Origin of the sequence: Lishizhenia tianjinensis (genome assembly GCF_900116425.1) — a bacterium.
Lineage (GTDB): Bacteria > Bacteroidota > Bacteroidia > Flavobacteriales_D > Crocinitomicaceae > Lishizhenia > Lishizhenia tianjinensis.
In genome coordinates, this window is the sequence record NZ_FPAS01000005.1 from 57672 (window position 1) to 115342 (window position 57671).

Sequence of the window (57671 nt, forward strand, 5' to 3'; positions counted from 1 at the left end):
GATATGTCCCGCCATAAAATCAAAGGCTATAGGTAGCTTTCTGAATCTGAAATGTTTTTTTATCATTTCTTCTAATGGTTGACCAAAGCCTGGTGTGGTATCGCCTATGTTCGTCATACCTCCAATAATCAATCCTTTCAATTTTCTTAGTATGCCCGCCTTTTGAAGCGCAAAGAACATTCTATCTATGGCATACAGGTGCTCCCCTACTTCTTCCAAATATAAAATAGCATTGTTGTAATTGGGGTGCGCATCCGTTCCTAACATGCTGTAAACGATACTCAAATTCCCTCCCAGCAGTACACCTTCCGCTTCACCTTCCGTTGCGTTTGAACAACTCCAGGTATATTCAGTGGCTTTACCTTCTAACAAATTAACCATGCTTTCCAAGGATTCCTGAGTATTATCGGTATAATTCAAGGGCATAGTGGCGTGTATACTCTCAACCCCCAAATAATTTAAATGTTGATGAAAAAATGTAACATCACTAAAACCGAGTATCCATTTGGGTTCATCTAACATCCCTGCCCAATTCAGTTGATCTAAAATTTGAACACAACCATAGCCTCCGCGAGCACAAACTATTGCTTTCACCTCATCATCATTTAAGGCTGTCTGCATGTCGGCATAACGTTCATCTTCTGTTCCAGAAAAATAATGGTGTTGTCCCAACACATGTTGCCCCAATCGCACCTTATAACCCTGTTCTTCCCAAAATGTTTTGGCCACTAGAACATGCTTTTCTTCTATGGCTTTCGCCGGAGCAACGATAGCTATTGTATCGCCTTTTTTTAAATATGGAGGTGTATTCATTTCTTTTTTTGTTGTGTACTTCTTAACCAGTTGGGTAGTACATAAACCCCTATAAACAAGTAGGGGAAATAAGATATTAAACGCCAAATTATAGCCAGAACGGCCAAGAGTAACATGGAGGCTCCGAAGCCCGCCAATAGTTCTGAAAAAGCGTATTCCGCAATTCCACTCCCCCCCGGTGTTATACTCACCATCATAACGAGCCAAAGTATCAATTGCTTACCTAAAATTTGAACATGATCCATCAAACTTATACTTACAAATGCCTGTAAAATGCAATTAATTACTGCATATCTTCCGAACCACGACAAAAGTGTAGCTCCAAATGCTTTTAACCAATGACTCAAAGACTCTCCTTGCATTTCCTTAGCCGTAACCTTAATATCATTTCCCATACCTACAGCCGCCTTTCTCCAGCGTTTTAGAAAAGGTATTTTCATCATTAATCGCAATAAGCTTGTAATGATGTTGGGCCAAATAAATATGGAGAGGAATAAAAACAAACTCAATCCTGTTATGATTGCATACCCTATCCAAAAAAATGAAGTTAATAAGTTCGCATTACCATCGAAAAATACGCTTAATGGAATAAAAATGAGTACGAGTGGGATTAAGAATACGAAGACCAAATTATCCATTAAAGTAGTTACTACAATGATAGCTGTAGATTTCCCCAATTTCACTCCTTCCCTGTTCAAAATAAACATAGCCACGGCAGATCCACCAACTACTCCGGGTGATAAAGCCGAAGCAAACTCCCAAATCATGATGACGAAAAAACTCCTGCGCCAGGATAAAAACTTTTTGGTTAGAATTCGTATCCGCAGCATGTATGCTAGGTCGCGAATGACCATGCAAACAAAGGCCATTATCAACCAAAAAATAGCTTGTCCGTTAAAATGAACATCTCTTAACAAATCATTAGGTGTGGAAATACGGTAGTTTCCCTCCTCACTCAGAACAAATTCTTCAGGAAGAGATAAATCTACTTTTTGATTTGCATTACTATCTACCCAAGCATGTGTACCCTTTTCTGCATCAACTATAAATTGTTCCTTGGATAAACTGCGGTAAAGCATGAAAACGACAATAGCAAGACCTAAGACAATGGGTATAAATACACGCTTCCCATTGAACAATTGCTCGATATTGAAGCTACCTCTAGTCAAATTGTAAGCTTGTTTCTACTTCCCAGTTGGCCCTTAAATTTGTAGGTTCATCAAACCATACGGTGCGTTCTGGTGCAGTTTTTAAATATATATTTCCGGGCGACCAAGCTTCATTATTATCTACATCGTAAATAAATCTGAACTGGTATTTACCCGCTTGTAAATTCTCAAATTTCACTACGGTTAGTGATGAGTCTACAACTTGTTGACCTATAGTTTTACCTTCTTTTACAAGCTCGATATAACCCTGAGGAAAAACACTATCAGCTTTTACAAGTATAGTTCCTACATCTGTAGCTTTTTGAGCTGTAATGTAACAAGAAAGGGTATCTGTCATCTCAAAATTTGCAAATTGTATACTCCCTGGAAGTAGACGTAAATGCAAAGAATCGGCATGTTTTATATCTTCCCAATCAATACCTAAAGTGTTTGTTCCTTTCCCTTGAAAGTTAGGAACAACCTGCCCACTATCCAAAAGTATTTTAGATGTATCCAGGCCTTGAATTACATCGTTAAAAACCCATTGAAAATCTTCTAGGTAATGCAAAACATCCTTCTTTGTATTAACCCTTGCATTTAGCTTCACTTTCAGGTCGGGGAAGTACTTACGCTTCAACGTGTCTCCCTTTTCTTTGTCCAAAAACACAGCACGAAGCTCTTCTAACTTTTCCAGACCATCAAAGTAATAGGCCACACTATCCTGCTCTTCATTCCAATCTGTAAAAACGAGTTTACTATTTTCCAATTGAAGTAAAGATGTATCTATAGGTTGGGAGAAAGTAATGGACCAAATCCCCGGACTCATTATATCTTCTGATATTTTAAACTTCTTTACTTGTTCATTGACCAACAAGGCAGGTGTAACCGTTACTGAATCACTTACTTGATAAGCCTCCTTCAAAGTTCCTCCAGCTTCCCCGTAATCTAAGGCCCCGTTTTTATTCACGTCTTCAAAGGCATACACATAGTAAGACTGTTCTTTTAGATAAGAAAAAGAAATTCTCCCACTAGCATCTGTTTGCCCCATATACACAGGTCTATTTACACTATCCTTGTGAATATCTTCTGTAAACAAAGCTACCACGTAATCTTTTACGGGTCTATTATTGAAAGCATCCTGCACAATAAAATCTGCTTTTCCTTTATCGATTTCATTTCCTGTAGAAAAGACAAAGAACATGAGACTATCATTGCCCTCTGTTATATCTTTTACGGCCCTATTAAGACCTATGGTATAGGTAGTATTTTCGAGGTATTCTCCCTCCAAATCCATCACCAAACTTTTCCCAACAATTCTACTACTTGCTTTAAGGGTGTTGGGGGTAATTGTAATGGAAGAAGACGGATTAGAAATACTTACATATTCATCAAATACAATTTCTATACGTGAAGGTTTCACGTTTAAACTTGCCGGTTGCAAGCTACTTTTACGATAAACTGGAACGGGTGCTTTTACATCCTTTTCTCCTCCTGTTAATTGACCAGGTTGAGCACAAGAATGCACCAATAACAAGCAGATTAAACCTAAAAGGTATGCACTAGTATTTCGCATATTTTCTTCAAATATTTTTCATCGATAGCATCAAAACTATCTAAGGTATCACTGTCTATGTCTAATACACCAATAACTTCATCCTTTAGCCACACAGGTAAAACGATTTCTGATTTTGAGAAGGCACTGCACGCAATATGTCCGGGAAAAGCTTCAACATCTGGCACGATTTGAACTCTTTGTTCTTGCCATGCTGTTCCACATACACCTTTTCCTTTTTTAATTCTGGTACAAGCTATAGGTCCTTGAAAAGGTCCAAGTACCAATTCATCCGGACCATCGACCCAATAAAAACCTATCCAATACCAGTTAAAAGTAGTTTTAAGTGCCGCACATAAATTCGCCATATTGGCTATTCTATTGCTTTCACCACTCAATAAACCTTTTATCTGAGGAAGTAGGTTTTCATACTTCTCAGTCTTGGTTTCTCCTGCTATCATTAAATCTTCTGCCATAATTATTTAGCTCTACCTGATTAATCTGCTAAAATAAAAAGATCACTGGCTATACCATCTGCTTTTAACCTACCTTTTTGTGTAAGTAAAAAGACTTCTTCGGTTTCTAGCAAATATCCCTCTGCTTTAAATTCTTCTATTCCTTGCCTAAATTCTTCTGTATTTAGTAATTCTTTGGGAAGTCTATGCTTGGCTACTCCCCATTTGGTGCGTAAACCAACCAACAATGCCTCATTAAACTGATCATAAATGCTCAATTCTTCTACCTCATAAAAATCCTCTTGGTTTTCTATGGCTTTCATGTATTTAGCATTATTGGCAATGTTCCACGATCTCGTGTAACCGTCAAAACTATGTGCGCTTGGGCCAACCCCTAAATATTTTTCCCCTTTCCAATAATTACTATTGTGTACAGCATATTTTTCTTCCCGTGCAAAATTTGATATTTCGTATTGCTCGTAGCCCTTAGCTTGTAAATAAGCAACTAAGAAATCGAATTGCTCACTTTGTGCTTCATTATTTGCCGGTACAATTTTACCTTGCTCTACAGCTTTGTGCAAAGCGGTATTTTCTTCCACGGTTAAACAATAGGCTGAAAGGTGAGCCGGTGAAAAGTGAAGTACTTGATCCAAATTGTTTTTAAAATCCTCTAGGGTAAAATTGGGTAGTCCGTAAATTACATCTATACTAAGCTCAAAACCATAGTTTGCAGCTAAGCGAAGTGCAGATTTTGCCTCTTCTACCGTGTGGGCTCTGTTCATCCAGTCCAAATCTTGCTTTCTAAATGATTGAACACCTATACTCAAACGGTTCACGCCCGCTTTTTTCCAGTCTTCTAACCTTTCTGCGTTGATGTCATCCGGATTAGCCTCCAAGGTGATTTCACTCTTTGGATTTACCTTAAAATTGGACAGTATGCTGTCAACCAACTGTCTAATTTCCTCTGCATTCAATACACTCGGCGTACCCCCTCCGAAATATATACTGAAAATTTCCTCTGCTTTTAGATATGACTTTCTGACTTCAATTTCTTTACATATAGCCTTTACCATACGCGTTCTATACTTTTCAAAACTTGTTGAAAAATGAAAATCGCAATAAGAACACGCTTGCTTACAAAAGGGAATATGTATGTATATACCGGCCATACTGCGAAGGTAGAATTTAGTAATGAAATATCTCTCAACTCCTTACAATACTTCATTTTTAAGCCTCACTTTTACCGATTATTAACGTGAAGCGGCTACTTTCGTAGTATTCGCGAGGAAGATTTTTCGTTAACGTCGAGATTTCAAATATTTTTACCATCCTCACGTTTGAGTAATACATTTATACAAAACCGACTGAATGAAAAAGTTAATTGCATTAGTTTCTCTTTTTAGTATCACTTTAACCTCCGCTCAAATTGGAATGGGGGAATGGCGTTTGCACATACCATCTAATAATGCCGTAGCGATAGCTGGAGATAAGCAAAATGTACACGTGATGTATGATAATGCGCTTTTAAGCTACGACGTAAATGCCAATGAAGTAACCCGAAGAGATAAGATAGATTACCTTTCTGAAATTGAACTAAGTACAATAGGTTTTGATACGGAAAGTCAGCAACTTTTCATCGGTTATGAAACAGGTAATATAGATGTTCTTAAAGGAGAAAGAACCACCAACTTACCCTATATTCTGAATGCAAATATTACCGGAGATAAATCTATTTATTCCATAGAAGCCCACGAGAACATTGTTTATTTGGCAACAGGTTTTGGTATAGTTTTGATTAACCCAAGCAACTTGGAAGTTATAGATACCTACTACCCCAGTTCAGGAAACCAAGCCATTGTAGATATAGATTTTCATCATGATTCCATTTTTGCTCTTACATCCGATAAACTCTACAGAGGTGCATTGAATAACAACTTTTTAGCAGATCCTTCTCAATGGGTTGTAGACCAGAGGTTGGCCGACTACAGTGCGGAAGGGGCTTATACGCACATTACCACTTTTATAGATGAGCAATACGTAATTTATCGCCATGAAAACTATGAAGAAGACACTATTTTTCAGCTTTCTACAGGTGATGTATTCTTAGACCAAAGAGAAATAAATCAAATTTCTATCACAGACAACCGCATGGCTGTTTGTATGGAAGGAGGAACGGTTATTTACGATGAAACACTCAATATACTCGACAATATTTATCAATACGTTAACCAGGTTTACCCCTCTTCTCGCGGTGCCATGTTTATCAACAATCAATTTTACATTGCCGATAACAATTCAGGATTTGTGCGTGCCAGCAATGCTTTCTACAGTGAGATTCTTGGTTTTGACGGTCCGTATAACAAACTAGCAGTAGCCTTAGATTGGGGCGATGGTAAACTCGCTGTAGCAGGAGGTCAACTCGATGGGAAAAACCCCGCATTTAGACGCCACGGTGCCTATACCTTCGAAGAGGAACAGTGGATAAATTTCAACCCAGGTAACCAAGCTTTGATGGATGCTTCGGGTTATTGGGACATCATTTCTGTTGCCGTTGATCCTTACAATTCGGATCGTGTTGCGTTTGGAACTTACTCTCAATTGCCCTTGTTATTAACCGAAGACGGAGTAAACATTACCGATACCTTTACTCCCTCCAACAGTTACCTCGAGTTTTCTTCTCTAGGAAACGGATGGAGTTATGTTTCGGATATGGCTTTTGACAACGATGGCGTATTATGGGTGTTAAACAGTTTAAGCGCAAAACCTTTGAAGGCCTATACACCGGATGGACAATGGTATGAATTTCAATTGCCTTCTTCGGTTAGCAACAAATACACGGGAGATTTGGTTATAGACTACAACGGTGTAAAATGGTTCTCGGTAACAGGAACAGGAGTTGTTGCCTTTGATGAAGGAAAAGATTTAGAAGATCCATCTGATGACGAGTACAAAATACTTGGAACAAGTGAAAACAATGGAGATTTAAATTCGGATCAAATATCTGCCATGGTGGTTGATTTTGATAATGAGCTTTGGGTAGGTTCTCCCAATGGATTGCGCATTTTATATGCTACATCTGGTGTTTTTGATGCAGATCCAGGAGATTACAATTTTCAGAATTTGGTGAAACAATTCGAGGAAAATGCAGAAGAAATTTTAAAAAATGTATACATCACAGATATAGCGGTAGATGGTGCAAATCGTAAATGGATAGGGACTGAAAACTCGGGAGTATTCTTGTTTTCTGAAAACGGTTTAGAAGTTATTCGAGAATTTAATACAGCAAACAGTCCTTTAGTTTCTGACGCCATTTTAGACATTACCATAGATCAGAACACGGGAGAGGTGTTTATTGCTACCGATAATGGGTTAGTTTCTTATAGAAGCGATGCCACATTTGGAGATAGTGAATATGAGAATGTAGTCGTTTTTCCAAATCCTGTGCGACCAGAATATGAAGGCATGATTACCATACAAGGGATAGCCTTTAACTCGGAAGTGAGAATTACTGATGTTGCAGGTAACTTGGTTTACTCTACGAGCAGTAATGGTGGTACGGCAACCTGGAATGGAAAAACCATGGAAGGCCAGCGCGCTGCAACAGGCGTTTACCTCATCTGGACAACTCCGAAGGAAGGAAAAGGAAGAAAAGTGGGCAAGGTGGTTTTCATCAATTAGTATGAAGAAAAATTTAACGGGAATACTTCTCAAAAAAACAGATTACTCCGAAACGAGTTTGATTTTAAAATTCTTTACCCTTGAGGAAGGCATACAGGATTTTATTTTCCAAGGTGCAAAGAAAAAAAATGCCAACATACTCTTTCCCTTAAGCATTAGTGAAATTACCTGCTACAAAAGAAATGACAGTAGTTTGGGGAAAATTTCGGCCATACAAGCTGAGTACAATTTTCAGGACTTATGCATGCATCCTGTGAAATCTAGTCTGCTATTTTTCATGGCGGAAGTGGCTACAAAAAGTATCATTCAGGAAGTAAAAGACCCTAGCTTTTTCCATTTTATAAAAGATGAAATGTTGTGGTTAAACACCAGCGATGAATACACCAATTACCCTTTGTATTTTTTACTAGAGTTCTCTAAACTTCTTGGTTTTTACCCAGAAAGCGAACATGAGCAAGCAGCTTATTTCGATGTGGAGGAAGGGAAGATTTGTACTTTTAAACCTCAAGGTCATAAATACATCTATGATGAAAGTATTGCTTACTTAAATGCAATGCTACGCCAAAAAGAAAAAATCAACCAACTTGCTTTGGAGATACCCAAGCGCGAAAGAAAACAACTCTTACAACACCTAATTAGCTATTTCAGCTATCATTTAGACAACTTTAATCAATTAAAGACCATAAAGGTGATAGAGGCTGTTTTAAGCTAAAATCAAGCTTTATTTCCTGTTAGGAACAGTACGGAAAACCCGGAAAGACAAAATATATTGAACACAGGCGTTTAAGGGCGACTTTAGAAGCCCGTGAAAGGCCTTGTGTGAAAAGATTTTGGATAGAGGATTTGGAGGGAAGGCCCGCCCCCCAAGAATCTTGGGGGGAAACAGCCAAATTTAATTATCTCAACAGGTTAATATGTCCTGTAATTACGTAGTTTTTATCTTCTTCGTCTTCTATAGAATACATGATCTTGTAGACATAAGTACCTGATTTCATAGGTTGACCTAAAGAATTAGCTCCATCCCAAGTGGCATTCATATCTTTCGAATTATACAACAAGTTCCCCCATCTATCAAAAATCCACATTTCAAAATCTTCTATATAATCTCCGCGAACGATGAGGGTATTGTTGAACTCATTTCCATCTGGTGTGAAGGTATTTGGGACATAAATAGCGGGGTAACATTCTGTAGAGAAAGTAACGACCATTGCGTCTTCATAGGTACATCCGAACTCATCTGTTACGACCACGCTGTAGGTTCCCTGATAGGTAGAAGTAATGGTTTGACTTGTTGAACCATTGGACCATTGGTAACTTGTAAATACAGAATCTGTGGTGATGTTAATAGGATCTTGCGGACAAATTACTGTATCTGGACCCACACTTACCGTTCTGGCTGGATATACCTCCACAAAGATACTGTCGTAATTTACACATCCTTCAGCATCCGTACCTGTTAGGTGGTACATCATAGAAACCTGAGGAACAAAAGATTGGTTATCAGTAACCCCCATGTCCCAATTATAAATGGTTGCACCCGCTCCAAACAGGGTAACAGGATCTCCTTCACAAACGGCATCGTCTGTAGTGTTGGCTACCACGTTGGGCAGATTATTTACTGTAATTTCTATGCTTGCTGTATCTATACATCCAAATTGATTGACACCTAAAACGTGGTAAAGCGTTGTAACTTGAGGAGTATCGTAGGTATTGTCTATCACATTGTTATCCCAGAAATAATCCACAGCACCAGAACCAAAAAGCAAAGTGCTATCTCCTAAACAAAGTACTGTTTCTGAAGCGTTAGCAGCAACGATAGGATTTGGATTAACCACTACCGTAACATTGGAAGTATCTAAACAACCGTTTTGATCTTCTCCGATTACAGTATAAGTATTTGTAGCTGTTGGGTAAAGTTCTGCACCATCAATCACACCATTATCCCAGGTATAAATAGTTGCACCAACACCCGAAAGTATGGTAGTATCTCCTTCACACAATACAGAATCTGAAGCTGTAGCTTGCACGATAGGACGTTGATTTACAACTATGGTTGTATTCGTTGTTTGTCCGGGTGCTGCACAACATTTTAAAATGTTTACATAACCAATAGGCTCGTAGGTTGTTGTTACAACAGGGTAAACTTCAAACACATCTCCATCTACTGCACCTTGAATAAGTGTAGTATCCGTTCCGTGGGTGTATTCAAAATCTACTGGACTCGTTGTACCTGTAATGGTGATGGTAAATGTAACGGTATCTCCTTCACAAATTGTGTTTACATCTGGTGTTAACACCACCTCTGGTTCGTTGTATCCTAAAGTTAGGTAGCGCGTTGAGTTGTTGGGAACAACCGCATCAGTTATACCGGCAATAGTGAAGTATCCATTAGCATAAGAAAAAGATAAACCACTTTGACCATCTTGGAAAACAGTAGCATTTGAAAAATCACCATCTGTATCTACCAACAATCTTAATTTCGTCATGTCAATAGCACTCATATCGTAACAAGAGTCCATTTTTACATCCCAATTAAAAGCTTGGGCAAAGTTTGTTTTCGTGACTTTAAACTCATTTTCAAAACGAGCACCTATTCCAGCTGGAGCTTCTAACGTTGAAGCTGGACTCGCACAGTAACTTCCGTTATTTTGTCCCATAGTTACATGCGACAAGTTTACTGCGAAAGCACCACCATTGGCTGCATTTGTAGCTGCGAGGTTATCTAAATAAATCCTATAACTATCATCAAAAGCGTGCGATTGCTTTTGCTCCAAAGCTTCATCATCATCTCTAGAAATACCAATAACATCGTTGTGATAAGTTGGATTATCACTCGCATCCCAGATTATCGTTCCATCTGTGGCAATATAATCTCCTTGAGCTCCACCTCCTGTATTTAAAAGTGTTACACCATATTTAATAGCAAGGTAGGTGTGTACTTTATTCATTTCTAACAAGGTAAGATCCCTGTCAAAAAAGATTACTTCGTGTAAGAAACCGTTCAACCCCGAATTGGTTGTATACGCTCCACCTCCATTTGGTCTTACTCCGAAATATAAACCTACAGCACCCCCAGATTGCGAGGCTACTCCACCTGTATATTCTAATGAACTTTGGTAGGCATCCATAGAAGTTGTTGTAGATCTATTTCCTTTGTAAGAAATAACTTCAGGTTCAAAATCTTCGGCCCAATCTCTACATGCGTTGGTAGAAAGACCTAAGTTAAATCCGATAGCTAATCGCCCAGTATTGTTTAAGTTTCTCAACTGTATACCCGTAGAACCTTGATTGTACAATACCATGTGATCGTTCTGCGTTGCAACGGGTGTGTATTGCGCGGAAAAGAAACTCCCCTCATCTCCAGCACTTGCATTCGCTAACAAATTCAGCGTAGAAGAAGTGTTTTCTAAAGCCTGCATAGTTGCTGCAGTAAAATTCGCTGGGTTTGTAAAATGAAGGGTCATGTTATAGTTTGAAACATTTCCTGCCGGCGTATTTGTAGCTTGAGGATAAGGCGCTTGTGCCTCGTTTAGTGTTACTTGTGTTGCCCCTGTAGGAAAAGTTGTTGACCAACTTGTTACATCCCCTGTAGCTAAAGCATCTGGTTTAAACCATGCTGTTAAGTTCGCAGTACCTACATTTCCTGGTGTAGGCGTTTGTGCTTGTGTTAACGTTGCACAACCTAATAAGATTAAAAAGAGACTCTTTTTTATCATGGTTAAATTTTATAGTTCTCCAAAGTTATTAAAATCATTAGTGGTTTCTCACATTTCTTATTAAACGATGGGTTTAACTTTTTATCTATAAGCTAAACGGTATGAAATGCATCTTCTATATGTTCTATTTTCTTTACTTTACTGTTTAGAACGATAGAGATTACATCTAAACGCGCCTCCGTTTCTATGTTGTTTTCCACCAAATAATTGTGGGCTACTTTAATAATTTGTTTCTGTTTTTTGCGTGTTACTGCCTGATACGGCTCTCCAATATTATTGTTATTTCTTGTTTTAACCTCAACGAAAACGATATGATTTTGGTCGGAAACAATGATATCTACTTCATTTCTACCGTATCTATAATTTCTATCTACTATCGTGTAGCCTTTATCTAGCAAGTATTGCACTGCCAGATTTTCTCCTAATTTACCCAAAATTTGATTCATGCTAAGAAAGGTTGATTGTTTACCATAAGTTACCCCTTTATTTTGAATCAAAAAAAGATAATTTCGCTTGAATTATTTTTTTTACCTTTCAATAAAAAGTTCATTATGCTCAACAAAGTCAACGTAGAGAAAATTCTCTTCCTCGATATAGAAACCGTACCACAAACTTACAGTTATGAAGATTTAGATGAAGATAGTGCCTATCACTTCGGAAATAAAACCAAATTCTTTTGGCAGAACAAAACCAAATTAATGGAAGTCAATGGTGAAGAGGTAGAGGTTGAAATGTCACCCGAAGATGTATACGATAGGGCTGGCATCTACGCCGAATTTGGTAAGGTTGTTTGCATCTCTTGTGGTTTTGTAAAGAACACCGCTACGGGTAAACAAATTCGCATGAAGTCCTTCGACCATGAAGACGAAGAAACCTTACTGCGTCAATTCTCTGATATGCTCATGGAACATTTTAGTTCTCCCTACCATTTACTTTGCGGACATAATGCCAAAGAATTCGATTTCCCCTTCATTGCTCGACGCATGTTGATTTTGGGTATTCCATTACCAGCTCCCCTTGATATTGCAGGTAAAAAACCTTGGGAGGTGAATCATTTAGACACCATGGAATTATGGAAATTTGGTGATTATAAACACTATACAACACTGGCCTTACTCTGTCATATTTTCGGAATTCCCACTCCAAAAGATGATATCAGCGGTGCGGATGTGGCTCGTGTTTTTTACGAGGAAGGAGATATTGCAAGAATAAGTCGTTACTGCGAAAAAGATGTAGTAGCTTTGATTCAATTATTCTTAAAAATGAAAGGTGATGCATTGGTGGAAGAAGGCGATATACATTTTAGTCGTAAGTAATTTAGTGTGGAGTTGTAGCTCTCATGAGCAAGAAGAAAAAGCTTTGGAAAAGAAGCTGTCCTTTTTAGATTATTTAGCACAAGCAGATTATACAGCTTTGGAAACATCTTACCAAGCATTGGAATTGGATACAAATTTTGTAAAGAATTACCCGGCTGTGAAACGATTAAAAGAAAGGCAGTTCTTCTTTCCCAAACAAAACTGGAAAAATGATCTCTACCTTTCTTTGACTAAAAATCACGCCGTAAGAGATAGTTCATCCTTCCATTTTACGGGCTACAACACCCAAAAGAAGGGTACTGTGCATTTGTATACTTATCCACCCGACACCAATATTTGTGTTTTAGAAATTCATGAATAGAAAACGATTTATAACGAACAGTATTTTGGGTTTGGGTGCGCTCGGCCTTACTTCTGCTGTTCGCGTTAAATCAGAAGTTATTTCAGCAGAACCATTAACTCCTCCAGCTTTAAAGAAAGGAGATACCATCGCAATTTTTGCTCCCGCTGGTGCTGTCTTTTCTCCCCAGCACATAGAGAAGTTAAAATTGGTATTACAACATCAAGGCTACCGGGTAAAGTTAGCCCCTAATTTATTGCAGAAAGTCGGTTATTTGGCAGGTTCAGATCAAGAAAGAATAGACACTTTTCATGCACTCATTGCGGATAAAACAATCAAAGCTTTAATTGCTGTTAGAGGTGGCTGGGGATGCGCACGCATGATCCCGAAAATTGATCTTGGGTTAATCAAGCAGCATCCTAAGGTTATCATGGGTTATTCAGATTTAACCAGCCTTCTCAACTATATCACACAACAAACCGGAATCATCACCTATCATGGTCCTATGGCCTACTCCACGTGGAACGATTTTACACGAAAAGAATTTGCAGCAGCTTTGGTTAACCCTTCTTCACAACGTGTAAATTATCTCAGGGATAATGAAAGATACAGCAACCAAAAAGGTAAAGCTCAAGGTGTTCTCATGGGTGGAAATTTGAGCGTACTTGCAAGTATGTTGGGTACCTTTTATCAACCCAACTTTACAAACAAAATTCTCTTTTTAGAGGAAACCAACGAAGAACCTTATATCATAGATAGGTTACTTACGCAGCTCAGAGATGCTCATGTTTTTAAAGATATTTCGGGACTTATTTTGGGTAAATTCAACAATTGTGTGGCTGAGTTCCCTGAAGAATCTCTTCCACTCACAGAAGTTTTTGATTATCATTTCCAAGATTTGGACATCCCTGTGTTTGGTTTTGCTAATTTTGGCCACGTTAAGGATAAATACATTTTAGACATAGGCAGAAATACTGAAATAAATACTGAAAATTTCAGTTTTAGCTTTCTGTAATATGCGTTTAAAGTTGTTAAAGTTAGCCCCTCGTGAAGAAAAAAAAGGCAATCGTTTCTGTTACCAATGATTTGTATACGGATCAACGCGTACATAAAGTCGCAACATTTTTACATGAAAATGGATACGATGTAACACTAGTTGGTCGTTTACTCCCTACTTCTAAGGCTCTTGATCGTGCCTATAAAACGCATAGAATGAAACTTTCATTTCACAAAGGAGCACTGTTCTATGCCAATTACAATTTGCGCCTCTTTTTCTACTTGTTGTTTCATAAGGCAGACGTCTTACTTAGCAATGATTTGGATACGCTATTGGCAAATTTTATGGCCAAACAATTCAAAAGGAAGTGTGAATTAGTCTATGATAGTCATGAATATTATACAGAAGTACCTGAATTAGTTGCACGACCAAAAATAAAGGCCGTATGGGAAGCTATAGAGGGTTTTATCTTTCCTAAACTCAACAAAATATATACAGTTAATCAATCCATTGCTGATAAATACAGTAAGAAGTACAACAAAGACTTGCACATTATAAGAAATATCTCTCCGCTTTGGAAGCCTAAAAACATTTTAAGCAAGGAAGAATTAGGAATAGATGTTTCTAAAAAAATGATCATACTTCAGGGTGCGGGTATTAACATAGACAGAGGTGCTGAAGAGGCAGTAATGGCCATGAAGTACATAGAAAACACTGTGCTCTATTTTGTTGGAAGTGGTGATATCATAGAAGATTTAAAAGACCTCGTTCAAAAAGAAAATTTAGAGGATAAAGTCGTGTTTAAAGGGAGAAGACCTTATGATGAAATGATGAATTTCACCTACCATGCAGATCTCGGATTAACCCTTGATAAAGACACCAACCTCAACTATAAATTCTCTCTGCCGAACAAGGTTTTCGATTATATACATACCACTACGCCAATATTGGCTAGTAATGTAATAGAAGTTACAACGATCGTAAAAAATTACGAAGTTGGTGATGTTATAGACAACCACCAACCTGAGCATATTGCTGAAAAGATCAAGTCTATCTTGGAAAACTCAGAAAAACATGCTGTCCTGTGCGAAAACTGTCGTAAAACAGCTCAAGTTTTAAACTGGGAAAGTGAATCTCAAAAATTGAAAGAAATCTATACACTACATGAAGCCTAAAATTCATATTGTCTCTTTCGATGTTCCCTACCCTGCCGATTACGGTGGTGTAATTGATGTGTATTACAGGTGCAAGGCATTGACAGATTTCGGTTATGAAGTCGTTTTACATTGCTTTGATTACGGAAGAGGAAGACCTAAGGAATTACTCGAAGTTGTAAGTGAAGTTCATTATTACAAACGCAAGTCAACTATACTTTCCTTATTTTCTAGACAACCTATGATAGTGTTTTCGCGCAAGAATAAGGACCTACTCAATAACTTAAAAAAAGATGATGCTCCCGTAATTTTTGAAGGTCAGCATTGTACCGCTTTCATAGATCATCCCGATTTAAAATCGCGTATTAAATTTATACGTTGTCACAATGTAGAAAGTGATTACTATCACCAACTCGCGGAAGTAGAAAACTCACTTTTTAAAAAAATATTCTTTCAAATTGAGGCAAGAAAATTAGGTCGACAGGAGGAGTTATTCCATTTTGCAGATGGACTATTTAGTGTTTCAGAAAAAGATCAAAAATACTTCGTAAACAAATACGGCAATAGTGAATTTTTAGCCGTTGCCAACCCTCTAAGTAGCGGAAAATACATTCCTCAGAAAAAGAAATATATACTGATGCATGGCAATTTATCTGTAATGGAAAATGAGCATGCAGTAAGATGGGTGCTGGAACATGTAATACACTTGGTGGATCATAAATTAATTGTGGCTGGTAAGAATCCAAACGATGAATTTTTACTCCTCCTTAAAAACCATCCACAAGTGGAAGTACATATTTCACCGAGCAATGAAATCCTCACCCAATTAATAGCCGAAGCACAGGTTAATTTGTTAATTACCTTTCAGGCTACGGGTATTAAACACAAATTAATCAATGCCTTGAGTAACGGGGGACATATCATTGCCAATACCCCCATGTTGGAGGGAACAAAAATGGATGAGTTTTGTTCTATAGCCAATACACCAGAAGAAATAAAAACTCAAATAGAAACATGCTTTTCCAAAGCCATTGATCTAGAAAGTATAGAAGAGCGTAGGTCTTATTTATCGGCACATTACGGACTCATGGCCCATGCCCAACAAATAAACGAGGCTATCGCTAAGAAAAAGAAAAGGGATTAGAAAAAATATCCCTTATAAAACAAGATATTTGTAGCACACAAGAGATAAAAATTAAACATGAAATATTGTAATTCACTCACAAAACGTACACGCTTTAAAACCAGAGAAGTTAAGATAGGTAACTTGACTTTAGGAGGAGGTGCTCCTATCAGGATTCAAAGTATGACCACTGCAGACACCATGGACACGAAAGGTTCTGTTGAAGAATCTATACGCATGATAGATGCAGGATGTGAATTAGTGAGACTTACCGCCCCTTCCAAAAAAGAAGCTGAAAACTTAGGCGTTATCAAGGCAGAATTACTTGCAAAAGGCTATGATACCCCCTTGGTTGCCGACATTCATTTTACACCTAATGCTGCAGAAATTGCGGCAACAAAAATTGAAAAAGTTAGGGTGAATCCAGGGAATTATGCCGACAAGAAGAAGTTTGAAGAAATAGAATACAACGACGAAAGCTATCAAGCTGAATTAGAACGTATAGAAAAGAAGTTTACACCGCTCGTACTCTTGTGTAAGAAGGAAGGTACAGCTATGCGTATAGGTACTAATCACGGTTCTTTATCGGATAGAATTTTGAGTCGCTATGGAGATACTCCTGAAGGAATGGTGGAATCAGCGATGGAATTCCTAAGAATTTGTAGAAAGCATGATTTTCATGAAATCGTAATTTCTATGAAAGCCAGCAATACTTTGGTTATGGTTCAAGCCTACCGTATGTTGGTTGCTGTTATGATGGAAGAAGGTATGAATTATCCTTTGCATTTAGGAGTTACAGAGGCTGGTGACGGTGAAGACGGAAGAATTAAAAGCGCCGTAGGAATTGGAGCACTTTTAGCCGACGGATTGGGAGATACGATTCGTGTTAGTTTAACAGAAGCGCCCGAATATGAAATACCGGTTGCACAAAAACTCGTAAACATTTACGAAGAAGAAAATAATGTGGACATCTCTGCAATAGATTCCTTAAAATATGATCCTTTTCACTACACAAGAAGAGATAGTATAGAACTTCACAACATTGGACATAAACATGTACCCGTTGTTATTGGAGATTTACATACTACAGAAAATATTAAACCTTCTCACCTCTTTGGATTTGGTCATAACTACGCAGTAGAACTAGACAAATGGAACCAAAAAGATTTGGCTGCCGACTACATCTATGTAGGACAACAACAGGTAGATTTTGAAACACCTGGTTATTTAGGAATCATCTGTGATTTAGATAATTACACAAAAAATTACGCTAACAAAGATCATTTCTTTCCTTTACACACCTCACCTGAAACGCTTTCCCAAACAAATGCAAAAATCAACTTTTTAAAGATAAACGTAAATCAATATGACTTTAAACTAATTGATTTACCAAAGAACACCGTACTCATTGCTGAAACAGAAGGAAGCTTTACCCAGTCTTTTAGAAAATTCTTCAATACGCTGGTTATAGAAAATATTGAAACTCCAGTAATATTGAATTTAAAGCTAAATACAAGCGATTTAGAGCACTATCAACTAGAAAGTGGAGCAATGGCAGGTTCTGTGCTAATTGACGGCTTTGGTGATGGTTTATTTATCCAAAATGAACAACACCTACCCCATTTAGCCACTACAAGTACTGCTTTTGGTATACTTCAAGCTACACGTACACGTATTTCTCGAACAGAGTACATTTCTTGTCCTTCTTGTGGTAGAACACTTTTCGATTTACAAGAAACTACTGCTAAGATTAGAAAAAGCACGTCTCATTTGAAAGGTGTTAAAATCGGTATTATGGGTTGTATCGTAAACGGTCCTGGAGAAATGGCCGATGCGGATTATGGTTATGTGGGAACGGGACCAGGAAAAATTAATCTTTACAAAGAGAAAGAAGTGATCAAAAGAAATGTTCCGGAAGAAGAGGCGGTAGATGCTTTGATAGATCTCATTAAGAGCTATGGTGACTGGAATGAAGTTTCTTCACAATAAGTTGATAATTTCACAAAACCTTCTCAAAATCACCTAAAATTCGCTTCGGAATACTCCACGAACACAACTCTCCTAAGGTGTTTCCCTTACAGACACAAAAAAAGGCCCTAAATGGGCCTTTATACGTTAAAATAGCTTCTATTTCCTAGTCATCATGTCGTAAAACATACACTTGACTACTAAATCCACCTTTTTTCGATCTCAAATTAGAAAGCAAACCGATAATGGCCGCTTTTATAATATTTCCTCCTTTATACTTTTCAGAAAGCATGGATACATAAAATGAATCAAACTTCATTGGTAACACCTTACACAATTTGATATCATTTAAACAAAACAATTTATCAATGTCCTTCTTCTTAAAATGGTACAAGTGACGTGGAACATCATAAGCTGCCCAATACTCTTTGTAATATTCAGCATCATAACTCGCCATATTCGGTACCGCTACAAAAAGCACTCCCCCTGGTTTTAAAATACGTTTGATTTCTTGAATATCTTTTTGAAGATCGTAAACATGTTCTAAAACATGCCACATAGTAATTACGTCAGCACTATTATCCTCTAACTTGTATAAATCCGTTTGGGGATGCAACTCTATACCATGCTCTCGCTTACAAAAGGCTCTTGCATCAGCATCAGGTTCTATACCAGTAACCGTGTAACCACTGTTTTCAGCAACCTTTAAAAAGTGTCCAGTTCCAGCACCAATATCCAACAAATGTTTTCCATCGGTTTCACTTGCCAACCAACGCAATTTTTGACGAAGCGTTTTCACTCTTACCTTGTTGTAAAGAAAATTAACGATTCCTTTATTCGAACTTGAGTGAGATATATACTCTTCAGACTTATAGTAAGGACCTATATTTTCCTTGCTCGGTATGGGATTGGTAAAATGAAATTTACAATCATCACATTCTACTATCACAAAGTCTTCCTTTGTAATCATGTGATCTTTCACATCCATAAAATGGGTAAATTCAGTTTTACCACATACCGGACATTCTTCTCTATGCATCAAATCTTGTTTCACGTGAAACTATCTTCCTAAATAAATTAACAAAACGGAAATATCACTTGGTGATACACCGCTTATCCTACTGGCTTGTCCAATAGTTGAAGGCCTAATATCGTTTAATTTTTCGACTGCTTCTGAACTTAAAGATCCCATTTTTGAAAAATCAACATCATCCGGAATTTTCACACTATCCAAACGACCCAATTTCTTAACAGTATCCTCTTCTCGTTGGATGTAACCTTCGTATTTCATTTGAATTTCCGTTTGCTCTAAAATATCCTCATGAACATCCAACAATACATCCACTGCTTCTTTCAAATCTGTATTCACATCTATCAATTCAGACAACTTCAATTGTGGTCGAGCAACTAAAGAATCAATCTTTACTTGTTGTTTTAAGATGCTACTCCCTTTCTCCTCCAATAAAGGATTAATTTCCTCAGGTGTAACACTTGTCTTATTCAACAACGCTTTCAATTTCGCTGTACCTGAATTTTTCTCATTAACTCTTTTTAAAGCCTCATCAGACGCCAAACCTATGGCATGACCTAAAGGCGTTAAACGAATATCTGCATTATCTTGACGCAACAAGATTCTATATTCAGCACGAGAAGTAAACATACGGTACGGCTCCTTCGTTCCTTTCGTAATCAAATCATCTATCAAAACTCCGATGTAAGCATCCGATCTACTCAGTATAAAATCACCCTTACCTAAGGCATGATTCGCTGCATTAATACCTGCCATTAAACCTTGACAAGCTGCTTCTTCATAACCTGTAGTACCATTAATTTGTCCCGCAAAGAATAAACCTTCAACCAACTTAGTTTCCAAGGTATGTTTCAATTGTGTCGGTGGAAAGTAATCGTACTCTATTGCATAACCGGGTCTAAACATTTTCACATTTTCGAAACCAGGAATAGTTGTCATAGCTTGATACTGCACTTCCTCTGGTAAAGACGTACTAAAACCATTTACATAGATTTCAACGGTATTCCATCCCTCTGGCTCCACAAAGATTTGATGTCTATCACGTTCTGCAAAACGATTAATCTTATCCTCTATTGAAGGACAATATCTTGGTCCCGAACTTTTGATTGCACCATTAAACATGGGTGAACGATCAAAACCAGAACGTAACAATTCGTGAGTATCTGGATTCGTATAAGTAATATGACAAGGACGTTGGGTTAACAAAGCCTTGCTTTTTGGATCGAAACTAAACTTACCTTGTATATCATCACCCGGTTGAACTTCCATTTTAGAATAATCTAAAGAACGACCGTCTACTCGCGGCGGTGTTCCCGTTTTCATTCGACCTGCTTCAAAACCTAAATCAATCAAACATTCTGTCATACCCGTAGCAGCTCGTTCACCTGCACGACCACCACCAAATTGTTTTTCACCCAGGTGAATCAATCCATTTAAAAAAGTACCATTCGTCAAAACAACTTTCTTGGCTTTAATCTCCACACCAATACTCGTTCTAACTCCCGTTACTTTTCCATTCTTAACCACTAATTCCGTGGCCATATCTTGCCAAAAATCCACATTCGGATTTCTTTCCAACAACAAACGCCACTCTTCAGCAAAACGCATTCTATCATTTTGCGTTCTTGGAGACCACATAGCAGGACCTTTCGAACGATTCAACATACGGAACTGTATAGCACTAGCATCAGAAACCAATCCTGAACCTCCCCCTAAAGCGTCAATCTCTCTCACAATTTGCCCTTTTGCAACTCCACCCATAGCAGGGTTACAACTCATTTGAGCAATTGTATTCATATTCATCGTAATCAAAAGCACACTCGCACCGATTTTTCCGGCGGCATTCGCCGCCTCACAACCTGCGTGACCTGCACCCACTACTACAACATCGTATTCTTTTATCATAACAAATGTTTCACGTGAAACTATTTCAGCATACAAAGGTACACATCTTCTTTTTCACGCATAAGCTTTTCTTCACTCTCTGACTTGTCACCATAACCACATAAATGCAAAACACCATGCACAACCACTCTGTGTAACTCTGTTTCACGTGAAACATTTTGTACAACAGCATTGTCCTGCACCCTATCCCAACTGATAAATAAGTCACCAGTTATTTTGTCATCTTCACAGTAATCAAAGGTGATTATGTCTGTATAATAATCATGATTCAAGAACTCGACATTCTTTTCTAACAACCACTCATCACTACCAAAAACAAGGTTTACTTCATCAAGTTGTTTACCTTCTGCTTGACATACTTTCGTAAGCCATGAAACAAAAAATTCCGAATCTAAATTCGGAATCTCTACATCTTCAAAAAATATATTAATCATCTTAAAGCTTAAAACTTAAGGTAACTAAGGCACCATTTTCTTCAAAAGCCACATCATCTGCCAAGCTCTTCATTAAAAACACGCCACGACCATTTTCTTTCTCTAGATTCTCTGGAGCAGTTGGATCAGGTAAATTATTATAATCAAAACCAGCTCCAGCATCCTTAATTGACAGTTTAATAAACTCGTCCTCATTAAAGGCTTTCACCTTTACTTTTAACGATGCATCACCACCATTACCATGTTGTACTGCATTATTAAAAGCCTCCGTCACAGCAATCAAAACATTACCATAACTTTCATCACGCACATCCATTTCAAGACATACTTCATCTACAAAAGCTTCTACTCTTGTTAAATTATCTATCGTTGAATCAACCTCAATTGATTTTACAAATTCTCTTACGTCCGCCATTAATTAACTCTATTAAAGTATTCACTCGCTCTGTCTTTGTAATACCTCTCTAAGGTGGGATTTAAAGACCTTAATAGCTCAAGTTGTTTTTCTTTCAACTTCTTATACTCTAAAAAATCAATAGGGTTACCTTTTTCTTCATTTTTTCCTTCTTCACTTTCACGTTGCTCATCAAAGCCTCTTTCTTTCAGTGCTTTCTCGCTTTCCAACATACGTGTTAAAATCTCTTGTTGACGATTAATTAACTCCTGATTCCATTGTTTATTAATCAATTCTTCTTGCTGTTTTTCGAGCTCTTCCAACAAAGGGTTTAACACATCACCTTCCCTTTTCCCACCTTTATTCAATTCGTTCTTCATTTCTTCTAAACGACGTCTAATCTCACTTTGCTGCGCTGCCATTTGTGCAGCTTGTTGAGCTCCCATAGGTATAGGATTTGAACCTTTTTGGTTACCTGGTTTATTCCCTCCTGGAGACATCCCTTTTTTCATACTCTCTAGTTGCTTCTTCAGCATCTCCTTCATCCCTTCCATTGATTGATTTCCAGAGCTACCCTTTCCTTTACCTCCTGGGTTATTACAAGAACCACTACCCCCATCTTGTCCTTGCATTTCTTCTTGCATCTGGGATAAACTTTCATCAAACAACAAGGCCAAGTTATTAAAACTGGTCATCACATACTGTTGCTTAACCACCAAAGAGCTCACCTTTCTTTCATCAATATCTTCCAGCAATGCTGAATAATTTCTATCAATAGACCTTAACTCTTGATCAATAAACTTTGCGATTTTCGGATTACGCATAGCCAAGGCCTCTAAACTATCCTTTAAAGGAACTGCATCATCCATTATTTTACGTTGCTCTCTTCCCACATTTATATACTCGGGATCTGAACTATCCATAGCCCCAAACTTCTCCATGTTTGCTTCCTGACTTACACTCAAATCAACCAATGATTCTAAACACGCCCTTAAGAACTCATAATCCTCTTGATTCTGTTCTTGTTGACTTTGCATTTGCATACCATTAATTTTTGCCGCCATCTCCTTCATGTCGTCCGCCGCTTTCTTCTGGTTTTGTTTCGCTTTTTCCTTTTTATTCTTTGATAAACTCTCTTCAGACTCCGAAAAAGTTTCTTTCACATCCTCTTTTTCCTCCTTAAGATCTTCCATATCTAAAGGACGTTTCAACTCTTCATTCTCCTTCAACGTCTCCTCATAATCCTTCATAAGCTCATCGAAACTTTCTTCCAAGGCTTTTTGTTCCTTCAATTTCTCATCTACAGCTTTGTTAGACTCCGACAGCTCCTCCATTTCATCAGCCAACTCCTTCAAAGCTTCTTCAATATCATTCAGTTTCTCATTCACCTGTAATTGTTTCAGTTGTTCCAAAGCCCTATCTAACTCTTTGTTCAACTCCTCAGCACTTTTCTCTACCTCTTCACTTAACTCCTTTTGTCCGTTATCCTTTTGCTGTTCCAAAAGCTTCTCCAATTCCTCTAATAAATCTTTCAATTCATCATCCATCAACTCTTCTAACAACTCATTTAACAACTCCTGTTTTTCCAATAATTCAAGTTCTTCTTCAGAGAATTTATCCTTCTTTTCCCAAGAATCTTCCAAGTCCTTTTTAATATCTTCTAAAAGCTTTTCTAAACTCTGTTGTTGTTTTTGTACTTCTTCTAAACGCTGTTTCTTATTCCAATCACTCGCCTTGTTGTTGAGTAAATTCTTTTTCAAATCCTTCACGCTTTTCTGAAAATCCTCTGCCTTCTTCATCGCCTCTTCCATACTTGAATTAGCTTTTTGCAAATCCTCTTGTCTTTCTTTCTTTAATTCCTCTTTAGAAGGAATCGCTAAGGTATATACCGTACTTTTGGTCTTCTTTGAGCCATTCACCTTGTCATTATCCAACACTTCGAAATAATAGCTCACTCTATCTTCTGGTTTCAAATTCAAACGCGAAAAATCAAAAGACATATCAATAATACCTTCCGTTGAACCTATGCCTGGCAGTCGTGTTCGCTCAACCTTCTTTTCTCCATTTTTACTTTCAATAACATAAACGAAGGCAACTTCCAAAATTCCTATATCATCCTTTGCACTTCCATCAAAATCTATCTTATTCACATTGGTACTATCCACAATTCTCTGTAAAGCCAGGGTTGGATAAGCATCCTTAATCACTTCTATATTGTAGGTTAATGATTCTTTATTACCCAATTCGTTACTCTCCAAAACGAAACTTAGCTTTTCGTCTTTCTTCACGGTTAAAGAAAAATTGACTCCCTTTTCATTAAAGGACGTCACACTATCCCCCACCTCTATTTTTAAACTAGCTGCATTTTTTGACAACAAATCATAACGAATCACGGTACCTTCAGGAACTAAAAGATCTGCAACATTTTCTACCACTTCATTTTTCATTCCCAGATAGCTTGGGTACACTAATTCTGCATTGAACTTTACAAATCCAGCCTTGCCCACTACATCAACCTGATAAGCTTCGCTTTCAAAACCATTGGCTGAAAAATAAAAGGACAGATCTTGCGTAATTTTTGGAAAACTATATGAACGCTTATCCTTTGTTGACTGTTCCATTAAAAACACGCCTTGATCCGAATGGATAAATACTTTGTCTGGTAAGGCTTCATTTTTCTTTGCTTTCAAACGAAGGTTTAACATCAAGGCTTCCCCTTCTTCAACTTTCAAATTTTCATTCTCCAAAACAAAATCAAAAGGAGCAGGAATAGCATAGTGCGTATTGTAATTGATTAACCTTTCTGTTCCTTCTTTATAAAAGGAAGGAGCAAAAACTGCCAACGCCAATACAACTAAGAAAACTGGAACTACATATTTTAAATACTTTTTGTTTTCAGAAATATCTATGGCCGATGAAAAAGGAACGGCACTTAACTGATTGGATTTTTGCTCAACGCTTGCCAACAACAAATCGTAATGCTTTTGTTCCCTTGAAGCAGCTTCCAACTGCAGGGTATTCAACAAAGCATCCTTCACATTGGGAAAGAAATCACCAATAATAACGGAAGCTTGATCTCGAGAAATTCTTTTCCCGAAAGAAAATAGCTTCAACAATGGAATTAAGAAATAATAAACGAAGAGATATAAGATGATGCCCAAAGCACCAAAAAACAAAACTGCACGCACCGAAGAATTAAACCTTCCGAAGTATTCCAAAAGATTCACAACTAGAAAAGACAACAAAGCAAAACCAGAAAAAAGAATAACACCTTTCACCAATTGGTTCTTGTAATACTTTCTAATAAACGCATCAATTTGCTCTATTAAACGATCAAACGCTCCCATATATTCCCTTCAATTTAGCTTAACTTACTAAGTTATATTATCTAACGTATAAAATTGTAACAAGAATGTCTTCCTTATACAATTTAACAGTTCAGCTAATCCATTATCTTTGCACAAAATTTTAGAAAATGTCTGATAAAGCTGTACGCGTAAGATTTGCCCCTTCTCCAACAGGACCCTTACACATGGGTGGGGTAAGAACTGCATTATACAATTACTTATTTGCGAAGAAAAACAATGGTACTTTCATCCTGCGTTTAGAAGATACGGATCAAACTCGTTTTGTTCCTGGTGCTTTTGAATACATCATGGATGCATTAGCTTGGTGTGGAATTTCTCCAGACGAAGGTCCAGGTGTTGGTGGTGAGTACGGTCCTTACATTCAATCTGAACGTAAAGCCATGTACCTACCTTACGCAGAACAATTGGTTGCAGAAGGTAAAGCCTACTACGCTTTTGATACAGCTGAGAGCTTGACAGAAATGCGTGAGCGTGCTAAAACTATGAAAATGCCGAACTGGCAATACAATGCCGTTACGCGTAATTCTATGCAAAACTCTTTAACACTTCCAGCAGACGAAGTAGAAAAAAGAATAGCAAATGGTGATGCTTATGTGATCCGTTTTAAAATGCCGCGTAATGTAGATGTTCGTTTCGAAGATATCGTTCGTGGATGGGTGGTTGTAAATACAAATAACTTAGATGATAAAGTTTTGTTTAAGTCAGACGGTATGCCAACTTACCACTTAGCGAACATAGTGGATGACCACACCATGAAAATCTCTCACGTAATCCGTGGTGAAGAATGGTTGCCATCTGCTCCCCTACACGTTTTGTTGTACGAAGCTTTTGGATGGGATGCACCACAATTTGCTCACTTACCTTTATTGTTAAGACCAGACGGAAACGGTAAACTATCTAAGCGTGATGGTGATCGTTTAGGTTTCCCAGTTTTCCCAACGAACTGGACAACAGCAGAAGGAGAATTATTCTCAGGATACAGAGAGCAAGGTTATTTACCACAAGCTTTCATTAACATGTTAGCTTTCTTAGGATGGAACCCAGGAACACCACAAGAATTATTCTCTTTAGAAGAATTGGTACAAGCCTTCACTTTAGAAAGAGTGGGTAAAGCCGGTGCTAAATTCGACGCGGATAAAACTAAGTGGTACCAACAACAATATTTAAGAGCTGCAGACAAAACAGTTTTAGCGAAAGAATTACAAACTCTTCTAGACACACAATACGAACTTTCTTTCTTAGAAGAAATCGTAGAGATGATGAAAGAACGTGCTACTTTCTTAAAAGATATGTTAGTTGAAGGAGATTACTTCTTTGCTGCTCCAACTTCTTACGACGATAAAACAGTACGTAAAAAATGGAAAGACAACACTACTCCATTGATGGAAGAGTGGTTAGAAAGACTTTCTAGCTTAGAGGATTTCAGTGCAGAAAATATAGAAGTTGCTTTCAAAGCTTTCTTAGAAGAAAAAGAATTAGGAATTGGTGCTGTACTTCCAAACTTCCGTTTGTTGTTGACAGGAAAAGGAATGGGACCAAGCATGTTCTCTATCGCTAACTTGTTAGGTAAAGAAGAATGTGTAGCGCGCATGGAAGTAGGTATTAAAGCAATTACAGCTATCAAAGCTGAAGCATAAACCATGAAACATACCATAGAAGTAAACGGAATTAAGTTGTATGCCTTTCACGGTTGTTTAACCGAAGAAGGTAAAGTAGGCGGACATTACATCGTTGATGTTTCTGTAACCACAGACTTTTCTGATGCTGCCAAAGAAGACGATTTAAGCAAGACGGTTGATTACGTTCAAATCAATAAAATTGTAAAATCTGAAATGGGTATACGTTCTAAATTAATAGAACAAGTAGGTCAGCGAATCGTGGATAAAATGAAAAGCGAGATCAAAGGTTTACATTCTTTAAAAGTGAAAATCACAAAGTTAACGCCTCCTATTAACGGAGATGTGAACAATGTGGCCATCATCATAGAGGAAGATGTTTACCAACAAAACCCTATTGGAGGTTATCGAAAAGACAACTAGTTCAATAAAAAATTAAATAATTGGGCGACAACTAAAGAAATTTTATTATTTTTGTCGCCCGATAATGGTCCTGTGGCCGAGTGGCTAGGCAGAGGTCTGCAAAACCTTGTACGGCGGTTCGAATCCGTTCGGGACCTCATTTAAAACGCTTGATTCTTATAGAGTTAAGCGTTTTTTTATGCTCCTAACTTTTCTGCAAATCCCCTACGTAAACTTCGGGGTCGGGTCAACACTATAAGTTTTATCATCTCCCCTTATTTTTGCAATACCGTAGAACAAGTTTCTTTGGTCACTTTTTCTACGGCACAAAAAAACGGCTCACTTCAAAAAGCTAACCGTTCATGCCCCTATTTGGTCATTTAAAATTCAAGGTTCAAAATTCAAAATATAGAATCCTTCTCCATTCTTAATTTACGTCTGCGTTTTCTTCTTACCAAAATAAATATTAAAGTACCCAAGGCAACAGTACTACTTATCGCGTAAAAAAAAAGTTGACGGTAAAATTCCTTTTGTCTTTCCTCTGCTTCGTAAAACAATTGCGCTTTACTTTTAGCACCAGGATTAGGTGTTTCTAACAGGTATCCTTTCTCCTCTTCCTTCTTGTAAGTAAAACGGGCCAAAACCAAATTACTTGTATCGTTCTCAGCAATACCTATCTTCTTTAAAGAAATGGAGACTATTCTATTTGTATCAGCATCATAGAGACGTATTTTATCACTTTCCGCTTTAAAACCAAAGCCTATATCACCTACAATATAATTCGCATCAGGATAGCGCTTTAAATAAGCCTTTTTGTTCTGAACCAAAACAACAAATCCATGAGGTTCTAAGCGTGTTCCCTGTGGAACCACAAAGTGATGTTTATCCTCTTCATCTTTTACTATCCAGCCCGAGATATCTATCAAGGTGTCTTTTAAGTTGTAGATTTCAATAAAATCTTCGCTGTCATCATCCTTCGCTTGTGCTGCATTAATTTCAGAAACTACTACAAATTTCCTCCAATCCGACTTCGGTCTTTTCTCGAAGATGGGTTCAAAAACAGTATTTTCGTTTACATCCACATATAAAACTGGAGACACTTCACTCCTACCCTTCCATCCTTTAAATACATAATCAAAACGAGGTGTAGCAACTACCTTTAATTTAATACCTGGAAAATATTGACCGCTATAATTTTGTTTCAATTCTAAGGTGTTAAAATCAACCTTTCCCGCTTTCTTATCTACAACAACTTTCACATTAACAGGTGCCGCTAATTCAAACCTTTCCTGTATAAATTGATACAAATAACGCGGACGTTGTTCTGCAAAATCCTTGATGTACTGCCAACTTCTATCGTAACGTGAACGGTAAATTCCCCATCGTTTTAAATGCGCATCAATTTCATTTTGTTGTTCTGTCTTTAGCTTATCCGCCAAGGTCATAGCACGTGTAGAGTCAAAGGTTGTATTCAACAAATCACAAAACTGGTTGATATACAGCATCTTTAAAGAATCATGCTCTAAAATTTTACGAATAATTAGAGTCGACCATGACGGATTTGGCCACTGCTCATTGCTATAGGTTGTAAAATCTTCAACGGTATTGTTTCTCACCTCATGAGCACCTGTTGTATTCAACCCCAAATCCAAATCAAAGAAAATCCATTTCCACTTTGTTTCTGGCGAAGTCGATTTATAATAACGTATGTTTCCACCCGCATCTCCATTCGCTGTGTACGTTTCCAGTATGTTATAGAGTATATAATTGTCTATATCTATTTCCGCACTCACAAATGCCAAAGCTTCAGGATCTGTTAAACTGTTGTTTTGAATAAATTTTAAGGTATTTCTATAATCGTAAGGAGAACCATGTTGTCTTTCATACACATGACGCATAATAATCACAGAATCCTTATCATAACCATAATGCGCCTTTAAGTAATGCTCATTGATTTTTTCTCGAATGTTATACAAGCCCCAATACCTGCCATTAATATATACCGCACAAGGTCTATACTCCTGATAATCTATCCCTGTTTCTTTTACCAATTGAGTTGCGAAAACATCTCTAGCATGTGCGGCTAACATATCTCCTCCCCCATTTCTTAGCACAAAGTTTTTATACTTGTTTATCTCTAATTGCGGAAAAATTGGATATTCAAATTTCTTTTGTCCGTACTTCGAGCGGGCATAAATGGCTAAAGATTTTTGAGGCATAGATTTACTATAACCACCAAAGATTTTCACCCCTGCCCTCTGGTTAAAACCTATAACTCCATTGGTATCAAAAAACTCTATGTTGATTTCTCTCTCCCAATCCTTCCAAAAATTGGCTCCCATATAAGGATCTATAGTATCTGCACAACATCCTTTTTCAAATATCCCTATGGCAGAATCAAAGAAATTAGCAGGGTTAGAAACGATAGAAATAATAGGTAGATCGTGCTTAAAATCCGTTATGTAAGAAAGTACAGTATCCTTCCTTTTTCCTGTAACATCATAAAGGGCGATCGAAAAACAAGTATTTCCAACTATACTTTCTGTAGAATTTAAACGCTGACTATAACTAGAAGGACGTGTTCCATCTGTTGTAAAATAAGCCTTACTACCTTCGGGAATAACAAAACTAACTTTGTTTAAGTCGGGATAATTACCCGGTTTTGGACGTGCTTCAAACTCTATTTGACCAAAACTCAGAAAAGACAATACCATGCCTAATCCTACACTTATCTTTTTAGTTAATGCTTTCATTCTGAATCAAAAATAAGTTGAAATAGAGCGCAAATAAAAAACGGTTAACAAAAGAATTAACACTTTTATTAACCGTTATACATTTCAGGGTTTAACTTTTCCTTACCTAAAAATCGTAATTGTTCCGTGGTGATTCAATGGATAACCATTCATATCTTCTGCAATGATGATGATGTAATAAGTTCCTTCTGGCACTACATTTCCATCTCTACCTAAACCATTCCAAATAAAGTTTATATCATCTGTTTCGTAAACCACTTGTTGTTGTTGATCAACTATCCTAATGTTTGCTCTTTTAATTCCTTCCGCTTCGATGAAATACGTATCATTACTTCCATCATTTGTAGGTGTAAACGTATTCGGAATTCGCGTGAATTTCCCAGCTACTTCTACTTTAATTTTCACTTCTTTTTCCACTATATCATCACCAGAAACTATACGCGCAATCACTGTTTTCTGACCAGGAGTTTCAAAGAAATATTCCGCTTTTCTATTTGTACTGTAGGTATTATTTCCAAAATCCCACTCTATGGCGTCAAATTCATCACCCTCTATCGTAAAGGTGTATACATTCTTCTCCACTTCGTACTTTATCTCGAAACTAGCCTCCATTATACTTGGTTGCTCTTCTTTACTTATCGTTTCTTCTTTAGAAGTTTCTAGGACCTTTACACTTGAAGTATTTTTCTCTTCTGAAACTAATGATTTCTGTTGCTCTTCGCTTGCTGTAATTCCAGTACCTTGTGGTTCTATACCAGCAGGTTCATTTACCTTTTGCTCCCTTTCTTCCCCACTTTTTACATCAGCAGCATGTACAGCATTCGTCTCTTCTTCTAACGTTTCTTCTACAGTCTTCGCTTCTTCTATTTCCTCTTTAACAGAAATACTAACTTCTTGGTTTTCTAGCTTTTCATTTTCTTGAATAAGCTGCGTGTTTGGTACAACTGTAGCTACCTTTTCCTCTCCTCTATCCGCGATAAAGTAAGTAGCTGTTCCCAATGCTGCAAGGGTTGCAACACCAAGAATAATTTTCCCACCTAAACCTAAAGACGTTCCACTAGCTGCAGCACCAGATGCACCTGCACCTACCTGACTCGCAATGGAAGACCACAATTGCGGATTAACATCCACACTATGGTCTTTAAGTTTATCGGAAAATACTTCCTTAAATAAATCTTTATCTTTCAATGCCGTTTTCTTCTAATAATTTTCTAATAAACCCCTTCGCTCTAGAATATTGGGATTTTGATGTGTTCTCAGATACACCTAATTGATCTGCAATTTCTTTGTGACTATAGCCTTCTATCGCAAATAAGTTGAACACTGTTCTGTATCCTTCCGGTAAGGTTTGAATAAGTTTCATCAAATCCTCAGCCATTAAGTTTTCAAGAATGAAATCGTTTTGCGGACTCAAATATTCACTCTCGGTGATATCTATATCATTTTGTCTCTTTTTATTCTTTCTAATTTCATCCAAAGCAGTATTCACCACTATTCGTCTTATCCAGCCTTCCAAAGAGCCACGGTTATCAAAATTATAGAGGTTGTTAAATACCTTTATAAAACCGTTTTGCAAAACATCTTCAGCACTTGCAACATCTTTCATATACCTTAAGCTAACTCCCATCATCTTAGGAGCATAGGTATCAAATAACATCTTTTGTGCCTTGGCATTACCTGAAACACATTTTTTTACGAGTGTTTCTTCATCCATTCTTTCTGTTCATTTGTAAAGACAATAATAGTAGGAAAAAGGTTGCACTAGGTTTATGCGTACTACAATATTTAACATACTTTTATCGCAGATTGCTAAAAAGATGAGAAAAATATTTACTGGATTACTACTAACTATCGCCACTTTAAATTATTCCTCAGCCAATACACCACCCGCTTTAGGTTATTGGCATAGTGAATTAAGTATCAACGATAGTACTTCCATTCCATTTACATTAATCACTGAAAAAAAGCCCAACAATGAGCTTTGTATTAAAGTAAAAAATGCCTCTGAAATTATATGTCTTAAAGCCTTAGAACCGAAAAATGATACCTTAGTTTATGCTTTTCAAGACTTTAACAGTAAGCTTTACATCACCAAAGATGGAAAAGACGCTTTGAAAGGATACTGGCAAAATTTACAGCGTTCTGAAGACTACATCCTCCCTTTTAATGCTTCATATATAGGTAAAACATTAGAAAGTTCTGATGCTTCAATTACCTCCATAGAAGGGAAATGGAAAACTGTTTTTAACTACACTTCTACTACACCTTACCCTGCTTTGGGTGTTTTTAATCATATGGCAGGATCTGCAAATGTTGCAGGAACTTTCTTAACTGAAACGGGTGATTATAGATTTTTAGATGGTGTATCTACTGAAGGAAAAGTGCAACTTTCTTGTTTTGATGGAACCCATGCCTTTCTTTTTGAAGCCGATTTAGTGGCGGATACTTTATGGGGAACTTTCTATTCTGGTAACCACTGGAAAACAAAATGGTACGCAGTAAAAGACAACTCTTTCCAATTGGCTGATCCTGATTCTTTAACCTATGTAAGAAAATCTTTAGACACCTTTGACTTCACATTTAAAGATTTGGAAGGAAATGATTTTACTTATTCACAATCCAATTTAGAAGGTAAGGTTGTATTGATACAAATCATGGGAACATGGTGTCCGAACTGTTTAGACGAAACAAAATATTACAAGGAATTACAAGAAAAGTATAAAGATCAAGGCTTGGAAATCATTGCGGTATGTTATGAAGCTAGCAAAAGTTTTGAAGCTCAAACCAAAAGTGTTCAACGCTTAATTAACAACTATGAGCTAGATTATACCTTTTTAATTGGAGGTAATGCTTCCAAAACTTTGGCTTCTGAACAATTCTACTTTTTAAATGAAATTATCTCCTTTCCTACTTCTATTTACATCAATAAGAAAGGAGAAATTGTGAAAGTTCATACAGGGTTTAATGGTCCTGGAACCGGACAAGTTTACCTTGATTACAAGAAAGAAACAGAGGCATTAATCGAACAATTATTGGCTGATTAATTCCGGTCTATTTTCTGCATTCAATAAGATCCAAGCCGTGTGGTAAACCAGACGGCTTACTTTTTCCACCTTATCAAAATCAATTTTATCTACCGTATCTGTAGCTTGGTGATAATCCTCATGTACCCCACTGAAATAAAAGATGCTTGGCACATCATGCTTTGCAAAATTATAATGATCTGATCTGTAATAAAACCTATTCGGATCTTCTAAACTATTGTAGGTATAGTCTAATTCTAGATTTACAAATTCAGTATTTGCCCTTTCGTTGGCATCGTGTAAATCATTGCTCAACATATTACTTCCTATGATATAGACGTAATCAGCTTTCCCTTGATGTACTTCATCTACCCTACCTATCATGTCTATATTTAGATTGGTAATGGTATTTTCCATGGCAAAAATTGGATGATCAGAATAGTAAGAGGAACCTAAAAGTCCTTTTTCTTCTCCGGCAACGGGCATAATCAACAAACTTCTTTTTGGTCCATTCCCTTCATCCTTCGCACGTTGAAAAGCCTCAGCTATTTCTAACAAAGCAACAGTTCCTGTTCCATCGTCATCTGCTCCGTTAAAAATTTTTCCATCGTGGGCACCTATATGATCATAGTGGGCGGTTAGCACCAAGACTTCATTTTTTAAGATAGAATCAGTTCCTTCTATAAAAGCCAATACATTTTCTGTATCTAACACTTTTGATGCGGTGCTAACGGCAAAAGAAAAGTCTAATTTTTTCAAGCTCTTTCCTACTTTATTAACATCCACAAAAAGTAAAGGAACTTGCTCCTTTTTATCGTCATCGATTAAGGTCATTTTAGAACTCGTAACGTGATGTTCCAAAATTTCAAAGTGCTTTTCGTAGTTATCAACAATACACGTAACACTGGCTGCACCGAACTTTTTTAAAGCTCTATATTCTGCAATGATTTGAAAACTTGTAAGTGTATCGTTGGCATAAAAAACAACATCATTCCCCTTGATACTACTTTCTGAAGTTGCTTTAAGGTCTACAATCAGTTTATAACTTCCTTCTCTCTGACTTTGTTCATTGGCAAACAAGTAGAAAAAGTCTTCTTGAAGTTGAAGCTTCTTCTTGTGCAAAGTGAGAGATCCTGAAAAAACGGTCTCTAATACTTGAAAGGGAAACCTGTAATCGGGATGGGATGGTGGAGCTTGGAGTCCGTCTTCTTTAAAAGAAGCTATTAAATAGTCCGCCGCTAATTTCTGACCTTCATACCCTGTTTCTCTTCCCGCAAAAGAATCCGAGGCTATTACATGAAGGTGTTTAGATAATTCTTCCTTATTAATATAGTGGGCATAATCTTCGGCTTTACCTTGAGATAAAACCGAAGCGCTCAAAAAAAATATAGGTAGATAGATTAGAGATTTTAACATGCACAAGCAATTTTATCTACTCTTCTTTGGTGACGTCCACCTTCGAATTCAGTTGTTAAAAAAGTCTCTACCATTTCTAAAGCTGCCTCTTCAGTAACAAAACGAGCTGGTAATGAGATGATGTTTGCATTGTTGTGTTCTCTAGCTAACTGAGCAATTTCATTTTGCCAACACAAGGCACATCTAATTTCTTGGTGCTTATTTGCTGTCATGCTTATTCCATTTCCAGAACCACAGATCAAAATTCCTAAAGTTCCTTCATTTGCAGCTACTTTATCTGCTACTGGGTGAGCATAATCAGGGTAATCAATGCTATCTTCAGAATGACATCCGAAGTCTTCAAACTCGTATCCTTTTGCACTAAATACTTCTTTGATTTTCTCTTTTAAAGCGTAACCTGCATGATCACAACCAATTGGAATAACTCTTTTACTCATTTTACCGTTTTTTATTTCTACAAAAATAAGGCTTAATAGGTGTAATTAACAATTTTCAAGCTTTCATTCTATGTTTTATACCCTTATTAACATTCATCTGTAGTTATTAACAATTGCCCAAAATTGCCTTTTGTAATCGCCTTGTTTTAAAGGAGTTTAAGAAATTGACTTTTGCACAAGAATTGTGACTAAATTGTTAATACTTGTCAAGTAAAAATGAAAAGAAAGACTTGGAATATTCAATTTAAATTCCAAACCAGAATAGAATTGAAAAAAGCAATAGTAAGTTATTATTTTTTCCGCTTTGTTATTCACATAGTTTTGGAGGGTTAAAAACCACTTTTAACTAAAAAAGTTTTTCATAGTCATTGATTTCTTCAAATTGTTAATAACCTATCTAATCCTTTTAAAATCAACTTGCAGAAAACTATCGATTTCGTTAATAACCCTAAGCTTAAATGTGAATTACGATAAAAACAACTGAATATTAAGATTCTTTTACACAGTATTAACACCTTAATAAGTAATAGTAAAACCTTTTTAAAAAATTCTCTTTTCTTTTTTTCTTATTCTTTAGGGTAAATAGATGAAACTTGGATTATTGAAAAAAAATGGCTATCTCTAATTTCATCCACCTTGAAATCTACCTAAACACCTATAAACAAAGGGCTTTACAAATCAATAAGAATTTAGTTTAACGAATTTATTCGCACTCAAAAGTAGCTTGCACGAAGAAGGTTTTCGATTTTAAGTTTTTACAGTTATTCACAAACAAAAATCACTACCTATATATAGATGGAAAAAGCATGTTAAAAATGAGTTGGAGTGGCTAGCGTTTTTGTGAAATAAATCTGATAGCGTGAAAAGCTATGAAGAGCGTATAGATTTAAGAGAATTTTTAGAGCTTTTAACAGGTTTGAATTGTTTATGTTAATAACCCCGTAAGTCCTTTGAAATACGTTACTTATATTCTAATTCCATAAAGTACTTTGAATTGTTTTTTCATCTGAAAAGGTTAATGTATATTTGCAGCCTCAAAATATATGTAAATGAGCGCTTTTTCTAATAGACACATAGGTCCAAATGCTGCAGAGAAAACTGCCATGTTGGAGAAAATAGGTGTTAAATCTGTTGAAGAGTTGGTAGACAAGACGATACCAGCTCATATCCGTTTGAAGGGAGAATTAAATATAGACGCTGCTTTAACTGAGGAAGAGTATTTGGCTCATGCTCAAGAATTGGCTGCGAAAAACCAAGTATTTAAGTCTTTCATAGGTTTAGGATACAACGAAACAATTATTCCTCCAGTAATTCAACGTAACGTTCTAGAGAATCCAGGATGGTATACGGCATACACGCCTTACCAAGCTGAAATTTCTCAAGGTAGATTAGAAGCTTTGTTGAATTTCCAAACCATGGTAATGGAACTTACAGGAATGGAGTTGGCAAATGCTTCATTGTTGGATGAGTCTACTGCTGTTGCGGAAGCTATGATTATGTTCTTTAACGCAAGAAAAAGAGCTGATGTAAAAGCAGGAAGAAATAAGTGTTTCGTTTCTGAGTTCTCTTTTCCACAAACTATAGACGTAGTAAAAGGAAGAGCTGAAAACTTAGGAATTGAATTAGTAATAGGTAACCCAGAAACTTTCGAAGGAGATGCTACTTTCTTCGGAGCTTTGGTACAATACCCAGATGCTTTAGGTAGAGTAAAGAAAAACTTGGAAGGATTTATTTCAAGAATGCACGCAAAAGACATTAAAGTTTCTGTAGCGGCTGATTTACTTTCTTTAGTATTGTTGAAATCTCCAGGTTCTATGGGAGCTGATGTTGTTTGTGGATCTACACAACGTTTCGGTGTTCCTATGGGGTATGGTGGACCTCACGCAGCTTACTTTGCAACAAAGGAAGATTACAAGAGACACGTACCAGGTAGAATTATTGGAGTTTCTAAAGATGTGGATGACAATGTAGCATTGCGTATGGCTTTGCAAACACGTGAGCAACACATTAAAAGAGATAAAGCAACTTCTAACATCTGTACAGCACAAGCTTTATTAGCTGTTATGGCAAGTATGTACGCAGTTTACCACGGACCACAAGGTATGCGTGAGATTGCAACATCTGTTCACAACAAAGCGAAAAAAGTTGCTGAAGGTGCAGTTGCCTTAGGATACGAATTAGGATATGATCAATACTTCGATACAATTTGGTTGAAAACACCAGTTGGAGTAATGACGCACGATATCAAAAAAATAGCAGAAGCTAACAAATTCAATTTCCGTTACATCAGCGGTTCTGAAATGACTTTAAGTTTTGGAGAGCGTGTAACAGAAACAGATATTAACGGAGTTTTAGCTGTATTAGCAGCAGCTGTTAAGAAAAATGCTACAGCTACTACTTTAGATACAACTATCGCTTTAGAGGATGAGTTCATGAGAACTGATGCTGTGTTTACACACGAGGTTTTCAACAAATACCACTCGGAGTCTAAAATGATGCGTTACTTGAAGCGTTTATAGAACAAGGATTTATCATTGGTACACTCTATGATTCCATTAGGATCATGTACGATGAAATTGAACGCTGCATCTGAATTAATGCCGATTACTTTCCCAGGATTTGCACACATGCACCCTTTTGCACCATTGGAGCAAGCACAAGGGTACCATGAAATGTTTGCGCAGTTAGAGAAAGATTTATGTGAAGCTACAGGTTTTGCTGCTATGTCTTTACAACCTAACTCTGGAGCACAAGGTGAATACGCTGGATTGATGGTAATTAAAGCTTACCACGAAGCTAACGGAGATGCAGACCGTAAGGTTTGTTTAATTCCTTCTTCTGCACACGGTACTAACCCTGCATCTGCAGTAATGGCTGGTTTCGAAATCGTTGTTACGAAGTGTGATGAAATGGGGAACATCGACGTGGAAGATTTGAAAGCGAAAGCTGAAGAACACAAAGATAGATTAGGTGCCTTAATGGTTACTTACCCATCAACGCACGGTGTATACGAAGAAGCAATTCAAGAAATTACTTCTATTATTCACGCACATGGTGGACAAGTTTACATGGATGGTGCAAATATGAACGCTCAGGTTGGTTTAACTAACCCAGGTAACATTGGAGCAGACGTTTGTCACTTAAACTTACACAAAACATTTGCTATCCCTCACGGTGGTGGTGGACCAGGAATGGGACCTATCGGAGTAGCGGCTCACTTAGCAGACTTCTTACCAGGATCTGTTATGTTAGAAAAAGCTGGAGGTTCTAAAGCAATTAATGCAGTTTCTGCAGCACCTTACGGATCGGCGTTAATCTTAATGATTTCTTACGCTTACATCAAAATGTTAGGAGCTGAAGGATTGAGACATTCTACAGAAATGGCAATTGTAAATGCAAACTACATCAAAGCAAGATTGAGCGAGCACTACGGTATTCTTTACACAGGTAAAAACAATACGGTAGCACACGAAATGATCTTGGATTGTAGAGACTTTAAACGTGATGCAGGAGTAGAAGTTGCTGACATCGCTAAGCGTTTGATCGATTACGGATTCCACTCTCCAACTGTATCTTTCCCAGTAGCTGAAACATTAATGATAGAGCCTACTGAATCTGAAGATAAAGAAGAGTTAGACAGATTTTGTGATGCTATGATTAGCATTAGAAAAGAAATCAAAGAAATCGAAAATGGTCATGCAGATAGAGAAAACAACTTGTTGAAAAATGCACCGCACACTGCAGATTGTATTATCAATAAAGATTGGAACTATCCTTACTCTCCACAAGAAGCTGCTTACCCAATTGAGTACTTAAAAGATTACAAATACTGGGTTCCTGTAAGAAGAGTTGACAACGCATTTGGTGATAGAAACTTAATTTGTTCTTGTCCAAGTATTGAAAGCTACGAAATGGCTTAATGTATTTGAAACGATAGATTTTAAAGCTCTTCCTTGTTTAAGGAAGAGCTTTTTTTATATTGGCCCATAGCTTATGCAAAGAACAAAACACATTTGGAACAAATTCATTTTCCCTTTTGTACTCTTGGGATATTATTTCTATTTCTTTTACCTGCTGTACAGTTTAATAAGTAGCGAAGAATTCAATTTTACGCCCGTATTTGGGCTTTTACTCTTCCTAAGTATACTCTATGTGTTTAGCATGAGATACGTGGAGAAAAACAGCCTTTATATTAGCCGTAAACAAAAATCGCGCTTAAACTACTCTGTACTCTTTCTTCCGCTCTTGGTATTGTATGTATACCACAGTATAGATCCACTGGCGTTACACACCTGGTATATCTTGATTATTCCGGTAGTAGTCGATTTGATTATAAATCAAATTAAGCACAACAATAAGGCATAAAAAAACCGCTACTTTTCAGCAGCGGTTCTTCTTAACTTTATTTTCTTTTAGGTAAATAATACACTACCTCCGTATTGAGAAGAATCTACAGGATTCACTACTAATACGGGTATTTGTGCATCATTGGTAATCATGTACTGTTCGTAGTTGTTACTGAAAGCTCCGAAAATACTGTTTTTGTGTATGTTCATAATTGCAATTAAATCAGCGTCAACGTGAATGGCGTGTTTTACAATTTCCTTATCAAATCCTGAAGAAGGAGCCAATGTAGCCGTAATTTCTATATCTCTTTCACTAAAGAATTTCTTAGCGAATTGGATGTTTGCCTGAACTTTGTGTTTCAAGAATTCATCAGTTTCATCTGGAGTAATAACGTGTACTCTAGATTTGAAGTAACGCGCCATAGAAGCAACGATAGCTAATTTTTGCTTGGTCTCTTTATGTAAATCTAAAGGAACTACGATATCATCGTAACCCGAATCTTTTACTGGCTTTAATTGAGTAACCACGAAAGGTACTGAAGAGTAAGAAACTACTTTTAAGGCATGAGATCCTGTAATTTTTTGTACTCCTGAAGCGCCGTGCGTTCCCATAAAAATTAATTCAGCATCGTGTTCTGCTGCAAATTCACCTATGTCATCAAAAATATTACCCACACGTACCGAAGGAATAATTTCAACATCTTCTGCTGCGAATTTTTCCAATTGTTTAGCCAATTCTTTACGCGCATCTTCTAAATGCTTTTCTTTTGCTACAACGTGTAATGCATATATTTTTGCTTTTACAAATTTGGCAGTAACAATAGCATTTCTCATGGCATTATCTGCTAATTCTGTAAAATCGTGGGGAACAATAAATGTTTTATCAGACATATTCTAGTTTTTGGTTTTATAGCCTATTACAAATTTACGTAATCTTTCATTAAGACAGGCTCCTATTTACATACTTTAATATTAGTAATAATCTGTTAATATTTCAATCTAATTCATAAATAAAGCTTAATATTTAGAATACTTTTTCTTTCCCGTTGTGCTTTAAAATTGTAGCAAATATATGCTATGTCTATAACCGGTAATTTGTTAAAAGAAACTGCGCGACTCAGTTACGAATTTTTACCTCGCACGGTAAGGAATCAAGCTCAGGATTTTACATTAGAAAAGCTCCTACAAAAAGCAAAGAAAACAGAGCTAGGAATGCACTTCGATTTTGAAGGAATTCTGAATCATACAGACACTACAGCCGAATTCATGCGAAAATTACCGCTCTATACTTATGCGGATTTTCACAAAGAATGGTTGTATAAATCACTCCAAGGAGAAAAGAATGTGATTTGGCCAGGGAAAATAAATTATTTCGCTTTGTCGTCAGGAACTACGGTAGATGCCAGTAAAAAAATACCTGTTTCGGATAAGATGATACGTCAATTTCAACGTACCAGTTTTCAACAATTGGCAGAGCTTTATGAATTTGACCTTCACCCTAAATTTTATAATTCTTCTGTACTTACCGTTGGTGGATCTACCAAATTAGAGCGTACAAAAGATTATCTACAAGGCGACCTTTCTGGTATACTACAAAAAAATAAAAGTTTCGTTTTCAAGCCCTTTACAAAACCCAATAGCAGTATAGCCAAGCTATCGGATTGGAATGAAAAAATGGAGCAAATTATAGCTAAGGCACCGTCGTGGGACATAGGAGTTATTGCGGGTGTTCCAACTTGGGTATTGATGCTGATTAACGGAATAGTAAAAACACATAAATTAAAGAGTATACATGACATTTGGCCTAATTTTTCACTGTACCTGCACGGTGGCGTTTTTCTTGATGGTTATCGCGAGAAAATTGAAGCACTCTGCAGCAAAGAAGTCTTCTTCCAAAACACATTGTTAGCATCTGAAGGTTATTTTGCTTATCAGAAAAATGTTTATCAGAAAGGTTTGAATTTACTTTTAAACCATGGAGTGTTTTACGAATTTCTAGAGGAAAAGTACTTTTCTTTGGTCAATGAAGAACACAATATTAAAGACCTACCAACCTTAAGTTTGAGTCAAATAGAAGTAGGTAAAAACTATGGATTAATCATCTCTACTTGTTCTGGATTATGGCGTTATTTAATAGGAGATGTTGTGCGTTTTCAAGACTTAAAAGATTTTAGATTTGATTTGGTAGGAAGAGTTTCTCAAACTTTGAATAGTGTTGGAGAACATTTGTCCATAGAAAATTTAAATGATGCTGTAAATAGAACAGCCGCAACCTTTGGCCTAAACGTACAGGAGTTTTGTGTATATCCGTCTAAAAGTGGAAACCGACATAACTGGTATATAGGTGTAAATGCAAAGGTTGATACACGTCGTTTTGAAGTAGAACTCAACAGTAATCTTTGCGCGTTGAATGACGACTACAAAACATTGCGTAAATACATGTTGAAAAGTCCGAAAGTAATCGCCTTACCCGTTGAGAAATTCTATGACTTTTTAGAAAGTAGAAATAAATTGGGCGGACAACATAAGTTTGCCCGCGTCATGAATAAAAATCAAGCCTTGGCTTGGGAAGCTTTTTTAACACGTCTGGATTTGTAATACTTCACCATACCATTGAAAAATACGGCGAATACAATAAGGAAAGCTCCGAGGTAGAAGTATTCGCCCACTTTTTCATTTTCGTTTAAAAAGAGAGCGGCAATAATCATGGTATAAATAGGCTCCATGTTTATACTCAAGGAAACTGTAAAAGCACCTAAAAGTTTGGTGGTTTCTACCGATGCTAAAAAGGCCACAGAAGTACAAATTATCCCTAAGAATAATAACCAAGCCACATCCTCACCATTGATTTTTGTTAAGTTGGCCTGAAGTTCATTGAACCCGAAAGTTGGTGCCAATAACAAACAAACAGATAAGAGTATAAAACCACTAAACATTTCGTAAAGTGTGATGGTAGCGGCAGATGTTTTATTTACTAAGTATCCATTGAAAGTTGCAAAAAGTGCCGCAAATAAACCAGCCATGAGTCCGAAAACGATGCCCAAAACATTGGTTTCTACTGTAGAATCAAAGGTAATAATGAGTATACCTGCAACAACCAAAAGACTTAAAACAAATTCAGAAGCCAAAAATTTTCGTTTCATTACTATGGGCTCTAACCAAGAAACGTGCATGGTTGCAGTTGCCGCACAAACTATGGCTAAAGATGCTGTGGATACCTGAACACTCAAAAAGAAAAATAACCAGTGTAAGGCTACTAAAAATCCAACGCCCACTGTTTTTAAGGCAGTAGCTTTGTGTTGAATGATGATTTTCTTTTTCAGGATGAGCATGAACGCAAGCAAGGAAAGAAAGGCAATTCCCATTCTATACCATACAATTCCAAGGGCATCTAGATTTATCCATTTACCAAGAATAGCCGTGTAACCCCAAAGGAAAATAACGATGTGAAGTAGGATCTGATATTTAAAAACTTTGCTCATTGTAACTAAAAATGTGGCGCAAATTTCGGTAGAATGATTGATTTCTAATGCAATTTGAAAAAATAATAATGTCCATACATGTCTTTTTGAGCTATTCTTCCGTTCTTCGTTGAAACTTAATTTTACCTAAAATGTCAAAAACCTTAAAAAACTACCTCCTCTTTTGTTTATTGCTTCTTAGTTTTTTCTGGGTTATTATGCCTACTTCCGGACATGGATATGATACGTATTGTTGGCGTATCTGGACAGAACACGTTTTCCACGTGGGCTTACCAAATATCTATTATGGAAGTACAGATTACTTGCCTTTGTATCACTACATTTTAATGCTTTATGGTGAAGCTCAGGGTAGTGTAGAGGCCATAGGTCGCAACCTACATTATCTAAAATTAGTTACCCTTTGCTTTCAATTTGTAAGTGGTTATTTTCTTATAAAATTGCTTTGGACCAGTAAAATGACTTGGGAAAGAGCCTTGTTATTTGCAGCTGCTTTTTTGCTGAATATAGCCGTAATGTATAACACTTTAATTTGGGGACAAGTAGATGGTATCCTTACCTGTTTTGTATTCATTGCTATCTATTATGCCTACAAGAAAAGGGTCGTATTATCACTTATTTTTACCATACTGGCTTTGAATTTTAAACTCCAAGGCATCATCTTCTTACCCTTGATAGTTTTGTTATTACTTCCCGTTATCAAGGAAAATATTACTTGGAAAAAAGTAAGTATTTGGGTATTGGTTCCACTCAATATACAGTTATTAATATTATTACCTTTCATTTATTCAAATACCTTAGGGAATGTATGGAATGTTGTTAGCGGTTCTTTTGGTAAATATCCTTCCGTTTCAATGAATGCGTATAACTTTTGGTTTTTACTCTTTGATGGTGATTTGATGAAAATTGAAGACAGTACTCTTTACCTGGGATTGAGTTATAAACAATGGGGATTACTCTTATTTTTTGCTTTTAGCTTTCTAACCTTATGGCCCTTGTTACTTCAAGTTTGGAGGGCAGTTTTTAACCAAATAAGCTTTAATTTTCCTATGGATAAAATGTTGCTAATAGCCGCCTTAATTCCTTTGTTGTTCTTTTTCTTCAACACGCAAATGCACGAGCGTTACAGTCACCCGGCTTTAATTTTCTTAATAGCTTATGGTTTATTAAGTAAGAGGTTTTTAATCCCTGTACTCGGATGCATGGCATACTTTTTAAATATGGAAGATGTCTTTAGGTTTCTGGCCTTAAAGAAGTATGGAATATTATTTTTTGATACAGATTTTATCGCTGCACTTTACCTGTTGTGCATTCTTTTGTTATTGAAAGATTTGTATGGAATCAGGTTTTTTAAGAGGGAAAGAAAACTCTTTTTCTTCGGAAGATAAAATTCAAAAATTCCCATGTTTTTGGCTATTTTAGCCCCATGCAATTTAAGGATGTTGTAGGACACAAAGCATTAAAAGATCACATCATTAATGAGGTGAAAGAAGACAGGGTGAGTCATGCTCAACTCTTCTTTGGTAAAGCAGGTTACGGACCATTACCTTTGGTTTTGGCTTTTGTGCAATATATGTTTTGTCAAAACCCTACAGCAGAAGATAGTTGCGGTACGTGTCCTTCATGTAGAAAAGTAAGCAAGTTAGAACATCCTGATTTACATTTTTCTTTTCCTACCATACAGACCCTTTCCAAAACTTCGGATGGAATGATCAAGGAGTGGAGGGAGCAAGTTATTACTCAGCCTTATTTCAATTTGTACAATTGGATAGAGCGCATAGATGAAAAGAAACGTAAACCCATTATTGGGGTAGCAGAGAGCGCAGAGATTTTACGCAAGCTAACCTTAAAATCTTTTGAAGGCGGTAAAAAGGTTATGGTAATTTGGATGGCCGATGAAATGCACGTTTCCTGTTCGAATAAATTGTTGAAAATCATAGAAGAACCGCCCAAGGATACAGTTTTCTTTTTGATCAGTGAAAGTGTAGAGAACATTTTGCCGACCATTAATTCGCGTACACAAAACGTACATGTTCCGCGTATAGACGAGGATGATTTGATGCGTTATTTGCTCCAGAAGAAGTTTACAACAGAAGCCTCTGTGAGCAGTATAGGTTTGCGTGCCGAAGGAAACTTGATAGAAGCGGTAGATCTTTCTGGTGCCCACGAACAAAAAGATGTAAACAGAGAATATTTTGTTTCCTTGATGCGTGTGTGCTACAAGAAAGATGTAAAAAGTATGTTGGGCTGGGCAGATGAATTGGCACAGTTGGGTAGAGAAAGACAAAAGAACTTCTTGAAGTACGGACTCTACATGATACGCCAAAGTATGATGAAGAATTATACCGACGATTTACTCATGCGTTGTTCCGACGAGGAAGCCGATTTCTTGGCCAAATTTGCCCGTTTTATTACCGGTAACAATGTTATGGACTTCTGCGAACTCTTCAACGATGCCCACTACAACGTAGAGCGTAACGCCAACCCTAAAATTTTGTTTACCAACATTACTTTTGAAATCATGCGCTATATACATAGGGCATAAAAAAACGGAAGCCTTTCGACTCCCGTTCTTCTATTTCACAGCTATCGTTTAATAATAGAGTTTTAAGGTATCTATACCATTTTCACCAGTAAGTCTAAGGGTGTCTTCAATGATATAAGTACTGTCATTTTTGGTAACCTCCAACTGAGAAAGAAAGATGCGTTGGTTATCAACTCGCGTGGCCGTTAAATGATCTGTACAACCCTCGAAGTAACCAGATGGAGAAAATGAATTTGAACCACTATGTGGAAACCAATATGACCACGTATTATCACTACCTAATGTCAAATCTTTGAACCTCCATCTTACTTTATCATTTGCGTCAAAACAGTTGATATTTTTAAAATGATGTATCCACTGTATTTTTTGTACAACACAGTAATTAAGTATGTTTTCTAGGTCCTTAGATATGGCGTAGTAAGGAGAAGGTTCAAAAATCAACTCTTTTCCTTCTGTAAAGCTTAAATCAACCTCAGGTATGTATTCATATTTAGCTTTATCGGCAGCATTGAAAACATAAGAAGCTCTACCACTTGCGTCAGTGTATCCCTCCCATACTAGTTCCATTTTTGATTCTTTGGGAAGTATATAGCTTTTCATTCTATAAATTTTTACCTGAACCCCCTCAAATTCCTCGAGGGTTACTGGGTTAAACAAATGGAAATGAACTCGTGTTTCTTTGTTAGATTTTTTAATGCATCCAGTCGTTAAAATTAAAAGACTAGAGTACAATAATACGTTGTGTACTAAATTTTTCATGGTTATTAATTTTAATAATATAAACACCCTTCGTAAGCTGTAATTCTTGTTTGTTTTCTAGTATATTTCCTTGGGTGATAAGTTGACCACTAAGAGAATATACTGCGTAGGAATAACCTATATTGAACTCTTCTAAAAAGTTTAAAAAGACGGTACCATTCGACGGGTTAGGGTATATATTTACCCATTTATCTTCCTTAGAATCAAATGTATTTCTTTGAGAGCTATTTTCGCTATTGGGATTTTGAGTGTTAGTTGAATACGAACTCTTTGAGCGTATACATTCAACATTTTCAATTTTGAAATGAGAATTCGTACCTGCGAGAATATCTGTACCGACTTTAATAATTATTTCTTCTCCAGCCTTAACATTTATTCTTGAATTGGCTTGAAAAAAAGCTTTTTTAAAGTCGGTTCTATCCGTTACTTTCTCACCTATATAAACCTTTTTAGGTGCATGAATAGTTGCCTGATAAGTGTAATTATTTCTACAAAAGCCACCATAATTTTCATTTTGTATGTAGGCATTTTCATGATCAACTTCATAAAGACAGAAATCTAAAAGTGGATGGATGAATGAATTGCCAGCACGTACAAAAGGCTCGTCATAATTTAAGTAGTCGTATCTTTCAACTTTGTTACACAGAATATGTTCTTCATTAATATTAGAGGAAAAAACAGCATCAAAGGGTGTTACTTGGTTATAGTGATTGTTTGGATAAGGTAAATGGGGATATCCATAAAATTCATTTGAATTTCCCGAATTATAATCTTGTAAAGATTTAAACATAAGTTTATTATCAGCCATGCTATAATCCATCCTATGATTTGAAGAATTAGGATCAAAATTTTGAATATCATGGCAGAAAATTGTCGGGGTAAAACAAAATTGAGTGTATTTCTTTTTTTCATCTGGAGTACCAAGTGGAAAAGATAATGTCATTAACATAACAATGGCATCTAGAGGATTGTCATTAACAGTTACGGTTCCACCTGGAGCATTATCGAGGACTAAACATTCTGAATTGGTAACAAATTGATTGAGAGCAAGCCAATTACCTTTACTAATTTTTTCCTTCCAAGCAAATACTTCATTTCCACCTTGTAAATTAAATTGACTACTTGTTTTATTGTCCATATATGTTTTTTGGAACGGTATTAATCCTTCAATATGAGGGTAGGGATACTGTTGATTTGTATTATTATAATTTCCTTTATTTGCTCCTTGGGCAATAGAAATATTTCTCGTGAAAGAAGGATATCCAGGTATATGGGTGTTTTTAATATGATTGTAGGTATTAAAAGTATTCATCAATTGATTTCTAAATGTACTTGGTCCTTGATTAGGAGTTTCGTTAAAAGCTACATCTCCAGTTTCTTTATAATAATAGTGTAATAACTCTTGAGTTAGAGGAGCCTCTAGAATTTGATTTAGACCATCTAAATACAATCCTAAATTGGGCCAATCAGAATTATTATACATATGTTTAACCATGTGTTGAGCAGCCAGTGGGATATTAGCACCTTGATGTTCTCCGTCGAAGGAAATAAATAATTTAGTTTGATGATGGATGTTGTTTTCATGTAGGTGACTATATTCCATTTTGAGTAACGCTAGTCGAGTAGCAATTGCTCCGGCACTGTAGGATAGGATTACATTTTCTTCATATGATCCATTAGAGTTTTTGAGGTAGTTTATATACTCTATTAAATTTATTAGGACATTAGCATTTCTTTCAGCGTGTTCATTAGGTGGAAAAAACTTACAAATCACAATATCATAACCATTGTTTCTCATAGTTTCAATCAAACCAAAATTGTTAAAATCTGTATATAAATCATCGAAATTCGCTGGCCATTTTGCTTTAAATATGTTAAGGTTATTAAAGTGTTGATTATCAGTGTATGGTCCCCATCCGGCAACAACTATAAATGGTTTTACTAATTTATTTCTACCACATGCATATTTAATTCTGTACTGTAATTCTGGGTCGTACTTAAGGCCGTCAATAGTTCCACTTATATCGAATTCAAATTTTTCTGCTTTTCCTTCTAAAGGGTTTGTCTTAAGAATGTTTAAATGAAAAGTATTTGAGAAAGTAGTGGCATCATCATAAATAATTTTGATTTTTAATTCTCTTAATTCTTGGTCTATGTGGTCGAATAAACGAAAGGTTTCATTTTCGAATAAGGAGTATGTTCTTCCATTGATCGTTAACTCTACTCGTTTTATTCCTTTTTCTGTGTTGGTTAGGAAGTAGTCGTTGTTCCAGTAAAATCTCACATTTGGATTGATGAGGTTGGTTATAAAAGGTCCGGCCATTTGAACGTTGACCATATAAGCGTCATTCTCCGTGAACATGGGGTAGGGTTTATCACTGCTCCAGTCTTTGACAATTCGTTCCTTGTCTAATTTCAAACGTTCAAAATCCATATCAAAAATTAAAAGAGGTATGTCCATGTTTGCGTTTGGTGTTACACGGTAGAAATCAGCGTAGATAGGAGAAGTAATATCTGTTTTTTTAAAGGTTTGATCTACGTCAGATTTCTCCATGATGTGCAACATTTGTATCAATTTGTCTCCATTGGCTTTATCCGGATTTCGCAACTCAGATAAGTAGGAGTTGAAGTTAAACTCTTCATCCATCCATTGATAATCTAAGTTTAAAAGGTAGCCTGAGCTGAATGTTGTAAGGTTAGTATTTGAGTAGGCGTATTCAACATACTCTTGTTTTGAACTAAAGGTTCTTTCTTCTGTTTGTGCCGCTAGCATTCCGCTAGCGCACACAATTAATATGTAGATTAGGTTTTTCATGACTCAACTATTTAAGGTTAGCACTAATTTGTTGAATAATTAAGGTTTGTTGTACCAACAACTCTTGCTGCGCTTTCAATACTTTTTGCTGTTCTTCCAAGGTAGCTTTGAGTTGAGCTTGTTCTTTGTTTTGAGCAATTAAGTACAAGGTTAATTCTTCTACTTTCTCCATGAGTAATTTGTTGCTTGCTCCTAGGTCTAAACCTCCAGAAATTATAGAGTCTGCAGCGGGAACATTAGGTAGATGACCTTCTTGTGCTATATAGTTTTCTAGGCTATCTAAACTAATGAGGTCATATTTGTCTTCAAAAACGTAATCTGGCCAAGCATCTAAGTTTACTCTAATTTCTCGAGCATATAAAACACCTGCATTTGTAAGTTTGAGTACTTTTTGGTGGTTGTTTTCAACCAACATAATGTTAGCGTCAGCGGTTTTGGATAATCCAGAACTAATGTGGAGATTAGCTTCGGGGTTCATGACTTGAATTCCGACTTTTGCATTGGTAGGACATGCTGAAATGGTTACAATTTTTCCGGGATAACTGGCCCAAGAAGGCGTTCCGTTAATCATGTTTCCATACTTGTCTTGACAATTAATTTGATAATCTCCATTTTGTAAATCGTCGTTAGAGACAGCTTGTGCAATACTGTAAGAACATGTTAATGTTAGACTTGCGATTGCAATGATTCGAGTAGTTAATTTTAAAGTTTTCATCTTGTTAGGTTTTTAGATTTGTTGTAAATGTATCACCTTGTTCATATTCAATGCAAATGAAAACCAGTGATTTACGAGAATCCACAGGGTAAGGATTCTCGCAAGTAGAGTATATATTTTAAGTTTAAGTTATTGGTTTACAGTGTTTTGATGTTTGTTTTTTTTGTTTTTCCTTGTAAATTAACTTTTTGAAGGAAAGTATTGCAGGTGAAAAAATTAATACATAAAGTAAGGTGAAACCGTAAGTCGATTTCTAATCTGAAATATTTCCTACTTTTAAATCAAAAAATTGTTCACGACCTATTTTTCTGGAACGCAGCTGGTGCTTTTAGGCATGGCTTTTCTTTTCTTTTTGGTGAGTTTATATGCTTTTCAGAAAGGAAGAAAATCTTGGTCCATTTTCTTTTTATTTGTAGCAGGCTTGAGCGTGTACAGCTTTGCTGCCTTGCTCGATCCTTTCCTTAACATGTGGGATGAACGCTTCCATGCCTTGGTAGCCAAAAACCTCATGGAAAACCCTCTAAAACCTGTGCTTTACCGAAGTTTACCCATAAGTGCGGATTATTCGGGGTGGGACAAAGCCCACATTTGGCTGCACAAACAACCCTTGTTTTTATGGCAAATGGCCTTGAGTATGAGATGCTTTGGGGTGCATGAATTTGCCCTGCGTTTACCCAGTGTACTCATGAGTGCTTTGTTAATTCCCATGGTGTATAGAATGGGGAAAATCTTGGTAAACGATAGTGTAGGTTACCTAACAGCCTTGCTCTTTTTCTCTTCGTTTTATTTGATAGAATTGGTTGCAGGAAGAGGAATGTTAGAACACAACGATATTTCTTTTCTGTTTTATGTAAGCGCTAGTTTTTGGATGTGGATAGAGTTTGTAAGCTCTAAAAACAGATATTGGATACTCGGAATAGGTCTTTCTGTTGGCGCAGCTATTTTATGCAAATGGTTGGTGGGTTTAACGGTTTTCATGGGGTGGGGAATGTATATACTCCTCAAGCAAAGGAAAGAGATAAGCGCTTATTTAGAAATGCTTGGCGCACTGGCTATCGCTTTATTGGTAGCACTGCCGTGGCAATTTTACACCTTTGCCCACTACCCAGAACAAGCTGCATATGAAATGGCCTACAACGGCAAACACTTTTTTGAGGTGATAGAAGGACATAGCGGTGAGTTTTTATACCACATCTACAGAAAGAAGGAGATGTTTATAGATTATGCACTCTATTTATTATTACCAGGTTTGTATTTCTTGTACAGAAGAATGGAAGAAAAAGCAGTGTTTTTTGCCTTGTTAACCATTTTAATAGGCGTGGAGTTGTTCTTTGCTTTGGCACAAACAAAAATGCCTTCTTTTACCCTTATTTTGGCTTTTCCTATCTACTTAGCGATAGCCACTTTACTCCATGTACTTCTTGAATTTTTGCGCAGTAAAATAAATTCTAAAATGGTTACGGTGAGTTTGTTTTCTGTAGGTATAAGCGCTTTGGTGTTTTTTAGGTTAGATGTAGATCAATTACAAGCACAACATACCTTGTGGAAGTCGGAAAATGTATACACCAAAAATTTGATAGAAAACAAAGCCATCTACAAGAAAATCAATGAAGAGCTGGATGAACAAACCGTTATCTTTAATGTGGGAGGGAGACATTATGTAGAGTGCATGTTTTACACGCCCAACATTGCCTATCGTTTTGTGCCTACAGAGGTGCAATACAAAGAGTTAAAAGCGAAGGGTTTAAAAGTGGCACTGTTGCTTACTCCTGAGTTGGAAATACCGAGCTACTTGCAAGAAGATGAAACAGTAGTGTATATAGAAGAGCGCTTACAAGGACTTTATTAAAAACTAAAGAATTCCGTCCAACACTTGTTGAACCTTCTTAAAATCAGTCAAAGTCATCATGTGTGAACCTTTGGCTATAGTATAATCTACGCGTTTGAGTTTGCGGTGGGGAAGGGTGTGATCTTTTGTGCCGTGTATGTGTATAATGTCTGGATTGTGCTCCGTTTTTTCCCAATTGATAATCATGGCCACCGTACGTTTGATGTAAAGGGCATTTTTAGCACTCAGCATGGATTTAAAAGTGGCTTTATTGGCTTTTCGGTCGGGCTCTACAAGAGGTTGTAAAAACTTGGCGCCGGCGAACATAAGTGATTTCGGGATGATTTTATAAAGCGGAAGTTTAGACTGAAATTGATAGCGAAAGGGAAGGTCTTCTCTACAATTGGCACTAGAAATCAATATCACTTTTTGAGGATTTAGAAATTCTGCCATTTCTGCACACAACATACCGCCCATAGAAACACCCAGTAAACTAAAGTTTTGTGTAGTGTCTATTTGCTGACTCAAAACTCGGGCAAAATCGTGCATGTTCCAGTCTTTTTCTGGCATACCGTAATTGATAAAGTGTACCTTATAGTTACTAGGAAAAACTAAAGAATCAAAGAGGCGATGATCAGAACCTTGGCCGTGTAAAACGTAGAGATGCGTGGTGTCTTGAGCCTTGACATTCAGCAGAAATAAGAGGAAAATGATACTGGTTATGAATCGCATGTTTAAAAATAGAAAGAGCTATTTAAAAGGGAACTTTGCTGTAGTATTTTTAATATTAATTAACGTGAAGATTAGAAATCAAATAGGGACAGCAACGACAGCGCCGCAACCTAAAAATTTAAGTGCACTTGGTGAAAAAATACGACCATCGGAAGTGCTTTTGAACCTTAGCGCAGTTTAATGTTTAGGGTGGGGACTACAGTGTATGGACCGACCCCAAATTTAACTTGGGGTATTTGCCAATTCCTTATACTCTTGAGGAAGTTTACTTTTTTCTACGATATAAAGCGGTCTGTTTTGTACGTTTTTATTAATTCTACTGATGTAAGCACCGATAATACCTATGGAAATTAGCTGCACCCCTCCGATAAACATGGAACTAATAATTAGGGATGTCCACCCCGTAATAGTTTCGTGAAGAATAAAATGAGCGTAGCATGCGTACAAAATAATAAGGAAGGAAACGAAGGAAATAAAAAGTCCCAATTTTGTTACAAACTGTAAGGGTTTGTCTGAAAAACTCGTAATTCCATCCATGGCAAACTGCATCATTTTACTGAAGGTATACCCTGTTTTACCGTGTTTTCTTTCGTCTCTATCAAATAGCACATGAGTAGATGAAAACCCGAGCCACGCAATTTGTCCGCGCAAAAATTTATTTTGCTCAGGCATGAGTTTTAGCGCCTCCACTACCTTTTTATCGATGAGTCTAAAATCTCCTACATCAAGCGGTATGTTGATGTTCGTGATTTTTTGAAGTATGCGGTAGAACATTTTGGCCGTTACTTTTTTAAACATACTCTCGCCCTTGCGCTGCTTCCTTTTGGCATACACTACATCATAGCCCTCTTTATACTTTTGGTACATTTCGGGTATCAATTCTGGCGGATCTTGGAGGTCTCCATCTATAATAACAACAGCCTCTCCGCGGGCAACATCTAAACCTGCTGTAACGGCGAGTTGGTGACCAAAATTTCTACTAAAATTGATGTAGAAAAAATGTTCATCCACTTCACTTAAACGGTGAATGGATAACAAAGAATTGTCTTTACTTCCATCATTAATGAATATAATTTCATAGTTAGGCGTGATGGATTGAGCCACTGCTGTGAGGCGTTGGTGTAACTCTTCAATAATAGGTTCTTCATTGTAGATAGGAACCACAATAGAGAGTTGTGTAAGCGGTTTACTTTCGGTCATGTATGATGTAAGTTTTAACGTAATCTTTATCGTTTAGGAGTTGATAATTGTATAATTTGGGTAGCATGGTGTCTACCTCTTCTTGTGTGAGTATAACGGTGTCACCGGGTGATAAATTATCCAAACTTTTAAAATTTACCGCTATGTCCTTATCGCGTAAAAGGTTAACGTAGTAAATAAGTTGTGTGTTGTATCCTTTGTAAACGATAGAGGTATTGTCTATAGTTTCTGGGTGTTTGAGTCCGTTTTGTAAACGAAAACTTAAGGCGTGGTATTGGAAATTATATTCCTCTAATTCGGGTTTGTAGGTAAAGGCTATTATGCTCCTATAAGGTGTTATGAAGATGAAAAATAAAAAGATGTAGGGTAGAATGTTGTAGCGTAAATGGTTGTCCGTGAGTTTCGATGATTTCAGAAATTGAAAAGCCAGGAATAAAGGATAACTTGCCAAAATAGCCAAAAGTGGATACAAGGGTAAATCGTACCACATAAGTTTGGTGTTGGAATTGGAGATAACACCAAAAAACACCAAAACGCTTAGGGTTAAGAAAAGGGTTAGGGCTACTATTTTTTTGTCTTTATTGATAAAACCTGTTATACATCCTATAGGAATAAGCAGGTACCATGCTTTGAAACGTCCGCGGATGAGGTTTTCATAATAGAACCAAAAACCTTTTTTATGTTCTTCAATAACCGCCAAATATCTACCTCCCAATTCATTTTCAAAAACGGCATTTATATATCCTGGGTTATACAGTTCTCTTAATCCATAATAACCTAAAACAAGGGTTAAAAAGCCCAATATTCCGAAATAAAGATGCTTGTTTTTAAGGAGCTCAAGCAGTTGTTTTTGAAGCAATAAAAAGAGAATAATAGCTGGGGTAAAAATAAGAATGACGACACTTTTGGTTAATACACCGAGTGTTAGGGCCAGAAAAAACAGGTATAGATCTTTGTTTTGTTTCTCCTGGGTGTATTTGAAAATTGAAATGAGGGCAAGGGTTGAAAAGAGGGTAAGTAAGGCGTCGTAATCTAAAGTTCGGGTTCCGTGTAAACTTACATAGCCCGCAGAGGTTACCAATACCAAGGCCGTAATAAAGCCCATCCAGAAGTTATCAAAGAATTTACGGGTAAATTGGAAAAGAAGCACACAAGTAAAAAGGGCGGCAAGGGCAGAGGGGAGTCGCAATGAAAACTCACTAATACCAAAGATACTTGCACTAAGAACATGTAGCCAAATTAACAGAGGAGGCTTGGTGTTCCACATGTCTGGTTCTCCTTCATGATAGGTCACAATAAAATCATGGTTGTGGAGCATTTCATAGGCATTCACCGCGAGTCTGGCTTCATCCCATGTTTGAATAGGAAGGGATCCCAGGTGTTGAAAAAGAGGGATAAAAAGCAAAAGGAGTAATACAACAAATAAAGTGCGTTGGGTGATGTTAGTTCTCATGTATAGTGTGCAGTTGTCAATAACTGGGTAAATGTATAAATATTTTCAAGGATGTACTAAACCGGTAATGCCGTGGCATTCTTAACTTCTCCTATGGTGAAGATGCTGTGGGTACTGCCTATGTGCTTTAATGCGGTGAGTTTGGATATCATAAATTCTCTGTAGGATTCCATGTCTTTTACGTAGATTTTAAGGATGTAATCATAGTCCCCAGAAACATGAAAACACTCTACAACTTCTTCGAGTTTCAAAACTTCTTTTTCGAAGTAAGTGACGTATTCTTTGGAGTGTTGGGAGAGTCTTACGTGACATATTACCAAGAAAGATTTGTCGACCTTATTTTTATCTACCAAGGCCACATATTGTTTAATGGTCCCATCTTTCTCTAGTTTCTTAATGCGTTCGTATACGGCAGTTACCGATAAGTTTAAAAGCGAAGCAAGTTGTTTGTTGGTGCGTTTACTATCGCTTTGTAATAAGTTGAGTAGTTTTTTATCTGTGGCGTCTAATTTCATGCTGAAAAATTTTCTATTTCCGTATCTATTAAATGGAGAGTTGTAGTATAAAAAACTAAATATATGTTATTCCATAGTTTTATTAACTGTATTTATTGTTAAGTATTGATTTTATATCTATTAGGTCTTTACTTTATATAAAAAAGAAATCATGAAATTTAATCCGGCTAATAACATACAAGACTTACAATATTTTGGAGAATTTGGAGGGGTGAACCCTTCTATTTCCGATTCAACCACCTATACATTTTTATCGGCAAAATCTATGTTCGATACTTTTGAAGGGAATACAGAAGGATGTTATTTATACTCCAGACATACATCGCCAAGTAATTTGTATTTATCCGAAGCTTTGGCGCAGATGGAGGGTACAGAAACGGCCAATGTTGCTTCAACCGGAATGGGAGCTATAACACCTGTAATTTTACAATTGTGTGGAGCAGGAGATCACATTGTTTCAAGTAGAACCATATACGGTGGAACCTATGCGTTTATGAAGAATTTCACGCCCCGCATGGGCATAGAAACTTCTTTTGTGGATATTACAAAATTGGATGTCGTAGAAGCAGCGATTACCCCAAAAACGAAGATTTTATACTGTGAAACGGTATCTAACCCTTTGTTAGAAGTGGCGGATGTACCTGCACTTTCTAAGTTGGCCAAAAAGCACGGGTTGACTTTAATAGTAGACAATACTTTTTCACCCTTGTGCATTTCTCCAGCGCAATTAGGAGCGGATATCGTAGTACACAGTTTGACCAAGTTTATCAATGGTGCTTCCGATACAATGGGAGGTGTAATTTGTGCCAGTAGAGAGTTTATTGATGCAACAAAGAGTGTAAATGACGGTGCGAGTATGTTATTGGGAGCAGCGATGGATAGTCAGCAATCTTCTTCTATCCTTAAGAATTTAAGAACTCTACACATACGTATGAAACAGCACAGTAAAAACGCAGCATATTTGGCAGAACGTTTTGAAAAGGATGGGCTGAAAACAGTATACCCGGGTTTAAAATCGCATCCTTCACACGAAGTTTTTAAAGCCATGATGAATGAAGAGTATGGTTATGGAGGTATGTTAACCATAGATGCTGGTTCTTTGGAAAAAGCCAACACTTTGATGGAGTTGATGCAAGAAAGAAATTTAGGGTACTTGGCTGTAAGTTTAGGCTTTTATAAAACCTTGTTCTCTGCACCAGGTACTTCTACCTCATCAGAAATTCCAGAAGAAGAGCAAAAAGAAATGGGCTTGTCGGATGGTATCATACGTTTTTCTATAGGTTTGGATAATGATATAGAAAGAACCTATGCAATGATGAAGGCGTGTATGGTAGAGGTTGGCGTGCTTTAAATTCAAAAATCAAAATAATACGAAGGTCTTGCAGTGCTGCTGGGCCTTTTTTATTGATATGGATTTGAAAAGGAGTTGGCATTAACTATATTCGGACCATGAAAATTTTAAAACACCTAATTAGCCCACTTTTCTTCGCTTTATTATTGGCATTAGCATGGATGAACAAATCAGAAAGTGTAGACGTATTTCTATGGATTTCAACTTTAGTTTTAACGGCTTTGATAGGATTCAAGCTGTATCAGCTAAAGGCTGTTTTTAAAGGATAATTAGTTTTGACAAATGGAATATTGCCTAGCTGAAAATAGCTGGGCTTTTTTAATACATAAAGTAAAGCATCTCTACGGTTCGTGTATTTTTATTAATTTGGTTTGAGTCATACATCAAACCACCATGTGTAAATTAATTTCCCTTCTTTTATTTAGTATCCTTGCCGCTCCTTTGATTTCTAACGCACAAGAATTTAATGGGATAACATATAAGCAGTCGTGCGAATTCGCATATGATGCAGCATTTAGAAATGAAGATTTTAAGAGTGCCCTTGAAATATTAGATACTCTAGCACAAAACACATCATTGAAAGGGGAAGAGTTTGTTTTAAAGGCATATTGTTATAAAGCAGTAGGTGATACAAACAGCGCGGCCAATATGCTTAGTAAAGCCTGGAGCACTCCTTTTTTCGATTTCAATATCATTTTTGAGGCAGGAATTCAGGAACTTTCTCTGGCGAATATTACAACTGGGTTTTCAGTTGAGCAAATGAAAAGGGTTAAAGAGGGTTTTGTTTTATATGAAAAAAGAAAAACAAAAATCGGAGATTCGTTAACTGAGGTTCTTGTTACAATGGTAAAAGAAGATCAACAAACGAGAAGAATTAGGAAGTATAATGAATCGT

Annotated in this window: 44 protein-coding genes, 1 tRNA gene and 1 pseudogene (2 of these 46 cut by a window edge); 20 read left to right on the forward strand and 26 right to left on the reverse strand. The window is 36.8% G+C overall.

The features are described from left to right. The 5 genes in view from BM327_RS13030 to hemW are tightly spaced (at most 20 nt apart) and all read right to left on the reverse strand, a layout consistent with a single transcriptional unit that may run on beyond the window. Nucleotides 1–813 carry the 5' portion of a S66 peptidase family protein gene (locus BM327_RS13030; protein ID WP_090251217.1) on the reverse strand. It extends 84 nt beyond the left edge of the window, so the window shows 813 of its 897 coding nt (coding positions 1–813); its start codon is at nucleotides 811–813; its stop codon lies off the left edge, out of view. Next, a complete protein-coding gene (locus tag BM327_RS13035; RefSeq protein WP_139230374.1) occupies nucleotides 810–1982 on the reverse strand; it encodes a lysylphosphatidylglycerol synthase transmembrane domain-containing protein in 1173 nt (390 codons plus the stop codon). Before BM327_RS13035 ends, BM327_RS13030 begins: the two co-directional genes overlap by 4 nt. Further along, nucleotides 1975–3534, reverse strand: a complete 1560-nt coding sequence (locus tag BM327_RS13040; RefSeq protein ID WP_090251227.1) for an Ig-like domain-containing domain — start codon at nucleotides 3532–3534, stop codon at nucleotides 1975–1977. Before BM327_RS13040 ends, BM327_RS13035 begins: the two co-directional genes overlap by 8 nt. After that, nucleotides 3507–3989, reverse strand: a complete 483-nt coding sequence (locus tag BM327_RS13045) for a GAF domain-containing protein (protein WP_090251231.1) — start codon at nucleotides 3987–3989, stop codon at nucleotides 3507–3509. Before BM327_RS13045 ends, BM327_RS13040 begins: the two co-directional genes overlap by 28 nt. Before the next feature lie 20 nt (nucleotides 3990–4009). Further along, a complete protein-coding gene (hemW, locus tag BM327_RS13050) occupies nucleotides 4010–5137 on the reverse strand; it encodes a radical SAM family heme chaperone HemW (RefSeq protein WP_090251235.1) in 1128 nt (375 codons plus the stop codon). Nucleotides 5138–5336: 199 nt separating this feature from the next. Between hemW and porZ the strand changes: the two genes are divergently transcribed. After that, on the forward strand, nucleotides 5337–7646 hold the full coding sequence (gene porZ, locus BM327_RS15900; RefSeq protein ID WP_170853764.1) for a type IX secretion system anionic LPS delivery protein PorZ: 2310 nt from the start codon (nucleotides 5337–5339) through the stop codon (nucleotides 7644–7646). 1 nt (nucleotide 7647) lies between these two features. After that, on the forward strand, nucleotides 7648–8358 hold the full coding sequence (recO, locus tag BM327_RS13055; RefSeq protein WP_170853765.1) for a DNA repair protein RecO: 711 nt from the start codon (nucleotides 7648–7650) through the stop codon (nucleotides 8356–8358). 184 nt (nucleotides 8359–8542) lie between these two features. Here the strand turns inward: recO and BM327_RS13060 are convergent, their stop codons facing one another. Continuing rightward, on the reverse strand, nucleotides 8543–11362 hold the full coding sequence (locus BM327_RS13060) for a DUF8202 domain-containing protein (RefSeq protein ID WP_090251243.1): 2820 nt from the start codon (nucleotides 11360–11362) through the stop codon (nucleotides 8543–8545). Between the two features lie 92 nt (nucleotides 11363–11454). Continuing rightward, the gene (locus tag BM327_RS13065; protein ID WP_090251248.1) at nucleotides 11455–11808 is read right to left on the reverse strand and encodes a YraN family protein; all 354 of its coding nucleotides are present in this window, start codon (nucleotides 11806–11808) and stop codon (nucleotides 11455–11457) included. Between the two features lie 105 nt (nucleotides 11809–11913). On the opposite strand from BM327_RS13065, the gene BM327_RS13070 reads away from it, so the two are divergent. The 6 genes from BM327_RS13070 to ispG are packed head-to-tail and all read left to right on the forward strand — an operon-like array spanning nucleotide 11914 to nucleotide 18281. Further along, nucleotides 11914–12678: a 3'-5' exonuclease gene (locus tag BM327_RS13070; protein ID WP_090252041.1), complete on the forward strand. Its 765-nt coding sequence runs from the start codon at nucleotides 11914–11916 to the stop codon at nucleotides 12676–12678. Next, on the forward strand, nucleotides 12635–13039 hold the full coding sequence (locus BM327_RS13075) for a hypothetical protein (protein ID WP_139230375.1): 405 nt from the start codon (nucleotides 12635–12637) through the stop codon (nucleotides 13037–13039). Before BM327_RS13070 ends, BM327_RS13075 begins: the two co-directional genes overlap by 44 nt. Beyond that, nucleotides 13032–14033 carry a S66 peptidase family protein gene (locus BM327_RS13080; RefSeq protein WP_090251256.1) on the forward strand — a complete coding sequence of 334 codons (1002 nt, stop codon included), beginning with the start codon at nucleotides 13032–13034 and terminating at the stop codon, nucleotides 14031–14033. The genes BM327_RS13075 and BM327_RS13080 overlap by 8 nt, the downstream gene beginning before the upstream one ends. Nucleotides 14034–14065: 32 nt before the next feature. After that, nucleotides 14066–15190, forward strand: a complete 1125-nt coding sequence (locus tag BM327_RS13085) for a glycosyltransferase (protein WP_090251263.1) — start codon at nucleotides 14066–14068, stop codon at nucleotides 15188–15190. Continuing rightward, nucleotides 15180–16313, forward strand: coding sequence for a glycosyltransferase family protein (locus BM327_RS13090; RefSeq protein WP_090251266.1), 1134 nt, complete (start codon nucleotides 15180–15182; stop codon nucleotides 16311–16313). Before BM327_RS13085 ends, BM327_RS13090 begins: the two co-directional genes overlap by 11 nt. Before the next feature lie 57 nt (nucleotides 16314–16370). After that, nucleotides 16371–18281, forward strand: a complete 1911-nt coding sequence (gene ispG / locus BM327_RS13095; RefSeq protein ID WP_090251271.1) for a (E)-4-hydroxy-3-methylbut-2-enyl-diphosphate synthase — start codon at nucleotides 16371–16373, stop codon at nucleotides 18279–18281. Nucleotides 18282–18426: 145 nt separating this feature from the next. On the opposite strand, the gene BM327_RS13100 is transcribed toward ispG, so the two are convergent. The 5 genes from BM327_RS13100 to BM327_RS13120 are packed head-to-tail and all read right to left on the reverse strand — an operon-like array spanning nucleotide 18427 to nucleotide 25370. Further along, on the reverse strand, nucleotides 18427–19299 hold the full coding sequence (locus BM327_RS13100; protein ID WP_090252045.1) for a class I SAM-dependent methyltransferase: 873 nt from the start codon (nucleotides 19297–19299) through the stop codon (nucleotides 18427–18429). Between the two features lie 21 nt (nucleotides 19300–19320). Then, complete coding sequence (gene mnmG, locus BM327_RS13105) at nucleotides 19321–21195, reverse strand: tRNA uridine-5-carboxymethylaminomethyl(34) synthesis enzyme MnmG (protein ID WP_090251275.1); 1875 nt, start codon at nucleotides 21193–21195, stop codon at nucleotides 19321–19323. A gap of 20 nt (nucleotides 21196–21215) precedes the next feature. Beyond that, nucleotides 21216–21629, reverse strand: a complete 414-nt coding sequence (gene ybeY, locus BM327_RS13110; RefSeq protein ID WP_090251280.1) for an rRNA maturation RNase YbeY — start codon at nucleotides 21627–21629, stop codon at nucleotides 21216–21218. 1 nt (nucleotide 21630) lies between these two features. Continuing rightward, entirely contained in the window at nucleotides 21631–22044 is a 414-nt protein-coding gene (locus tag BM327_RS13115) for an ATP-binding protein (protein ID WP_090251285.1), read from the reverse strand. Further along, nucleotides 22044–25370, reverse strand: coding sequence for a DUF4175 family protein (locus tag BM327_RS13120; protein WP_090251289.1), 3327 nt, complete (start codon nucleotides 25368–25370; stop codon nucleotides 22044–22046). The genes BM327_RS13115 and BM327_RS13120 overlap by 1 nt, the downstream gene beginning before the upstream one ends. 128 nt (nucleotides 25371–25498) lie before the next feature. Here BM327_RS13120 and gltX point away from each other — a divergent pair, with 128 nt between their 5' ends. From gltX to BM327_RS13135, 3 genes are all read left to right on the forward strand, one after another. Continuing rightward, the gene (gene gltX / locus BM327_RS13125) at nucleotides 25499–27028 is read left to right on the forward strand and encodes a glutamate--tRNA ligase (RefSeq protein ID WP_090251298.1); all 1530 of its coding nucleotides are present in this window, start codon (nucleotides 25499–25501) and stop codon (nucleotides 27026–27028) included. A 3-nt stretch (nucleotides 27029–27031) separates the two neighbouring features. Further along, on the forward strand, nucleotides 27032–27430 hold the full coding sequence (gene folB / locus BM327_RS13130) for a dihydroneopterin aldolase (protein ID WP_090251303.1): 399 nt from the start codon (nucleotides 27032–27034) through the stop codon (nucleotides 27428–27430). A 66-nt stretch (nucleotides 27431–27496) separates the two neighbouring features. Beyond that, nucleotides 27497–27567 (forward strand) — tRNA-Cys (locus BM327_RS13135). A 243-nt stretch (nucleotides 27568–27810) separates the two neighbouring features. On the opposite strand, the gene BM327_RS13140 is transcribed toward BM327_RS13135, so the two are convergent. The 3 genes from BM327_RS13140 to BM327_RS13150 form a co-directional block, all read right to left on the reverse strand. Continuing rightward, nucleotides 27811–30162 (reverse strand): CotH kinase family protein, encoded by a 2352-nt coding sequence (locus BM327_RS13140; RefSeq protein ID WP_090251307.1) that lies wholly within the window; start codon nucleotides 30160–30162, stop codon nucleotides 27811–27813. A gap of 102 nt (nucleotides 30163–30264) precedes the next feature. Next, nucleotides 30265–31350, reverse strand: a complete 1086-nt coding sequence (locus BM327_RS13145; protein WP_090251312.1) for a T9SS type B sorting domain-containing protein — start codon at nucleotides 31348–31350, stop codon at nucleotides 30265–30267. Continuing rightward, nucleotides 31340–31876, reverse strand: a complete 537-nt coding sequence (locus BM327_RS13150; RefSeq protein ID WP_090251316.1) for an RNA polymerase sigma factor — start codon at nucleotides 31874–31876, stop codon at nucleotides 31340–31342. The genes BM327_RS13145 and BM327_RS13150 overlap by 11 nt, the downstream gene beginning before the upstream one ends. Nucleotides 31877–31979: 103 nt before the next feature. Here BM327_RS13150 and BM327_RS13155 point away from each other — a divergent pair, with 103 nt between their 5' ends. Further along, complete coding sequence (locus BM327_RS13155) at nucleotides 31980–33206, forward strand: peroxiredoxin family protein (RefSeq protein WP_170853766.1); 1227 nt, start codon at nucleotides 31980–31982, stop codon at nucleotides 33204–33206. Here the strand turns inward: BM327_RS13155 and BM327_RS15960 are convergent. After that, complete coding sequence (locus tag BM327_RS15960) at nucleotides 33192–34601, reverse strand: M28 family peptidase (RefSeq protein ID WP_090251324.1); 1410 nt, start codon at nucleotides 34599–34601, stop codon at nucleotides 33192–33194. The genes BM327_RS13155 and BM327_RS15960 overlap by 15 nt on opposite strands. Next, nucleotides 34595–35038, reverse strand: a complete 444-nt coding sequence (gene rpiB, locus BM327_RS13165; protein WP_090251328.1) for a ribose 5-phosphate isomerase B — start codon at nucleotides 35036–35038, stop codon at nucleotides 34595–34597. Before rpiB ends, BM327_RS15960 begins: the two co-directional genes overlap by 7 nt. 1049 nt (nucleotides 35039–36087) lie before the next feature. Between rpiB and gcvP the strand changes: the two are divergent. Continuing rightward, nucleotides 36088–38958, forward strand: a pseudogene (gene gcvP / locus BM327_RS13170) (aminomethyl-transferring glycine dehydrogenase). Between the two features lie 73 nt (nucleotides 38959–39031). Continuing rightward, entirely contained in the window at nucleotides 39032–39403 is a 372-nt protein-coding gene (locus BM327_RS13175) for a hypothetical protein (protein ID WP_090251333.1), read from the forward strand. Between the two features lie 47 nt (nucleotides 39404–39450). Here the strand turns inward: BM327_RS13175 and BM327_RS13180 are convergent, their stop codons facing one another. Then, nucleotides 39451–40275: a universal stress protein gene (locus tag BM327_RS13180; RefSeq protein ID WP_090251336.1), complete on the reverse strand. Its 825-nt coding sequence runs from the start codon at nucleotides 40273–40275 to the stop codon at nucleotides 39451–39453. Between the two features lie 186 nt (nucleotides 40276–40461). Between BM327_RS13180 and BM327_RS13185 the strand changes: the two genes are divergently transcribed. Next, complete coding sequence (locus tag BM327_RS13185; RefSeq protein ID WP_090251341.1) at nucleotides 40462–41982, forward strand: GH3 family acyl-acid amido synthetase; 1521 nt, start codon at nucleotides 40462–40464, stop codon at nucleotides 41980–41982. On the opposite strand, the gene BM327_RS13190 is transcribed toward BM327_RS13185, so the two are convergent. Next, nucleotides 41937–42866 (reverse strand): DMT family transporter, encoded by a 930-nt coding sequence (locus BM327_RS13190; protein ID WP_090251345.1) that lies wholly within the window; start codon nucleotides 42864–42866, stop codon nucleotides 41937–41939. The genes BM327_RS13185 and BM327_RS13190 overlap by 46 nt on opposite strands. A gap of 131 nt (nucleotides 42867–42997) precedes the next feature. Here BM327_RS13190 and BM327_RS13195 point away from each other — a divergent pair, with 131 nt between their 5' ends. Both BM327_RS13195 and BM327_RS13200 read left to right on the forward strand, forming a co-directional pair. Next, nucleotides 42998–44251: a hypothetical protein gene (locus BM327_RS13195; protein ID WP_139230376.1), complete on the forward strand. Its 1254-nt coding sequence runs from the start codon at nucleotides 42998–43000 to the stop codon at nucleotides 44249–44251. Between the two features lie 38 nt (nucleotides 44252–44289). Continuing rightward, nucleotides 44290–45408 carry a DNA polymerase III subunit gene (locus tag BM327_RS13200; protein ID WP_090251354.1) on the forward strand — a complete coding sequence of 373 codons (1119 nt, stop codon included), beginning with the start codon at nucleotides 44290–44292 and terminating at the stop codon, nucleotides 45406–45408. 48 nt (nucleotides 45409–45456) lie between these two features. Here BM327_RS13200 and BM327_RS13205 read toward each other — a convergent pair whose 3' ends face one another. From BM327_RS13205 to BM327_RS13215, 3 genes are read right to left on the reverse strand one after another with little or no spacing between them, the layout of a single operon-like run. Beyond that, a complete protein-coding gene (locus BM327_RS13205) occupies nucleotides 45457–46167 on the reverse strand; it encodes a hypothetical protein (RefSeq protein WP_090251359.1) in 711 nt (236 codons plus the stop codon). Beyond that, nucleotides 46130–48982, reverse strand: coding sequence for a T9SS type A sorting domain-containing protein (locus BM327_RS13210; protein ID WP_090251362.1), 2853 nt, complete (start codon nucleotides 48980–48982; stop codon nucleotides 46130–46132). Before BM327_RS13210 ends, BM327_RS13205 begins: the two co-directional genes overlap by 38 nt. 7 nt (nucleotides 48983–48989) lie before the next feature. Next, nucleotides 48990–49697, reverse strand: coding sequence for a hypothetical protein (locus BM327_RS13215; protein WP_090251366.1), 708 nt, complete (start codon nucleotides 49695–49697; stop codon nucleotides 48990–48992). A gap of 289 nt (nucleotides 49698–49986) precedes the next feature. Here BM327_RS13215 and BM327_RS13220 point away from each other — a divergent pair, with 289 nt between their 5' ends. Then, nucleotides 49987–51546 (forward strand): glycosyltransferase family 39 protein, encoded by a 1560-nt coding sequence (locus BM327_RS13220; protein WP_139230377.1) that lies wholly within the window; start codon nucleotides 49987–49989, stop codon nucleotides 51544–51546. Between the two features lie 3 nt (nucleotides 51547–51549). On the opposite strand, the gene BM327_RS13225 is transcribed toward BM327_RS13220, so the two are convergent. From BM327_RS13225 to BM327_RS13245, 4 genes are all read right to left on the reverse strand, one after another. After that, a complete protein-coding gene (locus tag BM327_RS13225) occupies nucleotides 51550–52257 on the reverse strand; it encodes an alpha/beta hydrolase (RefSeq protein WP_090251372.1) in 708 nt (235 codons plus the stop codon). Between the two features lie 222 nt (nucleotides 52258–52479). Beyond that, a complete protein-coding gene (locus BM327_RS13235) occupies nucleotides 52480–53457 on the reverse strand; it encodes a glycosyltransferase family 2 protein (protein ID WP_090251377.1) in 978 nt (325 codons plus the stop codon). After that, nucleotides 53444–54910, reverse strand: coding sequence for an ArnT family glycosyltransferase (locus BM327_RS13240; protein WP_090251381.1), 1467 nt, complete (start codon nucleotides 54908–54910; stop codon nucleotides 53444–53446). Before BM327_RS13240 ends, BM327_RS13235 begins: the two co-directional genes overlap by 14 nt. A 56-nt stretch (nucleotides 54911–54966) precedes the next feature. Next, entirely contained in the window at nucleotides 54967–55425 is a 459-nt protein-coding gene (locus BM327_RS13245; protein ID WP_090251385.1) for an Lrp/AsnC family transcriptional regulator, read from the reverse strand. Nucleotides 55426–55576: 151 nt separating this feature from the next. On the opposite strand from BM327_RS13245, the gene BM327_RS13250 reads away from it, so the two are divergent. Together BM327_RS13250 and BM327_RS13255 are read left to right on the forward strand one after the other, a co-directional pair. Further along, complete coding sequence (locus BM327_RS13250; protein ID WP_090251389.1) at nucleotides 55577–56776, forward strand: aminotransferase class I/II-fold pyridoxal phosphate-dependent enzyme; 1200 nt, start codon at nucleotides 55577–55579, stop codon at nucleotides 56774–56776. Nucleotides 56777–57169: 393 nt separating this feature from the next. Further along, on the forward strand, nucleotides 57170–57671 hold the 5' portion of the coding sequence (locus BM327_RS13255) for a hypothetical protein (RefSeq protein WP_090251394.1). It continues 422 nt past the right edge of the window; 502 of the gene's 924 nt are visible here — the first part of the coding sequence; the start codon lies at nucleotides 57170–57172; its stop codon lies beyond the right edge, outside the window.

Bases quoted from the DNA above. Each gene is read 5' to 3' on its own strand.
- BM327_RS13210 (WP_090251362.1), bottom strand. From the start codon at position 48,982: ATGAAAAACCTAATCTACATATTAATTGTGTGCGCTAGCGGAATGCTA.
- BM327_RS13040 (WP_090251227.1), bottom strand. From the start codon at position 3,534: ATGCGAAATACTAGTGCATACCTTTTAGGTTTAATCTGCTTGTTATTG.
- BM327_RS13115 (WP_090251285.1), bottom strand. From the start codon at position 22,044: ATGGCGGACGTAAGAGAATTTGTAAAATCAATTGAGGTTGATTCAACG.
- BM327_RS13175 (WP_090251333.1), top strand. From the start codon at position 39,032: ATGCAAAGAACAAAACACATTTGGAACAAATTCATTTTCCCTTTTGTA.
- ispG (WP_090251271.1), top strand. From the start codon at position 16,371: ATGAAATATTGTAATTCACTCACAAAACGTACACGCTTTAAAACCAGA.
- BM327_RS13225 (WP_090251372.1), bottom strand. From the start codon at position 52,257: ATGCGATTCATAACCAGTATCATTTTCCTCTTATTTCTGCTGAATGTC.
- hemW (WP_090251235.1), bottom strand. From the start codon at position 5,137: ATGGCCGGTATATACATACATATTCCCTTTTGTAAGCAAGCGTGTTCT.
- BM327_RS13205 (WP_090251359.1), bottom strand. From the start codon at position 46,167: ATGAAAAATTTAGTACACAACGTATTATTGTACTCTAGTCTTTTAATT.
- BM327_RS13100 (WP_090252045.1), bottom strand. From the start codon at position 19,299: ATGCATAGAGAAGAATGTCCGGTATGTGGTAAAACTGAATTTACCCAT.
- BM327_RS13215 (WP_090251366.1), bottom strand. From the start codon at position 49,697: ATGAAAACTTTAAAATTAACTACTCGAATCATTGCAATCGCAAGTCTA.
- BM327_RS13180 (WP_090251336.1), bottom strand. From the start codon at position 40,275: ATGTCTGATAAAACATTTATTGTTCCCCACGATTTTACAGAATTAGCA.
- BM327_RS13080 (WP_090251256.1), top strand. From the start codon at position 13,032: ATGAATAGAAAACGATTTATAACGAACAGTATTTTGGGTTTGGGTGCG.
- BM327_RS13060 (WP_090251243.1), bottom strand. From the start codon at position 11,362: ATGATAAAAAAGAGTCTCTTTTTAATCTTATTAGGTTGTGCAACGTTA.
- BM327_RS15960 (WP_090251324.1), bottom strand. From the start codon at position 34,601: ATGTTAAAATCTCTAATCTATCTACCTATATTTTTTTTGAGCGCTTCG.
- BM327_RS13070 (WP_090252041.1), top strand. From the start codon at position 11,914: ATGCTCAACAAAGTCAACGTAGAGAAAATTCTCTTCCTCGATATAGAA.
- rpiB (WP_090251328.1), bottom strand. From the start codon at position 35,038: ATGAGTAAAAGAGTTATTCCAATTGGTTGTGATCATGCAGGTTACGCT.
- gltX (WP_090251298.1), top strand. From the start codon at position 25,499: ATGTCTGATAAAGCTGTACGCGTAAGATTTGCCCCTTCTCCAACAGGA.
- mnmG (WP_090251275.1), bottom strand. From the start codon at position 21,195: ATGATAAAAGAATACGATGTTGTAGTAGTGGGTGCAGGTCACGCAGGT.
- BM327_RS13190 (WP_090251345.1), bottom strand. From the start codon at position 42,866: ATGAGCAAAGTTTTTAAATATCAGATCCTACTTCACATCGTTATTTTC.
- ybeY (WP_090251280.1), bottom strand. From the start codon at position 21,629: ATGATTAATATATTTTTTGAAGATGTAGAGATTCCGAATTTAGATTCG.
- BM327_RS13235 (WP_090251377.1), bottom strand. From the start codon at position 53,457: ATGACCGAAAGTAAACCGCTTACACAACTCTCTATTGTGGTTCCTATC.
- BM327_RS13120 (WP_090251289.1), bottom strand. From the start codon at position 25,370: ATGGGAGCGTTTGATCGTTTAATAGAGCAAATTGATGCGTTTATTAGA.
- BM327_RS13150 (WP_090251316.1), bottom strand. From the start codon at position 31,876: ATGGATGAAGAAACACTCGTAAAAAAATGTGTTTCAGGTAATGCCAAG.
- folB (WP_090251303.1), top strand. From the start codon at position 27,032: ATGAAACATACCATAGAAGTAAACGGAATTAAGTTGTATGCCTTTCAC.
- BM327_RS13075 (WP_139230375.1), top strand. From the start codon at position 12,635: ATGCATTGGTGGAAGAAGGCGATATACATTTTAGTCGTAAGTAATTTA.
- BM327_RS13250 (WP_090251389.1), top strand. From the start codon at position 55,577: ATGAAATTTAATCCGGCTAATAACATACAAGACTTACAATATTTTGGA.
- BM327_RS13140 (WP_090251307.1), bottom strand. From the start codon at position 30,162: ATGAAAGCATTAACTAAAAAGATAAGTGTAGGATTAGGCATGGTATTG.
- BM327_RS13185 (WP_090251341.1), top strand. From the start codon at position 40,462: ATGTCTATAACCGGTAATTTGTTAAAAGAAACTGCGCGACTCAGTTAC.
- BM327_RS13045 (WP_090251231.1), bottom strand. From the start codon at position 3,989: ATGGCAGAAGATTTAATGATAGCAGGAGAAACCAAGACTGAGAAGTAT.
- porZ (WP_170853764.1), top strand. From the start codon at position 5,337: ATGAAAAAGTTAATTGCATTAGTTTCTCTTTTTAGTATCACTTTAACC.
- BM327_RS13155 (WP_170853766.1), top strand. From the start codon at position 31,980: ATGAGAAAAATATTTACTGGATTACTACTAACTATCGCCACTTTAAAT.
- recO (WP_170853765.1), top strand. From the start codon at position 7,648: ATGAAGAAAAATTTAACGGGAATACTTCTCAAAAAAACAGATTACTCC.
- BM327_RS13195 (WP_139230376.1), top strand. From the start codon at position 42,998: ATGTCAAAAACCTTAAAAAACTACCTCCTCTTTTGTTTATTGCTTCTT.
- BM327_RS13200 (WP_090251354.1), top strand. From the start codon at position 44,290: ATGCAATTTAAGGATGTTGTAGGACACAAAGCATTAAAAGATCACATC.
- BM327_RS13090 (WP_090251266.1), top strand. From the start codon at position 15,180: ATGAAGCCTAAAATTCATATTGTCTCTTTCGATGTTCCCTACCCTGCC.
- BM327_RS13240 (WP_090251381.1), bottom strand. From the start codon at position 54,910: ATGAGAACTAACATCACCCAACGCACTTTATTTGTTGTATTACTCCTT.
- BM327_RS13245 (WP_090251385.1), bottom strand. From the start codon at position 55,425: ATGAAATTAGACGCCACAGATAAAAAACTACTCAACTTATTACAAAGC.
- BM327_RS13065 (WP_090251248.1), bottom strand. From the start codon at position 11,808: ATGAATCAAATTTTGGGTAAATTAGGAGAAAATCTGGCAGTGCAATAC.